This is a genomic window from Mycobacterium sp. (genome assembly GCF_025933915.1).
Lineage (GTDB): Bacteria > Actinomycetota > Actinomycetes > Mycobacteriales > Mycobacteriaceae > Mycobacterium.
The window spans coordinates 1-48,946 of record NZ_JAICZA010000015.1 but is presented as its reverse complement, the minus strand read 5'-3'; the positions used below and the strand labels follow the sequence as shown (position 1 = coordinate 48,946).

General features: G+C 67.3%; 53 protein-coding genes. 35 read left to right on the top strand and 18 right to left on the bottom strand.

The window, feature by feature from the left end; genetic code table 11:
* Together Q0W90_RS04210 and Q0W90_RS04205 are read right to left on the bottom strand one after the other, a co-directional pair.
* Positions 1 to 1,213, bottom strand: a 1,213-nt coding sequence (locus Q0W90_RS04210) for an acetyl-CoA C-acetyltransferase (protein ID WP_297773274.1), incomplete at its 3' end; no start/stop codon positions are given.
* Positions 1,214 to 1,306: 93 nt separating this feature from the next.
* Entirely contained in the window at positions 1,307 to 2,269 is a 963-nt protein-coding gene (locus tag Q0W90_RS04205; protein ID WP_297595188.1) for an SGNH/GDSL hydrolase family protein, read from the bottom strand.
* A 245-nt stretch (positions 2,270 to 2,514) separates the two neighbouring features.
* On the opposite strand from Q0W90_RS04205, the gene Q0W90_RS04200 reads away from it, so the two are divergent.
* The 4 genes from Q0W90_RS04200 (at position 2,515) to Q0W90_RS04185 (ending at position 7,114) form a co-directional block, all read left to right on the top strand.
* Positions 2,515 to 3,594, top strand: a complete 1,080-nt coding sequence (locus tag Q0W90_RS04200; protein ID WP_297773272.1) for an alpha/beta hydrolase — start codon at positions 2,515 to 2,517, stop codon at positions 3,592 to 3,594.
* Positions 3,595 to 3,659: 65 nt separating this feature from the next.
* Positions 3,660 to 5,066, top strand: a complete 1,407-nt coding sequence (locus Q0W90_RS04195) for a cystathionine beta-synthase (protein WP_297595163.1) — start codon at positions 3,660 to 3,662, stop codon at positions 5,064 to 5,066.
* Between the two features lie 114 nt (positions 5,067 to 5,180).
* Entirely contained in the window at positions 5,181 to 5,924 is a 744-nt protein-coding gene (locus Q0W90_RS04190; RefSeq protein ID WP_297595161.1) for an RDD family protein, read from the top strand.
* A gap of 11 nt (positions 5,925 to 5,935) precedes the next feature.
* On the top strand, positions 5,936 to 7,114 hold the full coding sequence (locus Q0W90_RS04185) for a cystathionine gamma-synthase (protein ID WP_297595160.1): 1,179 nt from the start codon (positions 5,936 to 5,938) through the stop codon (positions 7,112 to 7,114).
* A gap of 103 nt (positions 7,115 to 7,217) precedes the next feature.
* On the opposite strand, the gene greA is transcribed toward Q0W90_RS04185, so the two are convergent.
* Positions 7,218 to 7,712 (bottom strand): transcription elongation factor GreA, encoded by a 495-nt coding sequence (greA, locus tag Q0W90_RS04180; protein ID WP_297595159.1) that lies wholly within the window; start codon positions 7,710 to 7,712, stop codon positions 7,218 to 7,220.
* Positions 7,713 to 7,930: 218 nt separating this feature from the next.
* Entirely contained in the window at positions 7,931 to 8,365 is a 435-nt protein-coding gene (locus Q0W90_RS04175) for a DUF4307 domain-containing protein (RefSeq protein WP_297699595.1), read from the bottom strand.
* 113 nt (positions 8,366 to 8,478) lie between these two features.
* Here Q0W90_RS04175 and mca point away from each other — a divergent pair, with 113 nt between their 5' ends.
* From mca to Q0W90_RS04155, 4 genes are read left to right on the top strand one after another with little or no spacing between them, the layout of a single operon-like run.
* The gene (gene mca, locus Q0W90_RS04170; protein ID WP_297595157.1) at positions 8,479 to 9,351 is read left to right on the top strand and encodes a mycothiol conjugate amidase Mca; all 873 of its coding nucleotides are present in this window, start codon (positions 8,479 to 8,481) and stop codon (positions 9,349 to 9,351) included.
* Positions 9,352 to 9,362: 11 nt separating this feature from the next.
* Positions 9,363 to 9,665, top strand: a complete 303-nt coding sequence (locus tag Q0W90_RS04165) for a hypothetical protein (RefSeq protein WP_297595187.1) — start codon at positions 9,363 to 9,365, stop codon at positions 9,663 to 9,665.
* Positions 9,652 to 11,658 (top strand): thioredoxin domain-containing protein, encoded by a 2,007-nt coding sequence (locus tag Q0W90_RS04160; RefSeq protein ID WP_297595156.1) that lies wholly within the window; start codon positions 9,652 to 9,654, stop codon positions 11,656 to 11,658. The genes Q0W90_RS04165 and Q0W90_RS04160 overlap by 14 nt, the downstream gene beginning before the upstream one ends.
* Positions 11,659 to 11,689: 31 nt before the next feature.
* On the top strand, positions 11,690 to 12,073 hold the full coding sequence (locus Q0W90_RS04155) for a nuclear transport factor 2 family protein (protein WP_297595155.1): 384 nt from the start codon (positions 11,690 to 11,692) through the stop codon (positions 12,071 to 12,073).
* On the opposite strand, the gene Q0W90_RS04150 is transcribed toward Q0W90_RS04155, so the two are convergent.
* On the bottom strand, positions 12,070 to 12,843 hold the full coding sequence (locus Q0W90_RS04150; RefSeq protein WP_297595154.1) for a hemolysin III family protein: 774 nt from the start codon (positions 12,841 to 12,843) through the stop codon (positions 12,070 to 12,072). The two genes, Q0W90_RS04155 and Q0W90_RS04150, sit on opposite strands and share 4 nt — an antisense overlap.
* Positions 12,844 to 13,022: 179 nt before the next feature.
* On the opposite strand from Q0W90_RS04150, the gene Q0W90_RS04145 reads away from it, so the two are divergent.
* The gene (locus Q0W90_RS04145) at positions 13,023 to 13,811 is read left to right on the top strand and encodes a (2Z,6E)-farnesyl diphosphate synthase (RefSeq protein ID WP_297595153.1); all 789 of its coding nucleotides are present in this window, start codon (positions 13,023 to 13,025) and stop codon (positions 13,809 to 13,811) included.
* A 225-nt stretch (positions 13,812 to 14,036) separates the two neighbouring features.
* The gene (locus Q0W90_RS04140) at positions 14,037 to 14,462 is read left to right on the top strand and encodes a hypothetical protein (protein WP_297595152.1); all 426 of its coding nucleotides are present in this window, start codon (positions 14,037 to 14,039) and stop codon (positions 14,460 to 14,462) included.
* Positions 14,463 to 14,474: 12 nt separating this feature from the next.
* Here Q0W90_RS04140 and coaA read toward each other — a convergent pair whose 3' ends face one another.
* On the bottom strand, positions 14,475 to 15,413 hold the full coding sequence (gene coaA / locus Q0W90_RS04135) for a type I pantothenate kinase (RefSeq protein ID WP_297595151.1): 939 nt from the start codon (positions 15,411 to 15,413) through the stop codon (positions 14,475 to 14,477).
* Positions 15,414 to 15,540: 127 nt separating this feature from the next.
* Here coaA and glyA point away from each other — a divergent pair, with 127 nt between their 5' ends.
* From glyA to Q0W90_RS04110, 5 genes are all read left to right on the top strand, one after another.
* Positions 15,541 to 16,830, top strand: a complete 1,290-nt coding sequence (glyA, locus tag Q0W90_RS04130) for a serine hydroxymethyltransferase (protein WP_297595186.1) — start codon at positions 15,541 to 15,543, stop codon at positions 16,828 to 16,830.
* Positions 16,831 to 16,948: 118 nt separating this feature from the next.
* The gene (locus Q0W90_RS04125; RefSeq protein ID WP_297595150.1) at positions 16,949 to 17,776 is read left to right on the top strand and encodes an acyl-ACP desaturase; all 828 of its coding nucleotides are present in this window, start codon (positions 16,949 to 16,951) and stop codon (positions 17,774 to 17,776) included.
* A gap of 245 nt (positions 17,777 to 18,021) precedes the next feature.
* Positions 18,022 to 19,323 carry a PhoH family protein gene (locus Q0W90_RS04120; protein ID WP_297595149.1) on the top strand — a complete coding sequence of 434 codons (1,302 nt, stop codon included), beginning with the start codon at positions 18,022 to 18,024 and terminating at the stop codon, positions 19,321 to 19,323.
* Between the two features lie 94 nt (positions 19,324 to 19,417).
* Positions 19,418 to 20,293, top strand: a complete 876-nt coding sequence (locus tag Q0W90_RS04115) for a polysaccharide deacetylase family protein (RefSeq protein ID WP_297773267.1) — start codon at positions 19,418 to 19,420, stop codon at positions 20,291 to 20,293.
* A gap of 49 nt (positions 20,294 to 20,342) precedes the next feature.
* Positions 20,343 to 21,806 carry an adenylate/guanylate cyclase domain-containing protein gene (locus tag Q0W90_RS04110; RefSeq protein ID WP_297599855.1) on the top strand — a complete coding sequence of 488 codons (1,464 nt, stop codon included), beginning with the start codon at positions 20,343 to 20,345 and terminating at the stop codon, positions 21,804 to 21,806.
* Between the two features lie 16 nt (positions 21,807 to 21,822).
* Here Q0W90_RS04110 and Q0W90_RS04105 read toward each other — a convergent pair whose 3' ends face one another.
* From Q0W90_RS04105 to glpX, 3 genes are read right to left on the bottom strand one after another with little or no spacing between them, the layout of a single operon-like run.
* The gene (locus tag Q0W90_RS04105) at positions 21,823 to 22,809 is read right to left on the bottom strand and encodes a hypothetical protein (protein WP_297599852.1); all 987 of its coding nucleotides are present in this window, start codon (positions 22,807 to 22,809) and stop codon (positions 21,823 to 21,825) included.
* A 50-nt stretch (positions 22,810 to 22,859) separates the two neighbouring features.
* Positions 22,860 to 24,296 carry a class II fumarate hydratase gene (locus Q0W90_RS04100; RefSeq protein WP_297599849.1) on the bottom strand — a complete coding sequence of 479 codons (1,437 nt, stop codon included), beginning with the start codon at positions 24,294 to 24,296 and terminating at the stop codon, positions 22,860 to 22,862.
* Positions 24,297 to 24,327: 31 nt separating this feature from the next.
* Positions 24,328 to 25,407 (bottom strand): class II fructose-bisphosphatase, encoded by a 1,080-nt coding sequence (glpX, locus tag Q0W90_RS04095; RefSeq protein WP_297599846.1) that lies wholly within the window; start codon positions 25,405 to 25,407, stop codon positions 24,328 to 24,330.
* Between the two features lie 55 nt (positions 25,408 to 25,462).
* Here glpX and Q0W90_RS04090 point away from each other — a divergent pair, with 55 nt between their 5' ends.
* Genes Q0W90_RS04090 through Q0W90_RS04080 form a run of 3 tightly spaced genes read left to right on the top strand, consistent with a single transcriptional unit; the run spans position 25,463 to position 28,527 of the window.
* Positions 25,463 to 26,164, top strand: a complete 702-nt coding sequence (locus Q0W90_RS04090; protein WP_297599843.1) for a DUF4245 domain-containing protein — start codon at positions 25,463 to 25,465, stop codon at positions 26,162 to 26,164.
* Between the two features lie 11 nt (positions 26,165 to 26,175).
* On the top strand, positions 26,176 to 26,973 hold the full coding sequence (locus Q0W90_RS04085; RefSeq protein WP_297599840.1) for a dienelactone hydrolase family protein: 798 nt from the start codon (positions 26,176 to 26,178) through the stop codon (positions 26,971 to 26,973).
* Between the two features lie 9 nt (positions 26,974 to 26,982).
* Complete coding sequence (locus tag Q0W90_RS04080; RefSeq protein ID WP_297773263.1) at positions 26,983 to 28,527, top strand: carboxylesterase/lipase family protein; 1,545 nt, start codon at positions 26,983 to 26,985, stop codon at positions 28,525 to 28,527.
* On the opposite strand, the gene Q0W90_RS04075 is transcribed toward Q0W90_RS04080, so the two are convergent.
* The 4 genes from Q0W90_RS04075 to Q0W90_RS04060 all read right to left on the bottom strand — a co-directional run bounded on the left by Q0W90_RS04075 (position 28,524) and on the right by Q0W90_RS04060 (position 31,800).
* Positions 28,524 to 29,636 carry an NAD-dependent epimerase/dehydratase family protein gene (locus Q0W90_RS04075; RefSeq protein ID WP_297599834.1) on the bottom strand — a complete coding sequence of 371 codons (1,113 nt, stop codon included), beginning with the start codon at positions 29,634 to 29,636 and terminating at the stop codon, positions 28,524 to 28,526. The two genes, Q0W90_RS04080 and Q0W90_RS04075, sit on opposite strands and share 4 nt — an antisense overlap.
* 61 nt (positions 29,637 to 29,697) lie before the next feature.
* A complete protein-coding gene (locus tag Q0W90_RS04070) occupies positions 29,698 to 29,967 on the bottom strand; it encodes an exodeoxyribonuclease VII small subunit (RefSeq protein WP_297599831.1) in 270 nt (89 codons plus the stop codon).
* Positions 29,957 to 31,204, bottom strand: a complete 1,248-nt coding sequence (gene xseA / locus Q0W90_RS04065) for an exodeoxyribonuclease VII large subunit (protein ID WP_297698898.1) — start codon at positions 31,202 to 31,204, stop codon at positions 29,957 to 29,959. The genes Q0W90_RS04070 and xseA overlap by 11 nt, the downstream gene beginning before the upstream one ends.
* On the bottom strand, positions 31,201 to 31,800 hold the full coding sequence (locus tag Q0W90_RS04060) for a lipid droplet-associated protein (protein ID WP_297599826.1): 600 nt from the start codon (positions 31,798 to 31,800) through the stop codon (positions 31,201 to 31,203). Before Q0W90_RS04060 ends, xseA begins: the two co-directional genes overlap by 4 nt.
* 89 nt (positions 31,801 to 31,889) lie before the next feature.
* Here Q0W90_RS04060 and Q0W90_RS04055 point away from each other — a divergent pair, with 89 nt between their 5' ends.
* On the top strand, positions 31,890 to 32,888 hold the full coding sequence (locus Q0W90_RS04055; protein WP_297698896.1) for a 4-hydroxy-3-methylbut-2-enyl diphosphate reductase: 999 nt from the start codon (positions 31,890 to 31,892) through the stop codon (positions 32,886 to 32,888).
* 115 nt (positions 32,889 to 33,003) lie between these two features.
* On the opposite strand, the gene Q0W90_RS04050 is transcribed toward Q0W90_RS04055, so the two are convergent.
* Positions 33,004 to 34,185, bottom strand: coding sequence for a DUF6542 domain-containing protein (locus Q0W90_RS04050; protein WP_297597360.1), 1,182 nt, complete (start codon positions 34,183 to 34,185; stop codon positions 33,004 to 33,006).
* Positions 34,186 to 34,326: 141 nt separating this feature from the next.
* On the opposite strand from Q0W90_RS04050, the gene ychF reads away from it, so the two are divergent.
* Positions 34,327 to 35,400, top strand: a complete 1,074-nt coding sequence (ychF, locus tag Q0W90_RS04045; RefSeq protein ID WP_297597358.1) for a redox-regulated ATPase YchF — start codon at positions 34,327 to 34,329, stop codon at positions 35,398 to 35,400.
* Positions 35,401 to 35,478: 78 nt separating this feature from the next.
* Positions 35,479 to 36,123: a class I SAM-dependent methyltransferase gene (locus Q0W90_RS04040; protein WP_297597356.1), complete on the top strand. Its 645-nt coding sequence runs from the start codon at positions 35,479 to 35,481 to the stop codon at positions 36,121 to 36,123.
* A 76-nt stretch (positions 36,124 to 36,199) separates the two neighbouring features.
* Here the strand turns inward: Q0W90_RS04040 and arr are convergent, their stop codons facing one another.
* Positions 36,200 to 36,610 carry an NAD(+)--rifampin ADP-ribosyltransferase gene (gene arr / locus Q0W90_RS04035; protein ID WP_297597354.1) on the bottom strand — a complete coding sequence of 137 codons (411 nt, stop codon included), beginning with the start codon at positions 36,608 to 36,610 and terminating at the stop codon, positions 36,200 to 36,202.
* A 187-nt stretch (positions 36,611 to 36,797) separates the two neighbouring features.
* On the opposite strand from arr, the gene Q0W90_RS04030 reads away from it, so the two are divergent.
* From Q0W90_RS04030 to Q0W90_RS03995, 8 genes are all read left to right on the top strand, one after another.
* Positions 36,798 to 37,037, top strand: a complete 240-nt coding sequence (locus Q0W90_RS04030; protein WP_297597352.1) for an AbrB/MazE/SpoVT family DNA-binding domain-containing protein — start codon at positions 36,798 to 36,800, stop codon at positions 37,035 to 37,037.
* Positions 37,034 to 37,462, top strand: a complete 429-nt coding sequence (locus Q0W90_RS04025) for a PIN domain-containing protein (RefSeq protein ID WP_297597350.1) — start codon at positions 37,034 to 37,036, stop codon at positions 37,460 to 37,462. Before Q0W90_RS04030 ends, Q0W90_RS04025 begins: the two co-directional genes overlap by 4 nt.
* A gap of 258 nt (positions 37,463 to 37,720) precedes the next feature.
* A complete protein-coding gene (locus Q0W90_RS04020; protein ID WP_297597348.1) occupies positions 37,721 to 38,143 on the top strand; it encodes a VOC family protein in 423 nt (140 codons plus the stop codon).
* 89 nt (positions 38,144 to 38,232) lie between these two features.
* Positions 38,233 to 38,430 carry a type II toxin-antitoxin system VapB family antitoxin gene (locus tag Q0W90_RS04015; RefSeq protein ID WP_297597346.1) on the top strand — a complete coding sequence of 66 codons (198 nt, stop codon included), beginning with the start codon at positions 38,233 to 38,235 and terminating at the stop codon, positions 38,428 to 38,430.
* Entirely contained in the window at positions 38,427 to 38,795 is a 369-nt protein-coding gene (locus tag Q0W90_RS04010) for a type II toxin-antitoxin system VapC family toxin (protein WP_297597344.1), read from the top strand. Before Q0W90_RS04015 ends, Q0W90_RS04010 begins: the two co-directional genes overlap by 4 nt.
* 145 nt (positions 38,796 to 38,940) lie before the next feature.
* The gene (locus tag Q0W90_RS04005) at positions 38,941 to 39,315 is read left to right on the top strand and encodes a hypothetical protein (RefSeq protein WP_297597341.1); all 375 of its coding nucleotides are present in this window, start codon (positions 38,941 to 38,943) and stop codon (positions 39,313 to 39,315) included.
* A gap of 223 nt (positions 39,316 to 39,538) precedes the next feature.
* Positions 39,539 to 40,138, top strand: a complete 600-nt coding sequence (locus Q0W90_RS04000; protein WP_297698888.1) for a peptidoglycan endopeptidase — start codon at positions 39,539 to 39,541, stop codon at positions 40,136 to 40,138.
* A 327-nt stretch (positions 40,139 to 40,465) separates the two neighbouring features.
* Positions 40,466 to 40,789 carry a putative quinol monooxygenase gene (locus Q0W90_RS03995; protein WP_297698886.1) on the top strand — a complete coding sequence of 108 codons (324 nt, stop codon included), beginning with the start codon at positions 40,466 to 40,468 and terminating at the stop codon, positions 40,787 to 40,789.
* A 7-nt stretch (positions 40,790 to 40,796) separates the two neighbouring features.
* On the opposite strand, the gene Q0W90_RS03990 is transcribed toward Q0W90_RS03995, so the two are convergent.
* On the bottom strand, positions 40,797 to 41,477 hold the full coding sequence (locus tag Q0W90_RS03990) for a guanylate cyclase (protein WP_297597335.1): 681 nt from the start codon (positions 41,475 to 41,477) through the stop codon (positions 40,797 to 40,799).
* 145 nt (positions 41,478 to 41,622) lie between these two features.
* Here Q0W90_RS03990 and Q0W90_RS03985 point away from each other — a divergent pair, with 145 nt between their 5' ends.
* Entirely contained in the window at positions 41,623 to 41,832 is a 210-nt protein-coding gene (locus tag Q0W90_RS03985; RefSeq protein WP_297597333.1) for a hypothetical protein, read from the top strand.
* On the opposite strand, the gene Q0W90_RS03980 is transcribed toward Q0W90_RS03985, so the two are convergent.
* Positions 41,784 to 42,617, bottom strand: coding sequence for an adenylate/guanylate cyclase domain-containing protein (locus tag Q0W90_RS03980; RefSeq protein ID WP_297597331.1), 834 nt, complete (start codon positions 42,615 to 42,617; stop codon positions 41,784 to 41,786). The genes Q0W90_RS03985 and Q0W90_RS03980 overlap by 49 nt on opposite strands.
* A gap of 121 nt (positions 42,618 to 42,738) precedes the next feature.
* Here Q0W90_RS03980 and Q0W90_RS03975 point away from each other — a divergent pair, with 121 nt between their 5' ends.
* Positions 42,739 to 44,148, top strand: a complete 1,410-nt coding sequence (locus Q0W90_RS03975; RefSeq protein WP_297773276.1) for a glucose-6-phosphate dehydrogenase — start codon at positions 42,739 to 42,741, stop codon at positions 44,146 to 44,148.
* Positions 44,149 to 44,164: 16 nt separating this feature from the next.
* The gene (gene gnd, locus Q0W90_RS03970; RefSeq protein WP_297773255.1) at positions 44,165 to 45,187 is read left to right on the top strand and encodes a phosphogluconate dehydrogenase (NAD(+)-dependent, decarboxylating); all 1,023 of its coding nucleotides are present in this window, start codon (positions 44,165 to 44,167) and stop codon (positions 45,185 to 45,187) included.
* A gap of 19 nt (positions 45,188 to 45,206) precedes the next feature.
* Here gnd and Q0W90_RS03965 read toward each other — a convergent pair whose 3' ends face one another.
* Positions 45,207 to 46,070: an alpha/beta hydrolase gene (locus Q0W90_RS03965; RefSeq protein ID WP_297597327.1), complete on the bottom strand. Its 864-nt coding sequence runs from the start codon at positions 46,068 to 46,070 to the stop codon at positions 45,207 to 45,209.
* A 119-nt stretch (positions 46,071 to 46,189) separates the two neighbouring features.
* On the opposite strand from Q0W90_RS03965, the gene Q0W90_RS03960 reads away from it, so the two are divergent.
* From Q0W90_RS03960 to Q0W90_RS03950, 3 genes are all read left to right on the top strand, one after another.
* Positions 46,190 to 46,663 (top strand): VOC family protein, encoded by a 474-nt coding sequence (locus Q0W90_RS03960; RefSeq protein ID WP_297597325.1) that lies wholly within the window; start codon positions 46,190 to 46,192, stop codon positions 46,661 to 46,663.
* Positions 46,664 to 46,774: 111 nt separating this feature from the next.
* Positions 46,775 to 47,683 (top strand): alpha/beta fold hydrolase, encoded by a 909-nt coding sequence (locus Q0W90_RS03955; RefSeq protein WP_297597323.1) that lies wholly within the window; start codon positions 46,775 to 46,777, stop codon positions 47,681 to 47,683.
* Positions 47,684 to 47,687: 4 nt separating this feature from the next.
* Positions 47,688 to 48,929, top strand: coding sequence for a WS/DGAT domain-containing protein (locus Q0W90_RS03950; RefSeq protein WP_297597321.1), 1,242 nt, complete (start codon positions 47,688 to 47,690; stop codon positions 48,927 to 48,929).
* The last annotated feature ends 17 nt before the right edge of the window (positions 48,930 to 48,946 follow it).

Here is a 48,946-nt window from a genome sequence, read left to right as displayed (position 1 = left end):
TCAGCCGCTCGATCACCATCGCCATGCCCTGCCCGCCGCCGACGCACATGGTTTCCAGACCGAACGTCTTGTCGTGGGTCTGCAGGTTGTTCAGCAGCGTGGCGGTGATGCGGGCGCCGGTCATCCCGAACGGGTGCCCCAAGGCGATCGCCCCGCCGGAGACGTTGAGTTTGTCCTCGTCGATCCCCAACTCGCGGGCGGAACCGAGTACCTGCACCGCGAACGCCTCGTTGATCTCGAACAGGTCGATGTCAGAAACCGACATGCCCGCCTTCGCCAACGCCTTCTTGGTCGCCTCGATCGGTCCCAAACCCATGATCTCCGGCGACAATCCGGAAACCCCGGTGGAGACGATGCGGGCCAGCGGGGTCAGCCCCAGCTCACGTGCCTTCACATCGCTGGTGATGACCACCGCCGCCGCACCGTCGTTGAGTGGGCAGGCGTTGCCAGCGGTTATCGTGCCGTTCGGCCGGAACACCGGCTTGAGCTGGCTGACCTTCTCATACGTGGTGCCCGGCCGCGGGCCGTCGTCGACGCTGACCGTGGTGCCATCCGGCAGCGTGACCGGTGAGATCTCGCGCTCGAAGTGTCCGCTCTTGATCGCCTCTTCGGCGCGGTTCTGGCTGCGTACCCCCCAGCGGTCCTGGTCTTCGCGGCTGATCCCGGTCAACAGCACGACATTCTCGGCGGTCTGACCCATCGCGATGTAGACATCGGGCAGCGCGTCGTCGGCGCGCGGATCATGCCACTCGTCGGCGCCCTCGGCAGCCGCCGCGGTCCGCGCCTGGGCAGCGTCGAACAGCGGGTTCTTGGTGTCCGGCATGCCGTCGGCGCTGCCCTTGGCGAACCGGGACACGGTCTCCACGCCGGCGGAGATGAACGCGTCGCCCTCGCCGGCCTTGATCGCGTGGAAGGCCATCCGGGTGGTCTGCAGCGACGATGAACAGTACCGGTTGACGGTGGTGCCCGACAGGAAGTCATAGCCCAACGCCACGGCGACCACCCGCGCGATGTTGTAGCCGGACTCGCCGCCCGGCTGGCCGCAGCCCATCATCAAGTCATCGATCTGGTGCGGGTTCAGGGCCGGCACTTTGTCGAGCGCGGCACGCACCATCTGCGCGGCCAAGTCATCGGGTCGCATGCTGACCAGCGACCCCTTGCCGGCACGGCCGATCGGCGAGCGAGCAGTTGAGACAATGACGGCTTCAGGCATGGTGGTTCCCTTCAGATCCCTGCAGATCCCTCAGATGGGGCTGGCTCGCTTGGCCACCGGGTGATAGGTCCACCCCGACGGGCGAGAACAAATCTAGTCGCTGCCGACCTCAGGGCACGAAGACGGGGCAGGTCCGGGTGCCGGACGCCGCCACAGCCGTGACATCACGCTGGCCCGGGTGTGGCGCTGGCCGAGGACCGGCGCCGCCGCCGGCACCGCCGGGTTGCGCGACGGGCGCTCCACCTCCTCACCCAGCACGTCGCACAGGGCGAGCAGCAGCGCGTCGGCCGCCAGCGCGTAGGCGGGTGCCGACGGGTGGAAGCCGTCGGCGGAGAACATCACGTCCGGTGTGGCCCGGAACTGCGGTGCCATCAGCCGCGCCAGCGGCACCGGCACACCGCCGGCCGAGCGGACCGCCGCGGTCTGGGCGCGGGCAAGCTGCAGGCAACGCTCGTGCGCCAGCGACCGCAGCGGTTGCGGAATGGCGCTGATGAACCCCAGATCCGGGCAGGTGCCGACGATCACCACCGCGTCCCGGGCGCGCAACTTGCGGACGATCAACGCCAGCCGTTGCGCCGACTGGCTGATGCCGTTCAGCGCGGTCACGTCGTTGGCACCGACCATGATCACCGCCACGTCCGGCGGCGCGCCGGCCACGAACATGGCGTCGACTTGGCCGCACACGCCTTTGGAGGTGGCGCCGACAATGGCCTTGGTGCTCAGCCGGATTCGCTTGCCGGTCTGCTCCGCCAGGCCCTGCGCGATCCGTACCCCCGGCACTTCGCCGGCACTCGTGCACCCGTACCCGGCGGCGGTTGAATCGCCGAAGATCATCAGGTGAAGGTCGGCCGTCATGCCGCGGCGCCACCGCTCCACCGGCCCGCCGCCGCGCGCGTACACGCCGTCGGCGCGGGGCGGGATGTCCCATGACTTGGGGATGATGGTGCGCGCGTGGGTCGCCTGGCCGACCAACAGACTGCGCGCCCCCAGGTAGGCGGTCCCTGTCGAGGCCAGCGCGCCCGCTGTGGCCAGGGCGATCGCCGAACGACGTGGCACCCGAATGGTCACGCAGTCAAGTTTAGGGCCGCTCCGGACTTTGCGCGGGCGGTGCGAAAAAACGAAGTGGTCACGGTGCGACTCAGAACTGGTATCAACTCAGAGATTTCATACGTTGCACTAAGCAATGGCTGTCAAGCTGAGAGCAGGGGGTTGGCTGAGCGCCTTGGCAAACGGCTGAACCGGACGCTCAGCTGACTCGTCACATGCTGTATCGCACTACAACGGCGTAGGAAGTGTTGAGCATGACCGCACCTAGCAAGGTATCGGGTTCGCCTGAGAACCCCGTTCGTGCCCTTGATGTCCTCAAGGCCCGTCGCGCCCAGACGCGCAAATTCGCGATCAGCGACGGCGCACCGGTCGAGGTCCTCGAGTCCGGCCCAAGCGTTGCTGCGCGACTGGCCAACCTGACGTCACGGCTGACGATTCGGCCGATTCTGACCGTCGGCAGCCATGTCCCCAACTTGCCGTGGCCGTGGGGTCTCATCGACCTCACCGCTCGGGTGCTGATCCCGGCGTCGGCCACCGTCCGCGAGACGGTGAAGTTGCCCAACGCCTCGGCGCAGCTGGTTCGCGCGCCCGGGGTGCTTCCCGCCGACGGCACCCGCCGGATCGTCGTCTACCTCCACGGCGGCGCGTTCCTGACCTGTGGGGCGAACTCCCACGGCAGGCTCGTCGAAGCCCTCTCCAAGTTTGCCGACTCGCCCGTGTTGGTGGTGAATTACCGGCTGCTGCCGAAGAATTCGGTCGGCATGGCGCTCGAGGATTGCCACGACGCCTACCGATGGGTGCGCCTGCGCGGCTACCCTCCCGACCAGATCGTGCTGGCGGGGGACTCCGCGGGCGGCTATCTGGCGCTCACGCTGGCGCAACGTCTGCAAGCCGACGGAGAAGGGGAAGAGGAAGTGCCCGCCGCGCTGGTGGCGATCTCGCCACTGCTGCAGCTGGCGAAGGAACCCAAGCAGGCCCATCCCAACATCGACACCGACGCGATGTTCTCCGCCGAGGCGTTCGATGCCCTCGCCGAGCTGGTCGCCGGCGCGGCCGGGAAGAACAAAATCGCCGGCAAGCCCGAAGAGATCTACGAGCCGCTGGAACACATCAAGCCGGGCCTGCCCCGCACCCTGATTCACGTCTCGGGCTCCGAGGTGCTGCTGCACGATGCGCGGTTGGCCGCGAGCAGGCTGGCCGCGGTGGGCGTGCCGGCCGAGGTGCGGGTGTGGCCCGGGCAGATCCACGACTTCCAGCTGGCCGCGCCGATGGTGCCGGAGGCCATGCGCTCGCTGCGTCAGATCGGCGACTACATCCGCGAGGCCACCGGCTAGCGCCGGCGCACGAAACCCGCAGAGTAGTTGTACGCCCCGCGAAACCGCCTGAGACGATGTGACGCATGCGGATCGCGCAGCACATCAGTGACCTCATCGGCGGCACGCCGCTGGTGCGCCTGAACTCCGTCGTTCCCGATGGTGCCGGCATCGTGGCGGCCAAGGTCGAATACCTCAACCCCGGCGGCAGCTCCAAGGACCGGATCGCGGTGAAGATGATCGACGCCGCCGAAGCCGGCGGACAGCTGCGCCCCGGCGGCACCATCGTCGAACCCACATCGGGCAACACCGGGGTCGGGCTGGCCCTGGTCGCCCAGCACCGCGGTTACAAGTGTGTGTTCGTCTGCCCCGACAAGGTCAGCGAGGACAAGCGCAACGTGCTGATGGCGTATGGCGCCGAGGTGGTCGTGTGCCCGACGGCGGTGCCGCCCGAGCATCCGGACAGCTACTACAGCGTCTCCGACCGGCTGGTCACCGAAATCGACGGTGCGTGGAAGCCGGACCAGTACGCCAACCCGGAGGGCCCGGCCAGCCACTACGCCACCACCGGTCCGGAGATCTGGGCCGACACCGACGGCAAAGTCACCCACTTCGTCGCGGGCATCGGCACCGGCGGCACGATCACCGGCGCGGGCCGCTACCTCAAAGAGATATCCAACGGCGCCGTGCGCATCATCGGCGCCGACCCCGAGGGTTCGGTGTATTCGGGTGGCACCGGCCGGCCCTATCTGGTGGAGGGCGTCGGCGAGGACTTCTGGCCGCAGGCATACGACCGCACGGTGCCCGACGAGATCATCGCGGTTTCCGACTCGGACTCGTTCGACATGACCCGGCGCCTGGCCCGCGAAGAAGCGATGCTAGTCGGCGGGTCGTGCGGGATGGCGGTGGTCGCCGCGCTGCGGGTCGCCGAGGACGCCGGACCCGACTCGCTGGTCGTGGTCTTGCTGCCCGACGGCGGGCGGGGCTACATGTCGAAGATCTTCAACGACGCCTGGATGTCGTCGTACGGGTTCCTGCGCAGCCGCCTCGACGGGTCGACCCAGCAGTCCAGGGTCGGCGACGTGCTGCGCCGCAAGTCCGGTGAGCTGCCTGACCTGGTGCACACCCACCCGTCCGAGACCGTGCGTGACGCCATCGGCATCCTGCGCGAGTACGGAGTGTCCCAGATGCCGGTGGTCGGCGCCGAACCGCCGGTGATGGCGGGGGAGGTCGCCGGCAGTGTCTCCGAACGCGAACTGCTGTCGGCCGTCTTCGAGGGCCGGGCGAAATTGGCGGACGCGGTCGCGCTGCACATGAGCCCACCGCTGCCGATGATCGGCGCGGGGGAGCTGGTCAGCGCGGCGGGCACGGCGTTGCGTGATTGGGACGCGTTGATGGTGGTCGAGGAGGGCAAACCGGTCGGGGTGATCACCCGCTATGACCTGTTGGGCTTCCTCTCCGAGGGGCCTCGTGGACTGAGCGGGCGCCGGTAGCGCGCGGCGGCCCGGCGGGTGACGCGCGTCTCGCCCGGCGGTGAAACCCTCAGGTACGGTAATTCGGCCAGTCCAGCTAGAGACGTCCGGCTGTTCCGCAGTGGAAGGTTGCCCATGACCGATCAACCGCCGCCCGGCGGCGCATACCCGCCACCTCCCTCGTCGCCCGGTCCGTCCGGTGGACAGCAGCCACCCTCCGGTGGGCAGGAGATCCCGCCCCCGCCGCCACCCATCCCTCCGGCGCCCGGTGGTTCCTATCCGCCGCCCCCGCCGCCGTCCGGTGGTTCCTATCCGCCGCCCCCGCCTCCGTCCGGTGGATACGCGCCGCCGCCGCCGGGCCCGGCGATCCGCACACTGCCGACGCAGGACTACACGCCGTGGCTGACCCGCGCGCTGGCGTTCGTCATCGACATCCTGCCTTTCGCCGTCGTGTGGGGCATCGGTGTCGCAATCATGGTTGCCACGCAGCAGACGGCCTGCATCACCGACATCACGCAGTACGCCATCAACCAGTACTGCGCCACCCAGAACTCGACCCTTGGCATGGTGGCGCAGTGGCTGGCGTCGATCGTCGGGCTGTTCTACCTGATCTGGAATTACGGCTACAGGCAGGGCACGACCGGGTCGAGCATTGGCAAATCGGTGATGAAGTTCAAGGTGGTCAGCGAGGTCACCGGGCAACCCCTCGGCTTCGGCATGTCCGTGGTGCGGGCGCTGGCGCACTTCATCGACGCGATCATCTGCTTCATCGGTTTCCTTTTCCCGCTGTGGGATTCGAAGCGTCAGACGTTGGCAGACAAGGTCATGACGACGGTGTGCTTGCCGATCGACGGGACCGAAAGGCCACCCGTCACCTAGGCTGATCGTCGATGAGCGACGAACGCAGCGGACAGCCCCACTTCAAAGGACTGGCCACCAAAGCGATTCACGCCGGCTATCGGCCGGACCCGGCGACCGGAGCGGTCAACGCCCCGATCTACGCCAGCAGCACCTTCGCCCAAGACGGTGTCGGGGCCCTGCGGGGGGGATTCGAGTACGCGCGCACCGGCAACCCGACCCGGGCCGCGCTGGAGGCCGCGCTGGCCGCCGTCGAGGAGGGCACCTACGGGCGGGCCTTCGCCTCGGGAATGGCCGCCACCGACTGCGCCCTGCGGGCGGTGCTGCGGCCGGGTGACCACGTGGTGATCCCGAATGATGCCTACGGCGGCACCTTCCGCCTCATCGACAAGGTCTTCACCCAGTGGAACGTCGAGTACACACCGGTCGCGCTGCATGAGCTGGACGCCGTGGCCGCCGCGATCACGCCGCGAACCCGGATGATCTGGGTGGAAACCCCGACCAACCCGTTGCTGTCCATCGCCGACATCGCCGCCCTCGCCGATCTGGCGGCCGGGCGGGCCGCGGAAAGGTCGGTAAAAGTGTTGGTGGACAACACTTTCGCCTCACCCGCGCTGCAGCAGCCGTTGGCGCTGGGTGCCGACATCGTGCTGCACTCCACCACCAAATACATCGGCGGACATTCCGACGTGGTGGGTGGCGCGCTGGTCACCGACGACCAGGAGCTGGACGACGCGTTCGGCTTCCTGCAGAACGGGGCGGGCGCGGTGCCCGGCCCGTTCGACGCCTACCTGACGATGCGGGGCCTGAAGACGCTGGTGCTGCGGATGCAGCGGCACAGCGAAAACGCCTCGGCCGTCGCGGAATTCCTCGACGGGCACCCCGCCGTGAGTGGTGTGCTCTATCCCGGTCTGCCCACCCATCCCGGGCACGAGATCGCCGCGCGGCAGATGCGCGCGTTCGGGGGCATGGTCTCGGTGCGCATGCGCGGTGGCCGGGAGGCCGCCCGCGATCTGTGCGCCAGAACCAAGGTGTTCATCCTGGCCGAATCGCTGGGTGGGGTCGAGTCGCTGATCGAATACCCCAGCGCCATGACGCATGCGTCGACGGCCGGGTCGCAATTGGAAGTTCCCGACGATCTGGTGCGGCTGTCGGTGGGCATCGAGGACGCCGCCGACTTGCTGGCCGATCTCGAGCAGGCCGTCGGCTAGACCGACCGCGAGCAGACGCAGAATCGCACGCGGAGCGCGTTTAGTGCGATTCTGCTGGGGGCACCTCCCGCTTGCGGGGGACTGCTCGCGAAAAGAGAAGCGACTAGGAGTGGTACGGCTCCGCGCTGACCAGGGTGACCTTCACGGTGTTGCCGTTGGGCACCACGTAGCTGCGGGTCTCGCCTTCCTTGGCGTCGATCAGGGCACCGCCCAGCGGTGAGTTCGGCGAGTACACCTCGAGCTTGCCGTCGTTGACGCCCTCCTGGCGGGTGGCGATCAGGAAGGTTTCCGTGTCGGATTTGTCGCCGTTGTAGTAGACCTTCACCACCGAGCCGGGCAGCGCGACGCCGGACTGCTTGGGCGCTTCGCCGACCTTGGCGTTGTTGAGCAGATCCTGCAGCTGGCGAATCCGGGCCTCCTGCTGGCCCTGCTCTTCGCGGGCGGCGTGGTAGCCGCCGTTTTCGCGCAGGTCGCCCTCCTCGCGGCGGTCGTTGATCTCCGCGGCGATGACCGGACGATTCGCGATCAACTGGTCGAGCTCGGTCTTGAGTCGGTCGTGTGACTCCTGGGTCAGCCAGGTCACCGAAGTGTCCGTCATCTCGTCGTGCTCCTCGTATGTCGTTCCGCGAGTCCGCTTAAGTCCTGTTATTCCGCCGTCGGAAGCGTGCGGGTCATCCCCGTGTGCTGCGGCGCCGCGGTGCTAACGGCCGCTAATGCAGCAACACGGTCCCAACCGGAACCGTGCATTCACCCATGTTACCACCGCGCAAACAGTTGATGACTCCATATTCGCTGTTCGGCGTCGATCGCAACCGGTCAGGACGGGCGCAGGTAAGCCGGCACATCGGTGCCGCACCCATAGATGTCGGCCACCGCCGGCGGCTGGGAGGATTTGACCGTCGTCGTCACCTGCACGGTGGCGGCGTCGGACGGTGGCACCAGCAGTTCGCGCCGTCCCGTCTCGCTGCCGTCAGCGGAGCGCACCCGCACGATGCAGTCCACCGGCCGCGACGGATTCGATCGGGTCACGCTGATTGTGATCGACGCCGTCTGGTCGTCGATCACCCGATAGCCGGCCAGCGATCCCTTGACGTCAGCGGTGCCGAACCGCTGGTAGCCGACGACGGCCACGACCAGCCCGGCCACGACGGCCAGCGCGCCCACCGCGACGATCGCCCACCGCCGGGGGATGCGCGCCAGCCGGGAACGCCCGTAACGGGCCTCCGGACGCGGAGTAGGGGTTTCGGTCATGCCTGGTTGTGCCTGATTGTCGGCTGCCGGGCACCGGCCGACAGCAATGCATCGATGTGGAACTGGAATTATAGGGTCAGACCGGGCGACCACCAGAGGTGACAAGGGGGCACGTGAGCGAATTGCGGTTGATGGCGGTGCACGCCCACCCCGACGACGAGTCCAGCAAGGGCGCGGCCACCTTGGCCCGCTACGCCGACGAAGGCCACCGGGTGCTGGTGGTGACCCTGACCGGCGGTGAGCGCGGCGACATCCTCAACCCGGCGATGGACCTGCCCGAGGTGCACGGGCACATCGCCGAAATCCGCCGTGACGAGATGGCCAAGGCCGCCGAGATCCTTGGGGTGGAGCACACCTGGCTCGGCTTCGTCGACTCCGGGTTGCCCAAGGGCGACCCGCCGCCTCCGCTGCCGGAGGGATGTTTCGCGCTGGTGCCGCTGGACGAGCCGATCGGGGCGCTGGTTCGCGCGGTACGCGAGTTCCGGCCGCACGTGATGACCACGTACGACGAAAACGGCGGCTACCCTCATCCCGATCACATTCGCTGCCACCAGGTTTCGGTCGGCGCCTTCGAGGCCGCCGGCGATTATCGGCGTTTCCCGGACGCCGGCGAGCCGTGGACGGTGTCCAAGCTGTACTACAACCACGGGTTCCTGCGGGCCCGGATGCAGTTGCTGCACGACGAAGCCCTCAAGCACGGCCACGAACCCCCGTTCAAGAAGTGGCTCGAACACTGGGACGCGGCCCACGATCCGTTCGAGTCCCGGGTCACCACACGCGTCGAATGCTCGGCCTATTTCAGCCAGCGCGACGACGCGCTGCGGGCGCACACCACACAGATCGATCCGGACCACGACTTCTTCGCGGCTCCCATCGAATGGCAGCAACGGCTTTGGCCCACCGAGGAATTCGAGTTGGCCCGCTCGCGCGTCCCCGCGCGGCTGCCCGAGGACGACCTGTTCGCCGGAATCGAGACCGACACGTGAATCACCTCGTTCTGATCGTGAGCGCCGTGAGCTGGCAGGCCGACGACGCGCCGCAACATACCGGGCCCGACTTCGGCAAGGCCAGCCCGGTCGGGTTGCTGATCGTCGTGTTGCTGTTGATCAGCACACTGTTTTTGCTGCGCTCGATGAACCGGCAGCTGAAGAAGGTGCCGGAGTCCTTCGATCCCCAGCATCCTGAGCCGGATCAGGCCGCGGACGAGGGCACCGACGCGCTCGACCCGGGCACCGGGCACCCCCCGGATCAGGCCGACGGAGCACCGCGACCCCCGGGATCCGATGATGAGCCAGGCTGATTCGTCTGCCACGAATACCCTCGGGCTGGCCACCAGCCCGTATTTGCGTCAGCATGCCGACAACCCGGTGCACTGGCAGCAATGGACACCGCGGGCGCTGGCCGACGCCGCCGCCCGCGACGTGCCGATCCTGCTATCCGTCGGCTACGCCGCCTGCCACTGGTGCCACGTCATGGCGCACGAGTCGTTCGACGACCACGACGTCGCCGCGGCGATGAACGCGGGATTCGTCTGCATCAAGGTCGATCGCGAGGAACGCCCGGACATCGACGCGGTGTACATGAACGCCACGGTGGCCCTCACCGGGCAGGGTGGTTGGCCGATGACGTGTTTCCTCACACCGGATGGCCGCCCCTTCTTCTGCGGCACCTACTATCCGAAACAAGCTTTCCTGCAACTTCTTTCGGCTGTCTCCGCCACCTGGAGGGAGCGTCGTGGCGAAGTGGAGGAGGCGTCCGACCATATCGCCGGCGAGTTACGCAAGATGGCCGGGGCTCTGCCGGGTGGCGGCCCCGCGGTGGCGCCGGACCTGTGTGACCGCGCCGTCGCCTCGCTGCTCGAGGATGAGGACACGGTGCACGGCGGGTTCGGCGGTGCACCCAAATTCCCGCCGTCGGCGCTGCTCGAGGCGCTGCTGCGCAGCTACGAGCGCACCGGGTCACCGGCGGCGCTCGAGGCGGTGTCGCGCGCCGGCAACGCGATGGCCCGCGGTGGCATCTACGACCAGCTTGGCGGCGGCTTCGCCCGATACAGCGTCGACAACGCATGGGTGGTACCGCATTTCGAGAAGATGCTCTACGACAACGCGCTGCTGCTGCGCGCATATGCGCACTGGGCCCGGCGGACCGGCGATCCGCTGGCGCGCCGGGTCACCGACCAGACCGCCCGGTTCTTGCTCGACGATCTCGCCGACGGCGCCATGTTCACCTCGTCGCTGGACGCCGACGCCGACGGCCGCGAGGGCTCGACCTATGTCTGGACGCCGGAGCAGCTGAACGACACGCTCGGGCCCGATGACGGTCGTTGGGCCGCAAAGGTTTTCGCGGTCACCGCGGCCGGCACGTTCGAGCACGGCAGCTCGGTGCTGCAGTACCCCACCGATCCGGAGGATCCGCAGCGGGCCGAACGCACGCGGGCCGCGTTGTTGGGCGCCCGCCGTGGCCGGGTCCAGCCCGGCCGCGACGACAAGATCGTCACGTCGTGGAACGGCCTGGCGATCACCGCGTTGGCCGAAGCCGCCGTGGCGTTGGACGAACCCGAGTTCGCCCGAGCCGCAACGCGTTGCGCGCAGGCGCTGCTCGATCTGCACATCGTCGATGGCCGGCTGCGGCGCGCCAGCCTGGGCGGCGTGGTTGGCGACAGCGTCGCCATCCTGGAGGACCACGCGATGCTGTCCACCGGGCTGTTAGTGCTCTACCAGCTGACCACCGAGGCGGCCTGGTTGACCGCGGCAACGGATCTGCTGGACACCGCGTTGGCGCACTTCGCCGATCGGGAGCAGCCCGGCCGCTGGTTCGACACCGCCGACGATGCCGAGCAGTTGATGCTCCGGCCGGCCGACCCGCTGGACGGGGCGACCCCGTCGGGCGCGTCGTCGATCACCGAGGCGCTGCTGATCGCGGCGCACCTGGTCGACGGGGAGCGCGCCGAGCGGTATTTGCGGGCGGCGGGCGACTCGCTGCGCGCGCACTCGGTGCTGCTGGACGGCGCGCCGCGCTCGGCCGGACATTGGCTGGCCGTCGCGGAGGCCGCGGTCCGCGGACCGTTGCAGATCGCGGTGGCCTGTGACCCGTCGCGGTCGGCGCTGCTTGCCGACGCGCGACGGCTGGCGCCCGGCGGGGCGATCGTCGTGGGCGGGGAAGTGGATTCGTCGGCGCTGCTGGCCGGCCGGGACCGGGTGGCCAGCGCCGACGCCGCCTACGTCTGTCGCGGGCGGGTCTGCGACCTACCGGTCACCGGGACGGCCGAACTGGCGGCGGCCCTGGGTGTTTGAGGACGGTAGTCCGGCGGCTACCCTGCGTCCCATGCCGAATGCCGCCAGGGCCGAAGCGATCAGAAACACGGTCCACCGCTACATCGAACTGGTCGCCAAGGGCAGCGCCGACGACCTGGTCGAGTTGTACGCCGATGACGCCACCGTCGAGGACCCGGTCGGCGGCGAGGTGCACATCGGGCACCAGGCGATTCACGGCTTTTACTCGGCGGTCGACAACCTGCAGCGCGAATGCGAGCTGGTGTCGCTGCGCGTGGCCGGCAACGAGGCCGCTTTCCAGTTCCGGCTGACGGTGACCGCCGGCGGGCACCGGATGGTGATCGAGCCGATCGACGTCATGGTCTTCGACGGCAGCGGGAAGATCGCCGCGATGAAGGCGTACTGGTCGCCCGACGACGACGTCCCGCAGGTTTAGGCTCCCAGCAGCCAGGCGTGGTCGCTCGTGTAGAAGACGGCGAACCACATGGCGATGTAGTGCAGAATCGCCGCGATCGCGGTGAACGCGTGGAAGAACTCGTGATAGCCGAATGTCCGCGGCCACGGGTCGGGCCAGCGCAACCCGTAGAAAATGCCACCAACGCTGTAGAACACACCGCCCACCGCCAGCAGCACCATCGCGGCCACACCGGCCTGGTGCAGGATCGTCGGGGCATACCAGATGGCCACCCAGCCCAGCAGCAGATAGAGCGGCACACCCAGCCAGCGCGGCGCCGTCGGCCAGCACAACTTCAACGTGATGCCCGCCAGCGCGCCGCCCCACACGATGCACAGCACCACCACGCCGGTGTCCTGCGGCATCACCAGCCGCGCGAACGGCGTGTAGCTGCCGGCGATGAACACGAAGATCATCGAATGGTCGAGCCGCTTCATCCGGATCCGGGCCAGATCTGATTTCCAGTGCACCCGGTGATAGGTGGCGCTGACCGCGAACAGCGCCACCGTGCAGGCCGCGTAAATCAGCGTCGAATGACCGGCGCGGGGCGAGGACGCGGCCCACGACACCGACACCAGCGTGGCGCCGGCGATGACGGCCAGCCACGCCGAGTAGAAGTGGATCCAGCCGCGCAGCCGGGGCTTGCTCAGAACCTGGGCGGCGCCCTCGACGAGCTGCTCGACGGTGTTGCCCGGAACGATCGACTCGTTCCCGGGCTCCGGGTTGGGGGCGGTGCTGGTCTGGCTGTTCATGGCTCCTGTGTTTTGTCTTCGCAACGAGGGGTCCCGCAGGCGCGGTGGCGGGGCCGCGTAAGAGCCAGAGTAGCCAGGGATGGTTACGGCACAGTGTCGACTTCTCACGGGACTTCTCATCTGACCGCGCCGGAATTGGAACCCGGATTCCATCGCCGCTGGCAGTAGGGTGGGTGTTCGTGGAAATCATCCCGCCGCGACTCAAAGAGCCGCTGTATCGGATCTACGAAATGCGGCTGCGGCAGGGCCTGACCGCTTCCAAGTCGGAACTTCCCCGCCACATCGCCGTGTTGTGCGACGGGAACCGGCGCTGGGCGCGCGACGCGGGATACGACGACGTGAGCTACGGCTACCGGATGGGTGCCCTCAAGATCGCCGAGATGCTGCGCTGGTGTCAGGACGCCGGCATCGAAATGACCACCGTGTACCTGCTTTCCACGGAAAACCTGCAACGGGATCCCGAAGAGCTGGCCGGGCTCATCGAGATCATCACCGACGTCGTCGAGGAGATCTGCGCACCCGCCAATCGCTGGAGTGTGCGCACCGTCGGCGACCTCGAGTTGCTCGGCGAGCAACCGGCCCGCCGGCTGCGCGGGGCCGTGGAGTCCACGCCGGTCGTGGCGTCCTTCCATGTCAACGTCGCCGTCGGCTACGGTGGCCGCCGAGAAATCGTCGACGCGGTGCGTTCGCTGTTGAGCAAGGAGCTCGCCAACGGCGCGTCGGCCGAAGAGCTGATCGACACGGTCACCGTCGATGCGATCTCGGAAAATCTCTACACCTCCGGTCAGCCCGATCCCGACCTGGTGATCCGCACGTCGGGCGAGCAGCGGCTGTCCGGTTTTCTGCTGTGGCAGAGCGCGTACTCCGAGATGTGGTTCACCGAAGCGCACTGGCCCGCGTTCCGCCGGGTCGACTTCCTGCGCGCGCTGCGTGACTACACCCAGCGGCATCGCCGCCACGGCAAGTAGCCCCCCGGACGAAGCCTCGCGCGGTTGCTTCTGTGACTCCTGGGGCCGCTGAGCTCCGCCGGACTGGCGCGTGTCAAATATTTACCCGCCAACGGGAATAGCCGGGTGAACCACCTCGTCGTTGTATCCATGGCATTAGCGCCATGAGTCGATATGGCGGTGCACCGGGGCACGTTCACAGTTCAAAGCCGTTCGACACAACCGGCCATCGCGAGGAGTAATCACATGATGTCTGTTTCTGGTGTATCCGGTCCCACCACGCGGCCCCTCTACGACTCGACCGACTCGCTGTTGCGGTTTGCCGTCCGCGCCGACGCGACGCTGACGGGATTGTTCGGCTTGGTCGTCGCCTTCATCGCCGACCCGCTCTCGTCGCTGACCGGCCTGACGTCCTTTCAGGAGTACTCGGTGGGGGCCTTCTTCGTCTTCTACGGCCTCGTGGTGTTCAGCCTCGGGGCGATGCCGGACCTGCGCGGTATCGGTATCGGCGTCATCGTCGCCAACGTCTTCTTCACGTTGGCCTCGATCGTGGCGGCCGAAGCATTGCCCCTGACCGCCACCGGGGTTGCGCTGACGGTGGCCAGTGCTGCCTCCATGGCTGCGTTCGCGGGGCTGCAATACCTGGGACTGCGTCGCCTCGAGACGGAGTAAGCGCCCACCGACCTAGAGTTTGCGCAGCCGCAGCCGGTTGATGGAGTGATCGGCGTCCTTGCGCAGCACCAGTGTGGCGCGGGGCCGGGTGGGGAGAATGTTCTCGACGAGGTTGGGGCGGTTGATGGAGCGCCAGATCTCGCGGGCGGCGGCGACGGCCTTGGTGTCGTTGAGGGGCGCATAGTGGTGGAAGTGCGATTCGGGATCGGCGAAGGCCGTGCTGCGCATGGCCAGGAACCGCGATATGTACCACTGTTCGATGTCTTCGATCCGCGCGTCCACGTACACGCCGAAGTCGAACAGGTCCGACACCATCAGGGTCGGACCGGTCTGCAAAACGTTGAGACCCTCCAGGATCAAGATGTCGGGATGACGGACCACATGCTTGGCCCCGGGGATCACGTCGTATTTCAAATGGGAATACACGGGCGCGCAGGCGTAGTCCGAGCCTGACTTGACCGAGGTCACGAACCGCATCAGCGCCCGACGGTTATAGCTTTCCGGAAACCCTTTGCGATGCATCAGGTTTCGTCGATCCAGCTCGGCGTTCGGGTACAGGAAGCCGTCGGTGGTCACCAGGTCCACCCGGGGGTGATGGTCCCAGCGGGCCAGCAGCGCCTGCAGCACACGGGCGGTTGTCGACTTGCCGACGGCCACGCTGCCGGCGACCCCGATGATGAACGGCACGGGCCGGTCCGGGTTTTGCTGCGGTTCGCCCAGGAATTCGGCGGTGGCGGCGAACAACCCCTGGCGGGCCGCGACCTGAAGGTGGATCAGCCGGGCCAGCGGCAGGTAAACCTCTTCGACTTCGAGCAGGTCGATTTGTTCACCCAGACCGCGCAGGCCGACCAGTTCCTCCTCGGTGAGGGCCAGCGGCGTCGACATACGAAGCGCTCGCCATTGCTTTCGGTCGAACTCCACATACGGGCTCGGCTCGCTAAGCCGCGGCATAGTGCAAGTGTTGCAGGAGCGCCCGCGCACCCGACGCGTGGGCTGGTGAAAAGTCGGCGCTGGATAGACTGGCGCCGTGACTGCTGCACCTGACGCCCGCCCTGCTGACGCCGACACCGCGTCCGTTATGGCCGCTTCGCTGGCCGACGTCGACCCGGATATCGCCGAGCTGCTCGGCAAAGAGCTCGGCCGGCAACGCGACACGCTCGAGATGATCGCGTCGGAGAACTTCGTGCCGCGCGCCGTGCTGCAGGCACAGGGCAGCGTGCTGACCAACAAGTACGCCGAGGGGCTGCCCGGGCGCCGCTACTACGGCGGCTGCGAGTACGTCGACGTCGTGGAGAACATCGCCCGCGACCGGGCCAAGGCGCTGTTCGGCGCCGACTTCGCCAACGTGCAGCCGCATTCCGGCGCCCAGGCCAACGCCGCCGTGCTGCACGCGCTGATGACGCCGGGGGAGCGGCTGCTGGGTCTGGACCTGGCCAACGGTGGGCATCTGACGCACGGCATGAAGCTGAACTTCTCCGGCAAGCTCTACGAGAACGGCTTCTACGGCGTCGATCCGACGACGCATCTCGTCGACATGGACGCGGTGCGCGCGAAGGCGCTGGAATTCCGCCCGAAGGTGATCATCGCCGGCTGGTCGGCCTACCCTCGGATTCTCGACTTCGCGGCGTTCGCCTCGATCGCCGACGAGGTCGACGCCAAGCTCTGGGTGGACATGGCGCACTTCGCGGGCCTCGTCGCGGCCGGGTTGCATCCGTCGCCGGTGCCGCACGCCGACATCGTGTCGACCACCATTCACAAGACTCTCGGCGGCGGCCGCTCGGGCATGATCCTCGGCAAGCAGGAGTACGCCAAGTCGATCAACTCGGCGGTGTTCCCCGGCCAGCAGGGCGGGCCGCTCATGCACGTCATCGCGGGCAAGGCCGTTGCGCTAAAGATCGCGAGCACTCCCGAATTCGTCGAGCGGCAGCGGCGCACCCTTTCCGGCGCCCGCATCCTCGCCGACCGGTTGCTGGCCGCCGATGTCGCGAAGGCGGGAGTGTCGGTGGTCAGCGGCGGCACCGATGTGCACCTGGTGCTCGTGGACCTGCGCAACTCCCCGCTCGACGGGCAGGCTGCCGAGGACCTGCTGCACGAGGTCGGCATCACCGTCAACCGCAACGCCGTGCCCAACGACCCGCGCCCGCCGATGGTCACGTCGGGTCTGCGGATCGGGACGCCCGCGCTGGCCACCCGCGGCTTCGGCGACGCCGAGTTCAGCGAGGTGGCCGACGTCATCGCCACCGCGCTGGCGGCCGGCACCGCGGCCTCCGAAGGGCAAGTGTCGGGCCTGCGGCAGCGCGTGACGCGGCTGGCGCAGGAGTTTCCGCTGTACGACGGCCTCGAAGACTGGGCGCTGGTCGGCCGCTGACCGGCGTCGACTCGGGTCGGACCGCCCGGCTGGGCGGGTTCGAGGACCAAAGTCACCAGTTGCGGTGACACGACCCCGGCGGTTTCATGAACCTGTGTACGCGGGTTACAGTTATCTCATGGCACAGAGACCCGTCGCTAACGCGCTGACCCTGGAACTCGAGCCGGTCGTCGAAGCGAACATCGACCGCCACCTGTCCACCGAGGAACTCTGGTTCGCGCACGACTACGTGCCGTTCGAACGGGGCGAGAACTTCGCATTCCTCGGCGGGCGCGACTGGGACCCGTCGTCGATGACGTTGCCGAGGCCCTTGACGGATGCCTGCGAGATCATGCTGCTGCTCAAGGACAACCTGGCCGCGCACCACCGCGAGCTGGTCGAGCACTTCATCCTGGAGGACTACTGGGGACGCTGGCTGGGCCGGTGGACCGCCGAGGAGCACCTGCACGCCATCGCGCTGCGCGAATACCTGGTGGTGACACGGGAGGTCGACCCGACCGCCAACGAAGAGGCCCGTGTCCAGTACGTGATGAAGGGCTACCGCGCCGACACCTACTCGCAGGTGGAAACGCTGGTGCACATGGCGTTCACCGAACGCACCCACGCCGTGTTCTGCGAGAACCTGGCCGCCAAGCTGGAGGAGCCCATCTTGGCCGGCCTCGTCGACCGGATCGCACGGGACGAGCGGCGCCACGAACTGTTCTTCTCCAACCTCGTCGCGCACTGCCTGGAATACACCCGCGACGAGACGATCGCGGCGATCGCCGCCCGCGCGGCCGACCTGAAGGTGCCCGGCGCCGACATCGACGCGTATGCGGACAAGGTGCAGAACGTCGCCGGGGCAGGCATTTTCGATCCGGAGCAGCTGCGGCAGGCGATCTCCGACCGCATCACCGCATGGGGGCTCGCGGACGAGCCCGCGCTGCGGCAATTCATCGTCGGCTGAGCCGGCCGGCACCTCGCCACTTTCGCCGCCCCCGGGGGTTCGCGGCTTGTCATGTCGGCGCGCCTGCACAGCGGGCACGCGGCCACGGGAGTAGCGTCGTTCTCGATGGTCAGCGTCATGCTCTGCTGCCAGGGCGGCACCTCCCGTCATCACAACGGAAGGACCGGCCCCGGTCCTGGTGCTGCGGTTCCCGTCGACATGCCTGTGCGGGTCCGCGCGGGCTCATCCCGCTCGAGGAGCGCTACGTGACCGATATCCGGACCTACGTGATCGACACTTCCGTGCTGCTGTCCGACCCGTGGGCGTGCAGCCGGTTCGCCGAACACGAGGTGGTTGTTCCGCTGGTCGTGATCAGCGAACTGGAGGCCAAACGCCACCACCACGAGCTGGGATGGTTCGCCCGCCAGGCGTTGCGTCTGTTCGACGATCTTCGGCTGGTGCACGGCCGCCTGGATCAGCCCATTCCCGTTGGGACACAAGGCGGTACGCTCCATGTCGAACTCAACCACACGGACCCGGCGGTGCTGCCCGCCGGCTTCCGCGGTGACAACAACGACTGCCGGATCTTGAGTTGCGCCGCCAACCTCGCCGCCGAAGGCAAGCGAGTCACGTTGGTCAGCAAAGACATTCCGCTTCGGGTCAAGGCCGCCGCGGTGGGGCTGGCCGCGGACGAATACCACGCGCAAGACGTCGTCGCCTCCGGGTGGTCGGGGATGCGCGAGTTGGAGACTGCCACCGACGATATCGACGCGCTGTTCACCGACGGCGAGATCGATCTGGTCGAGGCGCGAGACCTGCCCTGCCACACCGGTATTCGGTTGCTCGGCGGTAGCTCGCACGCGCTCGGCAGGGTCAACGCGGACAAGCGCGTCCAGCTGGTCCGTGGTGACCGCGAAGTGTTCGGATTGCGCGGGCGCTCCGCCGAACAGCGGGTGGCCCTGGACCTGCTGCTCGATGAGTCCGTCGGCATCGTGTCGCTGGGCGGCAAAGCCGGCACCGGCAAGTCGGCCCTGGCGTTGTGCGCCGGCCTGGAGGCGGTGCTCGAGCGGCGGACCCAGCGCAAGGTGGTGGTCTTCCGCCCGCTGTACGCCGTCGGCGGCCAGGAGCTGGGCTACCTGCCCGGCAGCGAGAGCGAAAAGATGGGCCCGTGGGCGCAGGCCGTTTTCGACACCCTCGAGGGTCTGGCCAGCCCGGCGGTGCTGGAGGAAGTGCTGTCCCGGGGCATGCTCGAAGTGCTGCCGCTGACCCACATCCGGGGACGGTCGCTGCACGACTCGTTCGTCATCGTCGATGAGGCGCAGTCGCTGGAGCGCAACGTGTTACTGACCGTGCTGTCCCGGCTGGGCACCGGGTCGCGAGTCATCCTCACCCACGACATCGCCCAGCGCGACAACCTGCGGGTGGGCCGCCATGACGGGGTCGCTGCGGTGATCGAAAAGCTGAAGGGCCATCCGCTGTTCGCCCACATCACCTTGTTGCGCAGCGAGCGATCGCCGATCGCCGCGCTGGTCACCGAGATGCTCGAGGAGATCGCCGGACCGCACTGACGGCGCCTCGCCCGGCCGCGAAACTGTATTCCACTACGGCCGCACTCGCGAAACGCGTCGCTAGTCGCAGTCTCGCGGTGAGTAGGATTTCACCGTGGCGAAACGACCCGACACTTTGGCCTGGCGCTACTGGCGCACGCTGGTCGGTGTGGTGGCGGCCGTCGCGGTCCTGGTGATCGGCGGGCTGACCGGTCATGTGACACGCGCCGACGACCTCAGTTGCGCGGTCATCAAATGCGTCGCTTTGACGTTCGATGACGGGCCCGGACCCTTCGACGCGCGGCTGTTGCGCATCCTGAAGGACAACGACGCGAAGGCCACGTTCTTCCTGATCGGCAACAAGGTGGCCGCCGACCCGGCCGGCGCCAAGCGCATCGCCGACGCGGGGATGGAAATCGGCAACCACACCTGGGAACACCCCAACATGACCACCATCCCGCGGGAGGACATTGCCGGGCAGTTCTCGAAGGCAAATGACGCGATCACCGCCGCGACGGGCCGCACGCCGACGTTGTACCGGCCCGCGGGCGGATTGTCCGACCCGGCCGTGCGCCAGACCGCCGGCCAATTCGGGCTCGCCGAAATCCTTTGGGATGTCATCCCTTTCGATTGGGCCAACGACTCGAACACGGCGGCGACGCGAAGCATGCTGATGACCTACATCAAGCCCGGCTCCGTGGTGTTGTTCCATAACACCTACTCGAGCACCGTCGATCTGGTGTATCAATTCATCCCGGTGCTCAAGGCCAACGGGTACCGCCTGGTGGCGGTCAGCGATCTGCTCGGCCCGCGGGCGCCGGGCAGCAGCTACGGCAGCCGGGAGAACGGACCACCCGTCAACGGTCTGCGCGACATCCCCGCCGGCGATATTCCCACGCTGCCCGACACCCCCTCCCCGAGGCCGATGCCCAATTTCCCGATTACCGACATCCCCGGGCAGAACTCCGGCGGGCCGAACAACGGTGCCTAAAACAAGTTTGGCTTCCGCCGCGAAAGGACGAAAGTCCGCTCGGTGGTGGATGTTTCACTATGGGTTTGACCTGAGTCTGTCTTACGTTCTGGCCGTCGTCGAGGCGGCCGCCATCTTGATCCCGTTGCGCGGCCACACCTCCGTCGGGGCCAACGACGACTTCGCGCGGCACAGCACGGTGCCGGTGGTGCTGCTCGTCGTGCTGGGCATCATCGGCGTCTCGGTGGCCGGCGCCTTGAGCCTGGCCCCCACGCTGCGTTGGTTTGTGGCAGGAGACGAGCCGACACCCGACCAACGCGACGCCGTGATGACGCTGGCCGGGCGGCAGTCGGCGATCCTCGTGACGGCCTGGGCGCTGAGCGGCGGAATCTTCGTCCTGCTGAATCTCGGTGGTGGGGCCCGACTTCTGCTGCCCATCGCGCTCGGCATTCTCCTCGGCGGCACGGCCGCCGCAGGCACTGGGATGCTGCTCGCGCAACGCACCCTGCGGCCCATCATGCGTGCGGCGACGCTGGGCGCCGAGCCGCGGCTGGCCGTACCGAGTGTGTACGCGCGACTGGTTCTGCTGTGGTTTCTCTGCAGCGCGTTTCCCATCGCGGTCATCGCGACCCTGGTTGTTCTCCGCTCATACGGGTGGCTGATCGAGAGGTCGGCATCGTTGGACGTGCCGATCCTGGTGGTATCGCTGGCGGCGCTGGTGCTGGGACTGCCGACGATGATCCTGACGTCGCGGTCCATCTCGGACCCGATCGGCGAGGTCGTCGACGCCATGGCAGAGGTCGAACATGGCCGGATGGGAACGTACGTCGGCGCCTACGAGCGTTCCCAGATCGGGCGGCTGCAAACAGGATTCAACCGGATGGTGGCCGGACTCGCCGAGCGCGACCGGTTGCGTGATTTGTTCGGACGCCATGTCGGGGCCGACGTCGCGCAGCGCGCCGTCCAAGAGGGCGCATCGCTCTCGGGCGATGTGGTCGAAGCGGCCGTGCTCTTCATCGACCTGGTGGGCTCCACCCAGCTCGCGGAAAGCCGTCCCCCGCAAGAGGTTGCCGCGGTACTCAACGACTTCTTCCGGATCGTCGTCAACGCCGTCGACGAACACCACGGACTGATCAACAAGTTCGCCGGTGATGCCGCGCTGGCCGTCTTCGGGGCGCCGCTGGCGACGAGCGAGCCGGCATCGTCGGCCTTGGCGACGGCCCGCGCGCTGGCCACCCAACTGCGGCGGTTGCCAGTCGATTTCGGCATCGGCGTTTCCGCGGGGCGCGTTTTTGCCGGCAACGTCGGCGCCGAAAACCGGTACGAATACACCGTGATCGGCGACGCCGTCAACGAAGCCGCACGGCTGGCCGACCTCGCCAAGACTTCCGACCGGAGAATCCTGTGTTCGGCGGCCGCCATCGATGCGGCCGCTGACGCCGAACGCGGGCACTGGGCCGAATGCTATTCCACGGTCCTGCGTGGGCGATCCGAGACCACCCACGTCTGCGCACCGACCGGCCCGGCCGGTTAGGCCGGTCGGGGTCGCGTCAGGATTTCGCGACCTTCAGCGCGGCGATGATCTTGCCGACGAGGTCCGCGGATGCGGTGTCGCCGATGGGTGTGCTGCCGATGAAGACGGTGACCGGTTTGGTGTCGACCGCGATGATGCTGACCGAGTCGCCTTTGACGTTGCGGGTTGGGTCGGCGATCGTGACGTCGGCGTCGGCTCGCACCGCCTTGGTCTGATCGACGGTGATCGACGACGTCTTGACCGCCCCCAGCGTGGGTGACGCATTCGCATACCCGGGCCCGTTGACCACGCACTGCATCAGCTTGGTGGCTTGCGCCGAGAGGTCCATGCTGGCAACGAAATTGGTGACGCCGACCTCGGCCGTCATCATCCACTGATTCGCCCCGGGCACGTCCTGGGCCACACCGAGCCCGCCGATCAGGTTGGGGCCCTGGTCGTCGGAGAACACCGTCCATCCGGAGGGCGCCGCGGTGGCCGGGAACGAGAGCTTGCCCGCGGCGATCGAGTCGGTCCGGGGCATCTCACCGCCGGACACGTTCGGCGTGCAATCGGTGGCGTTCTGCGCCGAGTTCTTCGGTTGGGAGACCGAGGTGCTCGTGGACGAGGGCGCGGCGCTCGACGGCTTGTTGCCGTGGCCGCCCTTCATCACCACGAGCGTCGCCACCAGCGCGATCACGGCCAGCACGACCAGACCGGCGACGATCAACCAGGGCAGCTTTGAGCCGCCGGGGGGAGGGCCCGGCGGGTAGGGCCCACCGGGCGGAAATGGTTGTCCCGGTGGCGGATACTGCGGCGTCTGGTACGGATTGGCCGCGGGACCGCCCGGCGGATACGGGTACGGCCCGCCGGGCGGGTAAGCGTTCGGACCGCCCTGCGGGTAAGGCCCCTGTGGGTAGGGGCCGGGGCCGCCGGCTTGCGGCTGGCCGCCCCAATTCGGGTCGTGCCCATACGGATTGCTTCCGTAAGGCCCCTGACCGTAGGGGCCGCCGGGAGGAGCCGTCATGGAAAACCACCCTTACTCTCATCGACCACCATCACCGCATGACGGCCGGCCTAGCCTTCTGGTTTGACCTCGTCTTGTACGCGGGCCATGGCCAGCACGTCGAGCCGGCGGTCGAGCTCCTCGATCGACAGCTTGTCGCCGATCAGGCCGCGGTCGATGACGGTCTGGCGAATCGTCTTGCGCTCCTTGAGGGCTTGCTTGGCCACCGCGGCGGCCTCCTCGTACCCGATCGCCGAGTTCAGCGGCGTCACAATGGACGGCGACGATTCGGCGAGCTCCCGCAGGTGCTCCACGTTGGCCGCCAGTCCGCTGACGCAGCGCTCCGCGAACAGCCTCGACACGTTGGTCAGCAGCTTGAAGGACTCGAGGATGTTGCGGGCCATCATCGGGATGTACACGTTGAGCTCGAAGGCGCCGCTGGCCCCGCCCCACGCGACCGCGGCGTCGTTGCCGATGACCTGCGCGGCGACCTGCGTAACCGCCTCGGGGAGAACCGGATTCACCTTGCCTGGCATGATCGAGCTGCCCGGTTGCAGGTCGGGCAGCGCAATCTCGGCCAGGCCGGTCAGCGGACCCGACCCCATCCAGCGGACGTCGTTGGCGATCTTGGTCAGTGAGACCGCGATGGTGCGCAGCGCGCCGGAGGCCTCGACCAACCCGTCGCGCGCCGCCTGCGCCTCGAACGAGTTTGCCGCCGTGCGCAATTCGCTCAGGCCGGTGGAGGCGACCAAGGTTTCGACCACCTTGGCGCCGAAGCCGTCGGGCGCGTTGAGTCCGGTGCCGACCGCGGTCCCGCCGATCGCCAGCTCACCCAGCCGCGGCAGCGTGGCGCGCACCCGCTCGATGCCCGCCTCGACCTGGCGGGCGTACCCGCTGAATTCCTGGCCGAGCGTCACCGGAACGGCGTCCATCAGGTGGGTGCGGCCCGACTTGACCACGGTGCGCCATTCGCGGGCCTTGCCCGCCAGCGCGTCGTGCAGCACCTCGAGCGCCGGAATGAGGTGACGCACCGCGGCTTCGGTGGCCGCGATGTGGGTTGCGGTGGGGAAGGTGTCGTTCGACGACTGCGACATGTTGACGTCGTCGTTGGGGTGCACCGTGACGCCATTGGCCGCCGCGATGCCGGCGATCACCTCGTTGGTGTTCATGTTGGAGCTGGTGCCCGAACCGGTCTGGAAGACGTCGATGGGGAACTGGTCGTCGTGCTGGCCGTCGGCGATCTCGGCGGCCGCGGCGATGATGGCGTCGGCCTTTTCCGGTGCCAGCAGCCCGAGGTCCTTGTTGACCTGCGCGCAGGCGCCCTTCAGCAGGCCCAATGCGCGGATCTGGGTGCGTTCCAGGCCCCGGCCCGAGATCGGAAAGTTCTCGACCGCACGCTGAGTTTGCGCGCGCCACAACGCTTTTGCGGGCACCCGGACCTCGCCCATGGTGTCGTGCTCGATGCGGTACTCGGTGTCAGCGGCGTCTTCGGAGCTGTTCAAGGCCATGGAGTGGCGTCCTCGTTCTTCGATCTGGTGGTCAGGGCAGGGGGTAGGCGGCCGAACTGTCGCCGGTGAAGTCGATGGCGGAGTATTCGTTGAGTTTCGAAAGCCGGTGGTAGGCCTCGATCATCCGGACGGTGCCCGACTTCGACCGCATGACGATCGACTGAGTGGTGCAGCCGCCGGGGTAGTACTGCACGCCCTTGAGCAGATCACCGTTGGTGACCCCGGTGGCGCAGAAGAACACGTTCTCGCCGGACACGAGGTCCTCGGTGGACAGGATCTGATCGAGGTCATAGCCGGCGTCGATGGCCTGCTGGCGTTCGTCGTCGTCCGTGGGAGCCAACTGCGCCTGGATGGCGCCACCCATGCACCGGATCGCGGCGGCCGCGATGATGCCTTCCGGGGTGCCGCCGATCCCGGCCAGCATGTCGGTGCCCGAGTGCGGCCGGCAGGCTGAGATCGCGCCGGCTACGTCGCCGTCGGTGATCAGCCGGATGCGGGCCCCGGTCGCCCGGACGTCTTCGATCAGCTGGGCATGCCGCGGCCGGTCCAGGATGCACACCGTCATATCGCGCACCGACAACGCCTTCACCTTGGCCACGGCCTTGATGTTCTCGGCGATCGGCGCGGTGATGTCGAGCACGTGCGCGGCCTCGGGGCCGACGGCGATCTTGTTCATGTAGAACACCGCCGACGGGTCGAACATCGAGCCGCGGTCGGCCACCGCGAGCACCGAAATGGCGTTGGGCATGCCCTTGCTCATCAGCGTGGTGCCGTCGATCGGGTCGACGGCGAAGTCGCACTCCGCGCCGTCGCCGTTGCCGACCTCCTCGCCGTTGTAGAGCATCGGCGCGTGGTCCTTCTCACCCTCGCCGATGACGACCACGCCGCGCATCGACACCGAGTTGACCAGCTCGCGCATCGCATCGACGGCTGCCCCGTCACCGCCCTCCTTGTCGCCGCGGCCGACCCAGCGGCCGGCGGCCATGGCGCCGGCCTCGGTGACGCGGACCAGTTCCAACGCCAGGTTGCGGTCTGGAGCCTCACCGCGCGGCCGTCCCTGCGCGGGGGCTCGGCCGTTGGTGGTGGACGAGCGGTCGCCCTCAACTGTCATGGTTGGTGATTGTCCCAGAAGCGGATCGGTCCGCTGGAACTGGGATACTCGGGGGATGACCGAGAAGCCGCGGCTGAATGCCAGCTCGGACGGCTATGTAGCCGGCGAGCCGGCCCCGCCCGCCGGACCCGGCCCCAGGCCGGCGAAGCCGCGGCTGCTACAGGACGGTCGGGACATGTTCTGGTCCCTGATTCCGCTGGTGATCGGCTGCGTGCTGCTGGCCGGCGTGCTGGGCATGTGTTCGTTTCAGCTCGGCAGCCATCAGGGCGCCGTCCCGTCGTATGACGCGGCGATGGCGCTGCGGGCGGACGCGGCGGCGCTCGGCTTTCCCATCCGCCAACCGCAGCTGCCCAGCGGCTGGCAGGCCAACTCCGGGCATCGCGGCGGTATCCCCAACGGGCGAACCGACCCGTCGACCGGCCAACGGCTGAACGCGCAAACCTCGATGGTCGGATACATCAGTCCGACCGGAATGTATCTGAGCCTGACCCAGAGCAATGCCGACGAGGACAAGCTGATCAATTCGATTCATCCGTCGGCGTACCCGACCGGTGCGGTGGACGTCGCCGGGACCAGTTGGGTCGTCTATCAAGGTTCGGGCCAAAGCGGCGCGGACGCCGAGGCGGTGTGGACGACCCGGCTCAGCGGCCCGGGAGGCGCCACGCAGATTGCGATAACCGGCGCCGGAAACAGCGATCAGTTTCGTACGCTGGCTTCGGCGACACAGTCGCAACCGCCGTTACCGACAAGCCGATAGAAGGGACTGGCGTGAGTGCACCAGAGGCCGATCTGTCCGGATGGTCGGCGGCACCGTTCAGCGGCGGCGGCTACACCCATGACGTCTACCGCAAGGGCGCCGGCCCCGGCGTGGTGCTGATCCCCGAGATCCCCGGTATCCACCCGGGCGTGCTGGCCCTGGGTAATCACCTGGTGGACAACGGTTTCACCGTCGCGATTCCGTCGCTGTTCGGTGAGCCGGGCAGGGCCAAGACGGCCGGCTACATCGTCGGTTCCATCGGGCGAGCTTGCGTGACGAGGGAATTCGCGGCGTTGGCGCTGAACAAGCAGCGACCGGTGGCGGCGTTCCTGCGCGCGCTGGCGCGTGACCTCAATGCCTCGACGCCGGGGAAGGGTGTCGGCGTGATCGGCCAGTGTTTCACCGGCGGATTCGCGTTGGCGGCCGCGGTCGACGACAGCGTGCTGGCGCCGGTGCTTTCGCAGCCGTCGGTCCCGTTCCCGCTCGGTGCCGCGCGGCGCCGCGACCCCGGCTTGAGCGAGGCCGAGCTGACCACCGTGGCGGATCGGTGCGCCAACGACGGCTTGTGCGCCATGGGATTGCGGTTCAGCGAGGACAAGATGGCGCCCGGCGAACGGTTCGCGACGCTCAAGGAGCGCCTGGGCGATGCGTTCGAGGTGATCGACATCGATTCGCGCCCGGGCAATGAGCACGGCTTCGGCAAGATGGCGCACTCGGTGCTCACCGATGAGGTCCGCGAGATCGACGGCCAGCCCGCTTACGAGGCCCGCAAACGGGTAGTCGAATTTCTCACCGAGCGGCTCATTTAGGAAGTGCGCATGGCGATCGACGACCTGGTGGTGGAAACCAGCTACGGCCCGGTCCGTGGCGTCGACGAGGGCCGCGTCAAGGCGTGGAAGGGCATTCGATACGCGGCGGCCCCGGTGGGCGACTTACGTTTCCGGGCGCCGCAACCGCCCGAGCGCTGGACCGAGGTCGCCGACGCCACCGCGTTCGGACCCGCCTGCCCGCAACCGGTATTTCCTAACATGCCGCTGGATTTGGGTGCGCCGCAGGGCGAAGACTGCTTGCGACTCAACGTCTGGGCATCCGGTGACACCGGGCCCGGCGACGCCAAACCGGTGCTGGTCTGGCTGCACGGCGGCGCCTACGTCCTGGGGTCGAGCAGCCAGACCCTCTATGACGGCCGCAGGTTGGTCGGCCACGGCGATGTCGTCGTGGTGACGGTCAACTATCGGCTCGGGGTGCTCGGCTTCCTCGACCTGTCGTCGTTCGACACCACGGGGCGACGTTTCGACTCGAATGTCGGGCTGCGCGACGCGCTGGCGGCATTGGAGTGGGTGCGCGACAACATCGCCGCCTTCGGCGGTGATCCGCGACGGGTGACGCTGTTCGGTGAATCCGCCGGGGCGGGCATCGTCACCACGCTGCTGGCCAGCCCGGCGGCAGAGGGCTTGTTCGCCGGCGCGATCGCGCAGAGTTCGCCGGCCACCTCGGTGTACGACCGCGACCGTGCGAACCGGGTTGCCGAAGCCTTCCTCGGCAAGCTGCGAATCGCCCCGTCCGAGTCGCAGCGGCTGGTCGACATGCCGATGGCGGGGCTCCTTGCCGCCTCGCAAGAAGTGTTCGACGAAGTGCCGGTGCGCAATCCGGGAACGCTGGCGTTCGTGCCGATCGTCGACGGCGACGTGCTGGGTGACTATCCGGTCAAGCTGGCGCAAGAGGGCCGCACCCATCCGGTCCCGCTCATCATCGGCACCAACAAACACGAGGCGGCGCTCTTCCGGCTGATGAGGTCGCCGCTGATGCCGATTACCCCGAGCGCGATCACGTCGATGTTCAACCAGATCGCCGCCGAACAACCCGATTTGCAGTTGCCCACCGAGGACGATATCGGCTCGGCGTACTCGCGATTGCGACGCAAGGCAAGGAGTTTGAGCATCGCGACCGACGTCGGCTTCCGGATGCCGTCGGTGTGGCTCGCCGAAGGGCACAGCCGGGTGGCGCCGGTGTATCTGTACCGATTCGACTACTCGACGCCGTTGTTGAAACTGCTGATGGTCAGGGCCGCGCATGCCACCGAATTGCCGTACGTCTGGGGCAATCTCGGTGCTCCCAAGGATCCCACGCTGAAGCTCGGTGGCACCAGAACCGCGAAGGCGGTATCCAAGAGGGTGCGTGCCCGTTGGATCAACTTCGCCGCGCACGCCAAGCCCGCGGGCCCCGCCGGTGAGCCGGAATGGTCGCCGTACCGGGCGAACGATCGTGCCTGCCTGGTCATCGACAAAAGTGACGCGCTCGCGCATGACGTCGACGCGAACATCCGCGCCGCATGGGGCAGCGAGATGGTGAGCTTCCGTTAGACGGATGCCTTGGCCGTCAACGCTTCTCGTTTCATCTGGTCGAACATGCCGACGTAGTACGGCAGGCATTCCGACAGCGCCTGCTCCGTCGTGAACAGGGGCTGATAACCAAGGTCGCGAGACGCCTTGGCGATCGAGAAGAAGTTGTCCAGATACAGCCGCTCGACGGCGAGCGGCTCGAGCAGCGGCGCCGGTATCCCGAACCGGAAATGCAGCCGCTGCCACCCCGTCATCGCCGCGCGCACAATCGGTCCGTTCACCCGGACCCGGGGCCAATTCTCGCCGCAAGCCTCGATCACCGGCCGGGCGAACTCGAACATGTTGATCGGCTCGTCGTCGTTGATGAAATACGCCTGACCGGGGGCGGTGCCGCCCGGCGTCAGATGCTGGGCCGCCAGAATGAAACCGTGAATCAGGTTGTGCACGTAGGAGTTGTCCAACCGAGCCGATTTGCGGCCGATCAGCACCTTGACGTGACCGGCGATCACGCTTTCGAACAGTTTGCGGAACATCGTCTGGTCGCCCCGGCCCCAAATGCCGCTGGGCCGAATCGCACACGTCAGGAGCCCGGCCCCACCATTCGGGGAGCCGTTCTGGCCCAATACAAATCGCTCGGCGATCACCTTGGTCTCGGTGTAGAGATCGTTGAACCTGCCGGTGTAGGGCAGCGTCTCGTCGCCGCCGGCGATGTTCTGGCCGCCCATCACGACGCTGTTCGACGAGGTGTAGACGAAGCGCTGCACCCCGGCCGCCTGCCCGGCCCGGACCAGGTTCTCGGTGCCCCCGACGTTGACGCCGAAGCTGCGCTGCCGGTACTCCTCGGTCACCGACGCGCCACCCATCAGGTCGATGATCGCCGCGGTGTGGAAGACCGTGTCGACGCCGTCGACCGCCTGGGCGCACACGGCGGTGTCGGTGACGTCCCCTTGCAGCACCTCCAGCTGCGGATGCGGCGGCAGCGGGGACGGGGCGCGGTCGAACGAGCGGACCCGGTGCCCGCGGTCGAGCAGTGTGGTCACCAGGTTGGCGCCGACGAACCCGGAACCCCCGGTGACCAGGACGCGGCCGAGTTCAGCCGTCAGTGCTGGATCACCCATGCGTGAAATCATAACTGAAACGTGTTCCAGTTCGGAAAAAATCTTTCACCCGTGCCCTCCGATACGACGCGATTCAGGCATTCTCGGCGTCGCCCGCCGCGAGCGCGTCCTCGATCCGCTTGCGTGCGCCAGCTAAGTGTTCTTCGCAACGTTTAGCGAGTTGTTCGCCTCTTTCCCAGAGCTGCAGCGACGCATCTAGGTCCAACCCGCCCTGCTCCAGCAGCCGCACGACCTCGATCAGTTCGTCGCGGCACGCCTCATAGCCCAGCTGACTAATAGGTGTAATGGATTCGTTCCCCTCCGGGCTGGCGGAGCTGTCCCCGCCGTCGTTTTTACGCGCCATCGGCCGGTCCTTCGCTGACCGCGGCCACGGCGCCGTCAGCCACCCGCACCCGCAACCGGGTGCCCACCGGCGCGTCGTCGACCGAACGCATCACCTGGGTCTCGGCGGGGCCGACCGTTTGCACCACCGCATAGCCCCGCGCCAATGTGGCCGCCGGCCCCAACGTCGCCAGCCGTGCGCTCAGGTGGCCGATCCGTTCGGTTTCGGTGGCGGTCAGCCGAGTGACGTCGCGGCGAATCGCCGACCGCGCGCGGTGAATCTCCTCGGCGCGCGCCGTCAACGCCGTCAGCGGCTCGGCCAGCACCGGGCGGCTGCGTATCTGGGCCAGCGCCCGCTGTTCGCGAGATACCCAGTTGCGCAGCGCCTGCGCGCTGCGTCGGCGCAGGTCGTCGATCAGCCGCTGCTCGGCCGCGGTATCGGGAACAACCTTCTTGGCGGCGTCGGTGGGGGTGGCCGCACGCAAATCGGCGACCAGATCGCACAGCGGGTTGTCGGGTTCGTGACCGACCGCGCTGATTACCGGGGTGCGGCACGCCGCGATCGCGCGGCACAGTGTCTCGTCGGAGAACGGCAGCAGGTCCTCGACGCTGCCCCCGCCGCGGGCGAGGACGATGACGTCGACGTCGGCGTCGCGATCGAGTTCACGCAGGGCGTCGACGATCTGGGCAACCGCGCCCGCACCCTGAACCACGGTATTGCGCACCGCGAAACGCACCGCGGGCCAACGACCGGCCGCCACGGTTGTCACGTCGCGTTCGGCCGCGCTGGCCCGGCCGGTGATCAGGCCGATCATGTTGGGCAGGAAGGGGATTGGCCGTTTGAGTCGGGGATCGAAAAGCCCTTCGGCGTCCAACAGCCTGCGGAGCCGATCGATGCGTGCCAGCAGCTCACCGACCCCCACGGCGCGAATCTCGCTGAGCCGCAACGAAAACGTACCGCGGCCGGTGTAAAACGATGGCTTGCCGCACACCACCACCTGCGTGCCCTCGGCTAGCTCCACCGGCGCGCTGCGCACCAGATCGCGCGGGCACGTCACGGTCAGCGACATGTCGGCGGCCGGGTCGCGCAGCACCATGAACACGGTTTTGGAGTCCGGCCGCATCGAGACCTGGGCAAGCTGACCCTCCACCCAGACGGTGCCCAGCTTGTCGATCCAGCCCGCGACCCGGATTGCCACCGCGCGCACCGGAAATGGGTTCTCTGCGGAGTTGGGTTCGGAAGTAGCGGCTGGGGTCACTTCGCGTTCGCGCGGGTGATCCTGTTGGCGAGCAGCGTCTGGAACGGTGCGCGGCCCTTGGTCGCCTGCTCGTAGGCCAGCAGGGCTTCGAGTTCGTCCACGCTCAGCGACTGCAGACGGGCCCGCAGCTGGGCCAGCGTCAGGGCCGCGTAGTCCAGTTCGCCGGCCACCGCCGGCTGGGAAACCGACGCCTTGGCCGCCGGCTTCTTGGATGGGCGGGCGGGTTTGGTCAGGGCGCTGGCGTCTTCGTGCGCGTCGGCCACTGAGTACAGCGCGAACCGTCCCTCGGCCCTGCGCTCGCCCTCGCTGCCGTCGGGCAGTGCGGGATATGCCCCGTCGATGGCGTCATCCACGTCCTCGTCGAAGGTCGCCCATTCCGGCTGCTCGTCCTTGGGCGGGAAAATCGACTCGAGCGTGCTGTCCCCCTTGATCACCAGCTCGGCGAGGTTCTGCTGGAAGCGCATCACGATGTGCGCCGCCTGACTGGCCAGTGTCATCGGGTACATCAGGATGGTTTTCGGCAGCCTGATGGTCTCCTCGACGGCGACTGTCGCCGCGCCGACCAGCAGCCGAACCCCATACGGTGCAGTAGCCATGGGTCCAAGATTGCCTTAAGCGGCGGCTAACTCCAAGCCCGTCGGCGCGAGCTGGCAGCCCCGTGGCGGCAGAACGTACCCTGGGGGACATGCCTCCGACTGTCGACATGGGGATTCCCGGCGCATCCGGCTCGGTAGCCGTCCCCCCGACCCGCAAGCGGGTGCTCCTGGCCGAGCCGCGCGGGTACTGCGCGGGCGTGGACAGGGCCGTGGAGACCGTGGAGCGCGCGCTGGAAAAGCACGGCCCGCCGGTCTATGTGCGTCACGAGATCGTGCACAACCGGCACGTGGTCAGCACGCTGGAACAGGCCGGCGCGGTGTTCGTCAAGGAGACCGACGAGGTGCCCGAAGGCGCCATCGTGGTGTTCTCCGCGCACGGCGTCGCACCCTCGGTGCACGCCGCGGCCGCCGACCGTAACCTGCGCACCATCGACGCCACCTGCCCCCTGGTGACCAAGGTGCACAACGAGGCCCGCCGATTCGCCCGCAACGACTACGACATCCTGCTCATCGGCCACGAGGGCCACGAGGAGGTCGTCGGCACCGCCGGGGAGGCACCCGACCATGTGCAGCTGGTCGACGGCGTCGCCGCCGTGGACCACGTGACGGTCCGCGACGAGGACAAGGTGGTGTGGCTTTCGCAGACCACGCTGTCGGTCGACGAGACGATGGAAATCGTCGAGCGGCTGCGGCAACGATTCCCGAAGCTGCAGGATCCACCCAGCGACGACATCTGTTATGCGACCCAGAACCGGCAGGTCGCGGTCAAGGCGATGGCGCCGGAGTGCGAGCTGGTGATCGTCGTCGGGTCCCGCAATTCGTCGAATTCGGTGCGGCTGGTGGAAGTGGCGCTCGGTGGTGGGGCCGCCGCCGCTCACCTGGTCGATTGGGCCGACGACATCGACCCAGCATGGCTCGAGGGCGTCACCACGGTGGGTGTCACGTCCGGGGCGTCGGTTCCCGAGGTTTTGGTGCAGGGCGTGCTGACGCGGCTCGCCGAGTGCGGCTTCGACATGGTGCAACCGGTCACGACGGCGCAGGAGACTCTCGTGTTCGCGCTGCCGCGCGAGATCCGGTCAGCTCGCTGAGCTCCTCAGACCGCTGGCGGCGACCCGCCGCGCCCGGCTGCGCCCTGTAGTGGCGACCCGCTACGCCCGGCCGCGCCGCGCTTGCGATCGCCACGGCCGCGCTCGCTGATCGCCGCTAGACGTCGTACTCCCAGGATTCGGCCGGGGGCCGTCCGTGCGCACGTCCCGGTGTCCGTGAGCGACTCCGGCGCTCCGAGTGCGGCTCGCGCGGCTGGTCCTGGGTGCCGCCGCCGCGGTAACGGACCTGGGAGATGGGGTGGTGCGTCCCGTTGTTTCCGGTCGACGGCGGCCGCCGGCGCCGCGGCTCGTAGGGCTCGCGGCTGTCGTAGCGGTTTTCCGAGCGGCCCGAGTTCTGGGGCCCGCTCGGGGGGTCGTACCTGTCGCCGTAGGACTCGAAGCCGTCGAAACGGCTGCTACGCGGCGCGGGCCGGTCGTAAGGCCGCTCGTAGGGATTGCGGCGGGTGCGTGGCTCGCGGCGCGGCTCCCGCAGCTCCGGGTCGCCCTCCGGCCTGGGCCGGCGGCGGGACCGCCGGGGTGGTTCGGCGGCGTCGTAATCGCGGGCCGACGCGGGGCTTCGACGGCTGCTGCTGCGCCGTGGCCGCTCGGCCGATTCGTCGTCGAGGGACGGTCGCGCATGCCGGGAGCGGGCCCGCGCGGCACGCGTGGAGGAGCGACCGTCACGCGCCGTTCGGCGGGTCCTCGCCGACGAGCCCGACGTGCGCCCGCGGCGCTCCCCGGGGGCCTCGTCGGTGTCGTCGGCGTCGGCGTCGGGCTGCAGCGCCGACTGAAGTTTGGCGCCGATGTTGCTGAAGAAGGACTTGACGTCGACGCTGGTGGCGCCGGCGGAGGCGCCCGCCGTCGTGCTGCCCTGGGCGTTTCCGAAATACCAGCGGGCCAGTCCGATCGCCAGCACGGCGCCGGCGGTACCCAGCATCAGCGGGAAGCGCTCGATCAGCGGATAGCCGCAGTTGATCAGCAGGTCTTTGAGGCGGCCGATCTTGGCGTCGTGGAACAGCCAGTAGGCGCCGGGCACCGCGCAGAAAAGGATCAGTGGCGGCTGGATGATCGTGGTGAAGATGCCGTCCTGGCGCACCGCGAGTACCGCCGCGACGCAACCCGCGATGTAGAAGCCCGCGAAGACGTGGGTCAGTTCCTTGTGACCAGCGTCGATTCCGTAGCCGATGGCTGTCGCGGTGACGGCGATGAGCAGGGCTGCGTACCAGGGGGCGCCTGGGATGTTGGGGTGGATCGAACGGTGAGCACTGTCCACCGTCGCACTTGCCCGCTGTGCTGACACATGTAGACCGTACCGGGAATGGGCCGAAAGGCCCGTAAATACCTCGTAGGGATCGCTTGGCGTGCCCTGTTCGCGCGCGCGATCGGCCGCGTGATGGTCCCGGTCGTCCGGCGCCGTCGTGACCCCTAGACTTGGCTCCCTGTGAGCCTGAGCCTGGGAATAGTCGGCCTGCCGAATGTCGGCAAATCGACCTTGTTCAACGCGCTGACCCGGAACAACGTGGTGGCGGCCAACTATCCGTTCGCGACGATCGAGCCCAACGAGGGCGTCGTGCCGCTACCCGATCCGCGGCTGGACAAGCTGGCGGAGATGTTCGATTCCGAGAAGATCGTGCCGGCGCCGGTGACGTTCGTCGACATCGCCGGAATCGTGAAGGGCGCCTCCGAGGGCGCCGGGCTGGGCAACAAGTTCCTGGCCAACATCCGCGAGTGTGACGCGATCTGCCAGGTGGTGCGGGTGTTCGCCGACGACGACGTCGTGCACGTCGACGGCAAGGTGGATCCGAGTTCCGACATCGAGGTGATCGAGACCGAGCTGATCCTCGCCGACATGCAGACGCTGGAGAAGGCGGTACCCCGGCTGGAGAAGGAAGCCCGCAACAACAAGGAGCGCAAGCCCCTGCACGAGGCGGCCGTCGCCGCGCAGGCCGTGCTGGACTCGGGCAAGACGCTGTTTGCGGCCGGTGTCGACGCGGCACTGCTGCGCGAGCTGAATCTGATGACCACCAAGCCCTTTCTGTACGTGTTCAACGCCGACGAGGCCGTGCTGACCGACGACGCCCGTAAGGCCGAGCTGCGTGCGATGGTCGCACCTGCCGACGCGGTGTTCCTGGACGCGAAGATCGAGGCTGAGCTGCAAGAGCTGGACGACGAGTCGGCCGCCGAGCTTTTGGAGTCCATCGGGCAAACCGAGCGTGGGCTAGATGCGTTGGCGCGGGCCGGCTTTCACACCCTCAAGTTGCAGACCTACCTGACGGCGGGCCCAAAAGAGGCGCGCGCGTGGGTGATTCATCAGGGCGATACCGCGCCCAAGGCGGCCGGGGTGATCCACACCGATTTCGAAAAGGGCTTCATCAAGGCCGAAATCGTCTCCTATGCCGACCTGATCGCCGCGGGCTCGATGGCGGCGGCCAAGGCGGCCGGCAAGGTCCGCATGGAGGGCAAGGACTACGTCATGGCCGACGGGGACGTGGTGGAGTTCCGCTTCAACGTGTAGTCGAGTTCCAGTTCAACGTGAGCAAGTAGGATCGCGCGGAATCGAGATTCGGCGACACGGGTTTCGGCGGCTGGTCTAATGATCGCCATGCCGCTTGTCGAACGTACGCTTACCGCTCTGGCTCGCCAGCTCGGTGAACCAACTGGGTTCGCCGGCCGGGTTGTCGGCCGGCTACTCAACCGTGGCAATCGGTCAATTGTCGTCGCTGCGGTCGCCGCCACGGGTTGCGGACCAGCGGCCGAAGTCGCCGACATCGGATTTGGCGGAGGCGTCGGACTCGACATCTTGCTCGATCGCGACGGCACGGTTGTTCACGGCGTCGAGATGTCGGAGACGATGCTCACTGAAGCAAAGCGCCGGTTCTCTGACGACATTGCCCGCGGGCGGTTACGTCTGTATTCCGGCCGGATGGAGAGCCTGCCTCTCGAAGATTCCGCACTGGACGCGATCATCTCGACGAACACGATCTATTTCGTACCGGACCTCGCCGCAGCTCTGAGTGAGCTGGTCAGAGTGCTGCGGCCGGGCGGGCGACTGGTACTCGGGGTTGGTGATCCGGATCAGATGTCCAAAATGCCCTTCACCCGCCATGGATTCCGGTTGCGCCCCATCGACGAACTTGTGCCGGCTATCCGCGAGGCGGGTTTTGGTCAGATTGAGGACAGGCGCGTCGGTGATGGCCAAGGCGCCTTCCATCTTCTGGTGTGCGACTTGCCGGGCTGACGCGGCGACTCCCGAGTGCACTGCTTGCAAAGCGGCGAGATGTTTATGGGCGACGGAACTCGGTGGAAGTCGAGGCTCAGTTTATGATCTCGCCGCGCTCGTCTGCTCGGATCGCGGCCAATCGTTCGTGCCACCCGCGAAGTGCCTCGGGCGCCAGTCGCGTCCAGTCGTCGACTTCCGCGAGGACTCGGAGCGGCTCGCGGCTGCGATAGGAGCGGGTCGGATTGCCCTGGAACTTCTTATCGGTGACGTTCGGGTCGTTCTCGAACTCACCGGTCGGTTCGACGAGGTAAACCCGCGGCGTGCCGTCGCCGGCCGCAAGTTCGGCCGCCAGCCCGGCGCCGTCGCGCAGGGCGGTGAAATAGATGTGGTTCATCATGACTTCCGGCCGATAGTTGGAACGGAAGCCTGCGCTGAGAAGATCGTTGACCCTCAGTTCGGCCTTTGTTCCGTGGAAGAACGGACCTTCATCCAGCACTGCCCCCATGGCCTCAGACTACGGGGGTTGCAGCAAGACTCGACGGGCGTCAGCTTGATACGAGCGGTGGCTGCAACGAATGCGGACGGGTCTGAGAACGCTCGCTCTCTCGCCGCCGTCATCAGCTCATCGTGTTGCTCGTAAAGCAGGTTGACGTTGAACGGTTTGAATGGGATTTCACTGGTAGGCTACTCCCATGGAGGCTATCATTGATTCCGGTGGCCGTATCGTCCTGCCCAAGCAACTGCGCGACGCGCTGGGGCTGACTCCTGGCGCGAAGGTCGACATCTCGGCATATGGGGGCGGATTGCAGATCACCCCCGGTGGCAGAACTGCTCGGATCGAGCGGGATGCAAACGGGCGCTTGGTAGCTCGCGCAGACACCGAAATTACCGACGAAATGATGTTCGCGCTGATTGACTCAGGGCGACGTTGACGACCGCGCCTGTCACGGCGGTCGACACCAGTGTCGCGGTACCACTGCTGATGACCTCGCACCGACACCACGCGTTGGTCGCTGCGTGGGCGAAGAGTCGAACCCTAGGTCTTTGTGGGCATGCTTTGGCGGAAACGTATTCGGTTCTGACCCGATTGCCTGGCGATGCGCGCGTCGATGCTTCCGATGCGGTGGCGTTGATCGATGCGAACTTCGCTGCGCTGCTGCAGCTCGGTGCGCGTTCCTCGCGATCCGCCCATCGAGAAGTGGCCCGGCGAGGGATTGCCGGTGGCGCGACATACGACGGGTTGGTTGCGTTGGCGGCTCGCGAACACGGTGCCGTTTTGGCCACTCGGGATGCACGTGCACGGTCCACCTACGAGGCGCTGGGCGTTGTTACCGAGGTGCTCGCGCACGACCGTTGATGTCGTTGGCCTTTGATCGTCCTATCGCGCGATCGGTGCTTTCGCGCAGAGTCGGCCGGACCTGGCGAACACGGTTGCCGGCGTCGCGTTGCAGGCAAGGAGAACGCTGCCGGCCCGATAATCGGGCGCGGCGGTTCGCACTTCGGTGGGGCACGACCGACTTCCGGGGAACGCGTTCGTGTCGGGGGCGGCGGTTAGCATCTTTGCGCACGCCACCCACGCCACAAAGGCCTCGACGAAGGTCTGCAGGAGGACCGCATGAAGTTCGTATCGACCCGCATCATCACCGCCGACGTGAAGCGGCTCGTGAGTTTCTACGAGATGGTCACCGAAGTGTCGGCCGTGTGGGGAAACGAGCTGTTTGCGGAGATCCCGACCGCGGTCGGCACGCTGGCCATCGGTAGCGACAAGACGGTGCCGCTGTTCGGTGACGGATCCGCCGAGCCGGCAGCGAATCGGAGCGCGATCGTGGAATTCATCGTCGAAGACGTGGACGCCGAATACGAGCGGCTGCGCGAGCGTATCGCCGAGGTCGTGACGACGCCGACAACCATGCCGTGGGGCAACCGCGCGCTGCTGTTCCGGGATCCGGACGGAAATCTCGTCAACCTGTTCACCCCGGTCACCGACCAGGCACGCGCCAAATTCGAATTTGACAATCGGCCCAAGGGCACACGATGACGCTGTCGACCACTCCGATTCAACGTCTCGACGGGGCGACGCCCATATGACATCATAAACAACATCAATGATGCGCACGGAGGTGCACGATGAGGACCACCGTCACGATCGACGACGACTTGTTGGCCAAGGCCGCTGAATTGACCGGCGTGCGCGAGAACGTCGCGTTGCTCCGCAAGGGATTGCAGACGCTGATCAGGGTGGAAAGTGCTCGCCGACTTGCCGCGCTCGGCGGGACGGATGCCGGCGCGGCGGCCGCTCCCCGACGCCGCAGTGGGACTGGATGATCCTCGTCGACACCGCGGTGTGGATCGATCATCTACACGCCGCGGAGATGCGGCTGGTCGAGCTGCTGGAGGTCGACCAAGTGGGCTGTCACGCGTTGGTGATAGAAGAGCTGGCGCTGGGGTCGATCTCGCGACGTGAGGTGGTGCTCGACCTCCTCGCGAATCTTCGCCAATTTCCGAGCGTCCAGCACGACGAGATCCTCCACCTCACCGATCGACGCGAACTGTGGGGACGCGGCCTCAGCGCAGTCGACGTCCATCTCATGGCGGCCGTCGCCGTGATCGAAGGTGCCCAGCTGTGGACGCGAGACAAGCGGTTGAGGGCTGCGTCGGCCGATGTGGGCGTCGCGCTCTTCGATGCCTGAGGTTGTTCGACGCGCGCTGCGGTCGAAGTCCGCTTCAACCTCTAGGTAGCCGGCGAAGGAAGGGATCGTCCTACGGCGACCTAGACGTTCCAGACAATCCGAACAACCACTTGCCCGGAGCCCGGCCCCGGGAAATCCTTGGGGGATGACGACTGTCAAACGATCGGGACCGTGGCTGCGGCGGGCGACGACCGTGCTGGTGTTGGCGCTGTCCGTTTCGGGCCCGGCCGGCGGCCCCGTCGCGCAGGCGGCGCCGGCCCCCACCGAGCACTGGTGCCCGGGCGATCCATGGAACCCCGCGTGGGGCAATGTCTTGGACTGGGACTGGAATCACTGCCACGATTGGCAACATCCGGGCGGGCCGACCGCCCCGGCGGGTTGGGGGCCCTGGGGACCCCCGCCGGCATGGGCACCACCGCAGCCACCCCAACCGGCGTGGGCGCCCGGGGCTCAAATGATGTGGAACCCGACTGACGCTGATTGGGGCATCTGGAACAACGGAATATGGACGCCCGTCTGAGACCACACCGCGACTCGCGGCAGGTCGCCTCGGATCGCTGGCGTTGGGCGGGTCGAATGGCTGACGGTAGAAGCGATCGGGCCGCCGATCGGCGCGAACAGTCTAAAACGCAAGTATTTCGCCGCCAAAAATATACCCGTGTGTAATAAATTTGCTTTAGCTGCGGCGTACATCATTGCCGGTTTAACGAATGACCTGCGCCACAAATTTTGGTTCGCAATAAATGTTATTGCTAGCCTCGCTGCCCATGGTCGTTATTGCAACTTTGATGTCGTTGATCAGCCAGGTCTCCGGCACCCCATATATTGCGGGCGGGGATTCTCCCGCCGGGACTGATTGTTCGGGACTTGCTTCGTGGATTGCGAATGCAGCGACTGACAGGCCAGTTTTTGGGGATCGATTTAATACCGGAAACGAAGAAGCCGCGTTGTTGGCGCGTGGGTTCCAATATGGGACCGCGCCCAACGCCTTGGTGATTGGCTGGAACGGCGGCCACACCGCGGTGACGCTGCCCGACGGAACCCCAGTGGCCAGCGGTGAGCGCGGCGGTGTGCACATCGGCGGCCCCGGCGCCTACCAGGCCGGATTCACGCATCACATGTTCCTTCCGATGGAGGTGGAGCCCGGTGGCGCGCCGCCGGATGCTTTGCCGCCGCCGCCGGACGCTCCTCCGCCTCCGCCGGATGCCCCGCCGCCGCCGGATGCCCCGCCGCCACCGCCGGAAGCGCCCGCCATTCTGGTCGATGCCCCGGAACCCCCGATGCCGGAACCGGTCGGCGCTGAATTACCGTTGCCCGACGGCGCGGTAATTGCGAATGCATAACAATTAAAACCCGTCGCGTCACCCGTTTCGGCCGGCGGTTCCGACGATGGTCATTGTCATCCGCTGCGTCGGCGAATAGTGAAATAGCACCGGTATCGATCAAAATGTGAGCTACGACACTGCCGCGCCAAAGTGGCGGAAGTGTGCGTCGCGGCGAAAGTGAATTCTGGGTCGGTTGTGGCATATGAGGGTACTTTGCTGCGGTTACCGCAGACGGAAAATGGCATCCGGCATCCCACCGCCGCACCGGCCACGGCCGGATAAGCTGGCGCTGCCCGCGGCGATCGGGCGGGCGCACCCAAAGCAGCGAATCTAGGCGGGGCCGCAATGATCTTTATCGTCGTCAAGTTCGAAACCAACCCCGAGTGGACCGACCGGTGGCCTGAACTCGTCGCCGCGTTCACCGCGGCGACTCGCGCCGAGGAGGGCAACCTGTGGTTCGAGTGGTCGCGCAGCCTCGACAACCCGGCGGAGTACGTCCTGGTGGAGGCGTTCCGGGATGGTGATGCGGGCGGCGCCCACGTCAACAGCGATCACTTCAAGCGGGCGATGCAAGAGCTCCCGCAGGCGCTGAAATCCACGCCCAAGATCATCAACCAGACGATCGATGGCACGGGCTGGTCGGAGATGGGCGAAATGGCGGTCGGCTAACCCTGCGCTAGCCGACCGCGATCTCGATTTCGTCGCCCAGCGCATAGCCCGGTGCGAGCGGCAGACTGTCACCGCTCCAGAACGAGCCGGGGTCGAACCAGTTCGAGTACTTTTCCGTGGCCATCAAGCCCATCTCCTCGTAGGTGATGGCCACCGTTTCCGCGCAGTAGGCCGCCTCCAGCCCGAGGCGCTGGCGCTCCTTACGTCGCCGCGTCGACTCCCGAACCTTCTTGTCCACGAGCGGGATCCCGCGCGTCCAGTCGTAGGCGTTCGGCAGCCTGCCGCGCAGCCACCGGCCGGTCAGGCGCATGGTGGTCGGAAACGCGGTGCCGTCCATGCGGGCGATGACACGCAGCAGCTTGTTCTCTTGTTCGCGGTTGGCCGGCGGAGTCAACTGGCGCAGCCAGCACCGCTGGCCGTAGCGCTGGGTCCACTGCATGACGGATTGCTGCAGATCGTTGAGTTGCACGCCACGGTGATTCGTTCCCGTCCACAGGTCGGCGAGCTTGTCCCCCAGTTCGGCGTGCCAGATCAGCGGCGGCAAGTCGTCGATGGCCACCGTCATGCCCACGTGGTTCACCGGGCTGTTCGTCAAGGTCTGGATGGCGCGGTCGGGTCCCGACCCGCCGCGAAACAGCCAAAGGTCGCCGGTCCGGGTTTCCTCGAGCGCCTGGTGCAAGTTGAGCATGTCCGTGTAAGCCCGTTCGCCGCTGCAGCTTTCGCCGATCTCGTCGCATCATGGGCCCGGCCGCACGTCGCGGTGCCGTGCGTTGCGGGCACACAAGTCAATCACAACCAGCGCACAACGACGGGGCTACGCATAGCCTGGTGTCATGCGCAGTGTGTGGAAGTGGCTGGGGCTGGCCGGCGCCGCCGGCGTCGTCGCCGGGGGCGTGCTGGTGGCTCGCGACCAGCGCAAGCGGCGTGCGTACACCGCCGACGAGGTCCGGGATCGGCTGCATCAGCGGTTGGCCGAGGACGACGGGGGAGATCTTCAGTCCGGATCGGGATCGGCCGAGGGCTCAACGGCGAACAATCGATAGGTGCCCGAAAAACCCTTCAGCTCGACGTCGCGGCCGCCGTCGAACCGGATGCCATCGGAGTCGGAAAGCGCGTCTCGCACCGGCTGACTCACCAGTATCTCGCCACCGACGGCTTGTGCCGCGACCCGCGCCGCCATGGCGACGTTACGGCCGAACAGATCATCGCCGCGGCGCACCGAGCGGCCCATGTGTATGCCGATGCGAACGCGAATCTCCTCGTGCCGCTTGCGATTTGCATCCCTGCGCAACGCGCGCTGCAGGTCGATGCCACATCGCACCGCTTGTTCGGCGCGCGCGAAGGCGATCATGAATCCATCACCTTGACTCTTCACCACATGGCCGGACCGCCGCTGCACGAGATCCGAGACCAGCTTGTCGTGCGAGCTGATCAGTTTGACCCAGGCCCGGTCGCCGATCCGCTCGTTGAGCGCGGTGGATTCCTCGATGTCGGAGAACAGGATCACCACCCGGCCGTCCGGGGTGACCCGGGCAAGGTCGGGTCGCTCGACTTCGGCCCAGTCCGCGAGGTCCTCGATCGAGCTGCGCACCGCGGCGCCGAAGCCCTCCTTGCGCATCAGGTTGGCGGTGTTCCACACCGTCTTGACGGCTTCGCGACCGCCCGACAGCAACCAGTTGCGGGCGTCGTTTCGCTGGCGCAATTCGTCGAGCTCCCGGTGGGTGCGCGCCAGCAGCTGCCACAGCACGACAAGCCCGCCTGCCTCGATCGCAGCAACCCCGGCCAGAATGTAGACCGAGACATGCAGCGCGTCACCCATGCCCGTCATCCTTGCAAGGCTGCGGTCCGCCTGGGTTGTCGGCCCGGTGAGCAGTGTCTAGGGTTGAGTCCGCCGGCCGCGGGTAGTGATCTCAGGGGTGCCGATGAGGCGACTTTCGGGAGGAGCGGTTTTGGTCGACGGCGACAGTGATCCATCTGACCTGCTGGTGATCTTCGGAATCACCGGCGACCTGGCGCGCAAAATGACGTTTCGTGCCCTGTACCGGCTCGAGCGCCGCGACGAGCTGAACCACCCGATCGTGGGTGTGGCCAGCGATGACATCACGACCGAGCAGCTGCTGGAGCGCGCGCGCGATGCGATCAAGGAGTCGGGCGAGAAGTTCGACGACGCGGTGTTCGAGCGGCTGGCCGGCCGGGTGTCCTACCTGCACGGCGACGTCACCGATGCCAGTCTCTACAAGGAACTCGCCAAGAAGATCAGTTCGGGTTCCCGTCCGCTCTACTACCTGGAGATGCCGCCGGCGTTGTTCGCGCCGATCGTGGAGAACCTGGCGAAGGCCGACCTGCTGGAGCGGGCGCGGGTGGCGATAGAGAAGCCGTTCGGTCATGACCTGGAGTCGGCGCGCGAGCTCAACGCCCGGCTGCGTGCGGTTCTCGATGAAGACCAAATCCTGCGCGTGGACCACTTTTTGGGCAAACAGCCTGTCGAAGAACTGCAATACTTGCGATTCGCCAACAACAGCCTGGCCAAGCTGTGGGACCGCGAGAGCATTTCCGAGATCCACATCACCATGGCCGAGGACTTCGGGATCGAGGATCGCGGCAAGTTCTACGACGCGGTGGGTGCGCTTCGTGACGTCGTGCAAAATCATCTGCTGCAGGTGCTCGCGCTGGTGGCCATGGAGCCCCCGGTCGGCGCCGGCGACGATGACCTGAACGACAAGAAGGCCGAGGTTTTCCGGGCGATGCCGGCGCTGGACCCACAACGCTGTGTCCGTGGCCAGTACCGCGGCTATACCGAAGTCGCCGGCGTGGCAAAGGATTCCACCACCGAGACCTACGTCGCGCTACGGACTGAGATCGACAACTGGCGCTGGGCTGGAGTGCCGATCTTCCTGCGCGCCGGCAAAGCGCTGCCGGAGAAGGTCACCGAGGTCCGGATGTTCCTGCACCACGTTCCCGGCTTTTCGTTCCTGCCCAACCGCCGGCCACCCGATCCCAACCAGATCGTGCTGCGCATCGACCCCGACCCCGGGATGAGGTTGCAGCTGTCCGCCCAAGTCGGCGACTCGTGGCACGACGTTCACCTGGACTCCTCGTTCGCGGAGGATCTCGGCGAACCGGTACGCCCCTACGAACGTCTGCTCTACGCCGCGTTCAATGGAGATCACCAGCTGTTCGCCCGCGAGGACGCCATCGAAGAGACGTGGCGAATCGTGCAGCCGGTGCTGGACAAGCCGGGTCGAATCCACCATTACGACGAGGGCTCCTGGGGGCCCGACGCCGCGGAGAAGCTGGTGCGTGGTCACCATGCCTGGCAGGAGCCGTGGCTGCCGCACGGTACGGCGACCAAACAGTAAGGAGACTTGAGACACGATGCAACTTGGGATGATCGGCCTCGGCCGGATGGGCGCCAACATCGTCCGCCGCGTAGTCACGGGCGGACACGAATGCGTGGTGTACGACCACAACCCCGACGCGGTCGAGGCGATGGCGGGGGAGGACAAGACCACCGGGGTGTCCTCGCTGCAAGAGCTCGCCGAGAAGCTGGCGGCGCCACGGGTCGTGTGGGTGATGGTGCCGGCCGGGACGATCACCACGGGAGTGATCGACGAGCTGGCCAAGACTCTCGAGTCCGGCGACATCGTCATCGACGGTGGGAACTCCTACTACCGCGACGACATCCGTCACGCGAAGACGCTGTCGGAGAAGGGAATTCACTTCATGGATTGCGGCACCAGCGGCGGGGTGTGGGGCCGCGAACGTGGTTACTGCCTGATGATCGGCGGCGACGACGAGGCTTTCGCGCGCGCCGAGCCGATCTTTGCGACCGTCGCACCGGGCGTCGACGCGGCCCCGCGCACGCCGGGCCGCGACGGCGAAGTCGCGACCTCGGAGCAGGGGTACTTGCATTGCGGGGCAGCCGGTGCCGGGCACTTCGTGAAGATGGTGCACAACGGGATCGAGTACGGCATGATGGCCTCGCTCGCCGAGGGGCTCAACATCTTGCGCAACGCCGACATCGGCAAGCACGTCCAGGAGGGTGACGCCGAGACGGCGCCGCTGTCCAACCCGGAGTTCTACCAGTACGGCTTCGACATCCCCGAGGTCGCCGAGGTGTGGCGGCGCGGCAGCGTGATCGGCTCCTGGCTACTGGACCTGACGGCGATCGCGCTGCACGAATCCCCGGAGCTGAAGGAATTCTCCGGGCGCGTCTCGGACTCCGGAGAAGGCCGCTGGACCTCCATCGCGGCGATCGACGAGGGAGTCCCCTCGCCGGTGCTGACCACCGCGTTGCAGTCCCGCTTCGCCTCGCGTTCGCTCGATGACTTCGCCAACAAGGCGCTCTCGGCGATGCGTAAGCAATTCGGCGGGCACGCGGAGAAGCCGGCGAACTAACAGCGTTTGATCAAGCCGGTCAGTGGCGTTTGACGAATTTCACCACGGCGTCGCTGAACGCGTCGTTGTCGTCGCCGGCCGCGGTGTGCCCGGCGTTGGACAGCTCGACGAACTCCGCGCGCGGCACGGTGGCCAGGAAGTGCCGAACGCCCTCGGGGCTCACCACGTCGGACAGCTTGCCGCGGATCAGCAAGACGGGAATCCTCAGGTTCTTGGCGGCCTGCTCGAAGCTCTCGGTGCGCAGTTCGGGATCGTCACCGGGCTTGGTCATGAATGCCGGGTCCCAGTGCCAATACCAGCGGCCGTCGCGCAGGCGCAGGTTCTTCTTCAACCCCTCGGGGCTGCGTGGCTTGCTGCGGTACGGCAGATACGCGGCGACGGCGTCGGCGGCCTGCTCCAGCGACTCGAAACCGTCGAGGCCACTGAACATGAAATCGCGGATGCGGGCGCTGCCGCCCTTCTCGAATCGGGGCACCACGTCGACGAGCACCAATCGGGTCACCTTCGCCGGCCCGGCCCGGTGCGCGGCGAGGATGCCGGTCAGCCCGCCCATGCTCGCCCCGATGATCGTCACCGGCCGGCCGATCGCCTCCAGCACCCGCAGGACGTCACCCGTCAACGTCTCGATTTCGTAGTCGGCATCGGGCGAGCGAGCGCTGTCGCCGTGCCCCCGCGAGTCCAGCGCCACCACGTGCAGCCCTTCATCGGCCAGCGTTTGACCGGTGTTCTTCCAGGAAAACCGGTTCTGGCCGCCCCCGTGCAGCATCAGGATGCTCGGCCGGCCCGCGGCGTCGGCGCCCCGATTCCATTCGTCGGCGACCAGGGTGATGCCCTTGATGCCGGCAAACTCCACCGTCTCGGGGCTGCTGCTGACGGTATTCATGCGTCCTGACGTTACATAGGCCGCATAAGCAGTCTTCCGCGGGCCGACGGCGCGATGAGTTTCCGTGGTCGCGGGAGTCGGTCATACAAACCCCACCAGCCACCGAGGAGGCCGCGGACATGCCATCGATCACGCCGTCGTTATGGTTCGACGACAACCTGGAGGAAGCGGCCAGGTTCTACACCTCGGTGTTTCCGAACTCCCACATCGAGGGGTTCAACCGGACCACCGACGCCGGACCGGGGGAGCCCGGCACCGTCCTGTCCGGCAGCTTCGTGCTGGACGACACCCGGTTCATCGGGATCAACGGTGGCCCGCACTTCCAGTTCAGCGAAGCGGTGTCGTTCACGATCCACTGCAAGGACCAGGACGAGGTCGACTACTACTGGGACCGGTTGACCGACGGCGGCGAGGAATCACAATGCGGCTGGTGTAGGGACCGCTTCGGGCTGAGCTGGCAAATCGTCCCGGATCGGCTCTATGAACTGATCAGCGATCCCGATCGCGCGCGGGCGGCGGCGGCCACTACGGCGATGTATGGCATGCGCAAGATCATCATCGCCGAACTGGACCGAGCCGCCGCGTCGCTATAGTGAAAACCGCTGATGCAGTGATGGTTTGACTACATACTTACTGCGGTCGGTGCTTCTTCAAGCGGCACGGGTTAGGTTTGTCCGTGCGGACGCGCCGAGCAGGGAGTGAAGATGGCTGAACCAGGCTGGATCGACGTGACCGGCCCTGCGGGGGATCTGAAGGCCCTCACCTGGGGACCGCGCGATGCCCCCCTCGCGTTGTGCCTGCACGGCTTCCCCGACACCGCCTACGGATGGCGCAAGTTCGCTCCGCGGCTCGCCGAGGCCGGGTGGCGCGTCGTCGCGCCATTCATGCGCGGATACGCGCCGTCGTCGATCCCGGTCGACGGCAGCTATCACGTGGGTGCGCTGATGGACGACGCGCTGCGGGTGCGCTCGGCTGCGGGCGGCACCGAAAACGATGTGGTCATCGGCCACGACTGGGGCGCGATCGCCGCCACCGGCCTGGCCGCCATGCCCGACAGCCCGTTCACCAAGGCGGTGATCATGTCGGTGCCGCCGTCGGCGGCCTTGCGCCGGCGTGGCGGCGGCGCGGCCGAGCGGGGGCGGCTGGCCGCCCATCTCGCGCGCCAGGTGTTCCGTAGCTGGTACATCATGTACTTCCAATTGCCCTGGCTACCTGAGCGTTCCGCCTCCTGGGTGTTGCCGCTGCTGTGGCGGCGGTGGTCGCCCGGCTATCGCGCCGAGGAGGATCTGCGCCACGTCGACGCCGCGATCGGGGCGCCGGAAAGCTGGCGTGCGGCGTTAGGACCGTACCGCGCCACCATTCGCAACACGCGGCCGTCGGCGCGGTATGCCGAATTGAACCAGCTGTGGACCGAAGAACCGGTGCTGCCCTGCCTGTACCTGCATGGTCGTGACGATGGTTGTATGACACCGGTTTTCGCGCGCTGGGTGGAAAAGGTGCTGCCGCCCGGCAGCGAGGTCGGCATCGTCGAACATGCCGGGCATTTCCTGCAGCTCGAACAGCCCGACAAGGTCGCCGACCTGGTGCTCGGGTTCATCGGCTCGCCCGGCTGACACCGTGCCGGGGCACCGGATGGCGGCCGTCGATGCGCAGTTCTACTGGATGTCGGCCAAAATCCCCAACGACGAGTTCTTGCTGTACGCCTTCGACGGTGAGCCCGCCGATCACCCGCGTACCGTCGAGCAGCTCTGCCGGCGGGCCAACGCCGACCCGGCGCTGACGATGCGCGTGCGCGAACGAGGCAGCCTGCGCTATCCGCAGTGGGTAACGGCGCCGGTGACGCCCGAGCAGGTGGTCTGCCACGACCTCGCCGGGCACAGCTGGGACGGCTGCCTGGCGGCGGTTGCCGGCCTTGCCGGTGACCAACTGGACATTCGCCGGATGGCTTGGCGGCTGCACGTTTTCACTCCGGTGCGGGGCATTCCGGGTACCGACGGCCCGGGCGTCGTCGCCGTCATGCAGGTCGCGCACGCGCTGGCCGACGGTGCCCGCGCCGCCGCCATGGCGGCCTGGCTTTTCGGCCGTCCCGATCCGGTGCCAGAGCTGCCGGTGCCGGGGGTGGGTTTCCTGCCCTGGCGGGCCGCCATCGCGGCGCGCGCCCATCGCCGGCTGGTGCGCGACACCCGGGCGGGGCTGCTGGTGGCCGGGGCCGGGACGCGGCCGATGCTGCCGACGAATGCGCGTCCCGACGGCGCGCGTTCGATGCGCACGCTGGTGCGGCACCGCTCGCGGATGCCCGGCCCCACGGTCACCGTCGGCGTGCTGAGCGCGATCTCGGCAGCCCTGTCCAATTGCCTTGGCGGGCAGGTCGATTCGCTGGGCGCCGAAGTGCCGATGGCCAAACCCGGGGCTCCGAAGACCCATAACCATTTCGGTAACGTCGTGGTGGGGCTGTACCCGGCGCTGGGTCCGGAGGCCCGCGCCGAGCGGATCGCGACCGACCTGGCCAACGGGCGACGCCGATTTGGGCATCCGGCCGCCCGTGCCGCCGACCGCGCTTTCGCGGCGGTGCCGGCCGCGCTTTTACATTGGGGCATAAACCAATTCGACCTCGATGAGCGGCCGGAGCAGGTGGCCGGCAACACCGTGGTGTCCAGCGTCTACCGGGGCGCGGCCGATCTGAGCTTCGGCGGTGCCCGGGTGGTGCTGACGGCCGGAAATCCGGCGCTGTCGCCGATGATGGGGCTGACGCACGGCGTGCACGGCATCGGCGACACCATCGCGATCAGCGTGCATGCGGCGGCCTCGGCCGTTCCCGACGTCGACGCCTACGTGGCCCTGCTCGACGCCGCGCTATAGCTATTGCGCGTCGCCGG

Bases quoted from the DNA above. Each gene is read 5' to 3' on its own strand.
- Q0W90_RS04190 (WP_297595161.1), top strand. From the start codon at position 5,181: ATGACCGATCAACCGCCGCCCGGCGGCGCATACCCGCCACCTCCCTCG.
- Q0W90_RS04110 (WP_297599855.1), top strand. From the start codon at position 20,343: ATGTTTCACTATGGGTTTGACCTGAGTCTGTCTTACGTTCTGGCCGTC.
- Q0W90_RS04090 (WP_297599843.1), top strand. From the start codon at position 25,463: ATGACCGAGAAGCCGCGGCTGAATGCCAGCTCGGACGGCTATGTAGCC.
- Q0W90_RS04075 (WP_297599834.1), bottom strand. From the start codon at position 29,636: ATGATTTCACGCATGGGTGATCCAGCACTGACGGCTGAACTCGGCCGC.
- Q0W90_RS04020 (WP_297597348.1), top strand. From the start codon at position 37,721: ATGAAGTTCGTATCGACCCGCATCATCACCGCCGACGTGAAGCGGCTC.
- coaA (WP_297595151.1), bottom strand. From the start codon at position 15,413: ATGCCGCGGCTTAGCGAGCCGAGCCCGTATGTGGAGTTCGACCGAAAG.
- Q0W90_RS04155 (WP_297595155.1), top strand. From the start codon at position 11,690: ATGCCGAATGCCGCCAGGGCCGAAGCGATCAGAAACACGGTCCACCGC.
- Q0W90_RS04200 (WP_297773272.1), top strand. From the start codon at position 2,515: ATGACCGCACCTAGCAAGGTATCGGGTTCGCCTGAGAACCCCGTTCGT.
- Q0W90_RS04005 (WP_297597341.1), top strand. From the start codon at position 38,941: ATGACGACTGTCAAACGATCGGGACCGTGGCTGCGGCGGGCGACGACC.
- Q0W90_RS03985 (WP_297597333.1), top strand. From the start codon at position 41,623: ATGCGCAGTGTGTGGAAGTGGCTGGGGCTGGCCGGCGCCGCCGGCGTC.
- Q0W90_RS04160 (WP_297595156.1), top strand. From the start codon at position 9,652: ATGAGCCAGGCTGATTCGTCTGCCACGAATACCCTCGGGCTGGCCACC.
- arr (WP_297597354.1), bottom strand. From the start codon at position 36,610: ATGGGGGCAGTGCTGGATGAAGGTCCGTTCTTCCACGGAACAAAGGCC.
- glyA (WP_297595186.1), top strand. From the start codon at position 15,541: ATGGCCGCTTCGCTGGCCGACGTCGACCCGGATATCGCCGAGCTGCTC.
- Q0W90_RS04030 (WP_297597352.1), top strand. From the start codon at position 36,798: ATGGAGGCTATCATTGATTCCGGTGGCCGTATCGTCCTGCCCAAGCAA.
- Q0W90_RS04060 (WP_297599826.1), bottom strand. From the start codon at position 31,800: ATGGCTACTGCACCGTATGGGGTTCGGCTGCTGGTCGGCGCGGCGACA.
- Q0W90_RS04100 (WP_297599849.1), bottom strand. From the start codon at position 24,296: ATGGCCTTGAACAGCTCCGAAGACGCCGCTGACACCGAGTACCGCATC.
- Q0W90_RS04055 (WP_297698896.1), top strand. From the start codon at position 31,890: ATGCCTCCGACTGTCGACATGGGGATTCCCGGCGCATCCGGCTCGGTA.
- Q0W90_RS04150 (WP_297595154.1), bottom strand. From the start codon at position 12,843: ATGAACAGCCAGACCAGCACCGCCCCCAACCCGGAGCCCGGGAACGAG.
- Q0W90_RS03965 (WP_297597327.1), bottom strand. From the start codon at position 46,070: ATGAATACCGTCAGCAGCAGCCCCGAGACGGTGGAGTTTGCCGGCATC.
- Q0W90_RS04000 (WP_297698888.1), top strand. From the start codon at position 39,539: ATGTTATTGCTAGCCTCGCTGCCCATGGTCGTTATTGCAACTTTGATG.
- Q0W90_RS03980 (WP_297597331.1), bottom strand. From the start codon at position 42,617: ATGACGGGCATGGGTGACGCGCTGCATGTCTCGGTCTACATTCTGGCC.
- Q0W90_RS04010 (WP_297597344.1), top strand. From the start codon at position 38,427: ATGATCCTCGTCGACACCGCGGTGTGGATCGATCATCTACACGCCGCG.
- Q0W90_RS04175 (WP_297699595.1), bottom strand. From the start codon at position 8,365: ATGACCGAAACCCCTACTCCGCGTCCGGAGGCCCGTTACGGGCGTTCC.
- Q0W90_RS04040 (WP_297597356.1), top strand. From the start codon at position 35,479: ATGATCGCCATGCCGCTTGTCGAACGTACGCTTACCGCTCTGGCTCGC.
- Q0W90_RS04185 (WP_297595160.1), top strand. From the start codon at position 5,936: ATGAGCGACGAACGCAGCGGACAGCCCCACTTCAAAGGACTGGCCACC.
- greA (WP_297595159.1), bottom strand. From the start codon at position 7,712: ATGACGGACACTTCGGTGACCTGGCTGACCCAGGAGTCACACGACCGA.
- Q0W90_RS04070 (WP_297599831.1), bottom strand. From the start codon at position 29,967: ATGGCGCGTAAAAACGACGGCGGGGACAGCTCCGCCAGCCCGGAGGGG.
- Q0W90_RS03960 (WP_297597325.1), top strand. From the start codon at position 46,190: ATGCCATCGATCACGCCGTCGTTATGGTTCGACGACAACCTGGAGGAA.
- Q0W90_RS04140 (WP_297595152.1), top strand. From the start codon at position 14,037: ATGATGTCTGTTTCTGGTGTATCCGGTCCCACCACGCGGCCCCTCTAC.
- Q0W90_RS04105 (WP_297599852.1), bottom strand. From the start codon at position 22,809: ATGACGGCTCCTCCCGGCGGCCCCTACGGTCAGGGGCCTTACGGAAGC.
- Q0W90_RS04195 (WP_297595163.1), top strand. From the start codon at position 3,660: ATGCGGATCGCGCAGCACATCAGTGACCTCATCGGCGGCACGCCGCTG.
- glpX (WP_297599846.1), bottom strand. From the start codon at position 25,407: ATGACAGTTGAGGGCGACCGCTCGTCCACCACCAACGGCCGAGCCCCC.
- Q0W90_RS03955 (WP_297597323.1), top strand. From the start codon at position 46,775: ATGGCTGAACCAGGCTGGATCGACGTGACCGGCCCTGCGGGGGATCTG.
- Q0W90_RS03995 (WP_297698886.1), top strand. From the start codon at position 40,466: ATGATCTTTATCGTCGTCAAGTTCGAAACCAACCCCGAGTGGACCGAC.
- Q0W90_RS04015 (WP_297597346.1), top strand. From the start codon at position 38,233: ATGAGGACCACCGTCACGATCGACGACGACTTGTTGGCCAAGGCCGCT.
- Q0W90_RS04080 (WP_297773263.1), top strand. From the start codon at position 26,983: ATGGCGATCGACGACCTGGTGGTGGAAACCAGCTACGGCCCGGTCCGT.
- Q0W90_RS04125 (WP_297595150.1), top strand. From the start codon at position 16,949: ATGGCACAGAGACCCGTCGCTAACGCGCTGACCCTGGAACTCGAGCCG.
- gnd (WP_297773255.1), top strand. From the start codon at position 44,165: ATGCAACTTGGGATGATCGGCCTCGGCCGGATGGGCGCCAACATCGTC.
- Q0W90_RS03990 (WP_297597335.1), bottom strand. From the start codon at position 41,477: ATGCTCAACTTGCACCAGGCGCTCGAGGAAACCCGGACCGGCGACCTT.